General features: G+C 70.1%; 51 protein-coding genes and 1 tRNA gene (2 of these 52 only partly in view). 20 read left to right on the top strand and 32 right to left on the bottom strand.

The features are described from left to right. From JUB10_RS04870 to JUB10_RS04860, 3 genes are all read right to left on the bottom strand, one after another. Positions 1-98 carry the 5' end (the start) of an ABC transporter substrate-binding protein gene (locus tag JUB10_RS04870; RefSeq protein WP_207454561.1) on the bottom strand. The gene continues 1,213 nt to the left of window position 1, outside the view, so only the first 98 of its 1,311 coding nucleotides appear in the window; its start codon is at positions 96-98; its stop codon lies off the left edge, out of view. A gap of 82 nt (positions 99-180) precedes the next feature. Next, on the bottom strand, positions 181-1,089 hold the full coding sequence (locus tag JUB10_RS04865) for a glycoside hydrolase family protein (RefSeq protein WP_207454560.1): 909 nt from the start codon (positions 1,087-1,089) through the stop codon (positions 181-183). Then, positions 1,086-2,171: a Gfo/Idh/MocA family protein gene (locus JUB10_RS04860; RefSeq protein ID WP_207454559.1), complete on the bottom strand. Its 1,086-nt coding sequence runs from the start codon at positions 2,169-2,171 to the stop codon at positions 1,086-1,088. The genes JUB10_RS04865 and JUB10_RS04860 overlap by 4 nt, the downstream gene beginning before the upstream one ends. Positions 2,172-2,339: 168 nt before the next feature. Between JUB10_RS04860 and JUB10_RS04855 the strand changes: the two genes are divergently transcribed. The 4 genes from JUB10_RS04855 (at position 2,340) to JUB10_RS04840 (ending at position 7,232) form a co-directional block, all read left to right on the top strand. Further along, positions 2,340-3,377, top strand: coding sequence for a LacI family DNA-binding transcriptional regulator (locus JUB10_RS04855; RefSeq protein ID WP_207454558.1), 1,038 nt, complete (start codon positions 2,340-2,342; stop codon positions 3,375-3,377). A gap of 626 nt (positions 3,378-4,003) precedes the next feature. Continuing rightward, positions 4,004-5,173 (top strand): Gfo/Idh/MocA family protein, encoded by a 1,170-nt coding sequence (locus JUB10_RS04850; RefSeq protein ID WP_207454907.1) that lies wholly within the window; start codon positions 4,004-4,006, stop codon positions 5,171-5,173. 5 nt (positions 5,174-5,178) lie between these two features. Next, complete coding sequence (locus JUB10_RS04845; protein WP_207454557.1) at positions 5,179-6,357, top strand: dihydrodipicolinate synthase family protein; 1,179 nt, start codon at positions 5,179-5,181, stop codon at positions 6,355-6,357. Further along, positions 6,354-7,232, top strand: coding sequence for a sugar phosphate isomerase/epimerase family protein (locus JUB10_RS04840; protein WP_207454556.1), 879 nt, complete (start codon positions 6,354-6,356; stop codon positions 7,230-7,232). Before JUB10_RS04845 ends, JUB10_RS04840 begins: the two co-directional genes overlap by 4 nt. Positions 7,233-7,287: 55 nt before the next feature. On the opposite strand, the gene JUB10_RS04835 is transcribed toward JUB10_RS04840, so the two are convergent. The 7 genes from JUB10_RS04835 to JUB10_RS04805 all read right to left on the bottom strand — a co-directional run bounded on the left by JUB10_RS04835 (position 7,288) and on the right by JUB10_RS04805 (position 16,966). Next, positions 7,288-9,066: an ABC transporter ATP-binding protein gene (locus tag JUB10_RS04835; RefSeq protein WP_207454555.1), complete on the bottom strand. Its 1,779-nt coding sequence runs from the start codon at positions 9,064-9,066 to the stop codon at positions 7,288-7,290. A gap of 302 nt (positions 9,067-9,368) precedes the next feature. Next, positions 9,369-10,631 carry a multiple monosaccharide ABC transporter permease gene (gene mmsB / locus JUB10_RS04830; protein WP_207454554.1) on the bottom strand — a complete coding sequence of 421 codons (1,263 nt, stop codon included), beginning with the start codon at positions 10,629-10,631 and terminating at the stop codon, positions 9,369-9,371. A gap of 2 nt (positions 10,632-10,633) precedes the next feature. After that, a complete protein-coding gene (gene mmsA, locus JUB10_RS04825) occupies positions 10,634-12,163 on the bottom strand; it encodes a multiple monosaccharide ABC transporter ATP-binding protein (protein WP_207454553.1) in 1,530 nt (509 codons plus the stop codon). 91 nt (positions 12,164-12,254) lie between these two features. Further along, positions 12,255-13,370, bottom strand: coding sequence for a multiple monosaccharide ABC transporter substrate-binding protein (gene chvE / locus JUB10_RS04820; protein WP_307859097.1), 1,116 nt, complete (start codon positions 13,368-13,370; stop codon positions 12,255-12,257). Positions 13,371-13,485: 115 nt separating this feature from the next. Further along, positions 13,486-15,003 carry an L-arabinose isomerase gene (gene araA / locus JUB10_RS04815; protein WP_207454552.1) on the bottom strand — a complete coding sequence of 506 codons (1,518 nt, stop codon included), beginning with the start codon at positions 15,001-15,003 and terminating at the stop codon, positions 13,486-13,488. Between the two features lie 17 nt (positions 15,004-15,020). Continuing rightward, positions 15,021-15,704 (bottom strand): L-ribulose-5-phosphate 4-epimerase, encoded by a 684-nt coding sequence (locus JUB10_RS04810; RefSeq protein WP_207454551.1) that lies wholly within the window; start codon positions 15,702-15,704, stop codon positions 15,021-15,023. Positions 15,705-15,937: 233 nt separating this feature from the next. After that, a complete protein-coding gene (locus JUB10_RS04805) occupies positions 15,938-16,966 on the bottom strand; it encodes a LacI family DNA-binding transcriptional regulator (protein ID WP_207454550.1) in 1,029 nt (342 codons plus the stop codon). A 156-nt stretch (positions 16,967-17,122) separates the two neighbouring features. Here JUB10_RS04805 and JUB10_RS04800 point away from each other — a divergent pair, with 156 nt between their 5' ends. Then, positions 17,123-18,040, top strand: coding sequence for a bacteriorhodopsin (locus tag JUB10_RS04800; RefSeq protein WP_207454549.1), 918 nt, complete (start codon positions 17,123-17,125; stop codon positions 18,038-18,040). 123 nt (positions 18,041-18,163) lie between these two features. Then, positions 18,164-19,870 (top strand): peroxidase family protein, encoded by a 1,707-nt coding sequence (locus JUB10_RS04795; RefSeq protein ID WP_207454548.1) that lies wholly within the window; start codon positions 18,164-18,166, stop codon positions 19,868-19,870. Between the two features lie 91 nt (positions 19,871-19,961). Here the strand turns inward: JUB10_RS04795 and mmsB (JUB10_RS04790) are convergent, their stop codons facing one another. From mmsB (JUB10_RS04790) to chvE (JUB10_RS04780), 3 genes are all read right to left on the bottom strand, one after another. Continuing rightward, the gene (gene mmsB, locus JUB10_RS04790; protein WP_207454547.1) at positions 19,962-21,170 is read right to left on the bottom strand and encodes a multiple monosaccharide ABC transporter permease; all 1,209 of its coding nucleotides are present in this window, start codon (positions 21,168-21,170) and stop codon (positions 19,962-19,964) included. Continuing rightward, the gene (mmsA, locus tag JUB10_RS04785) at positions 21,167-22,714 is read right to left on the bottom strand and encodes a multiple monosaccharide ABC transporter ATP-binding protein (RefSeq protein ID WP_207454546.1); all 1,548 of its coding nucleotides are present in this window, start codon (positions 22,712-22,714) and stop codon (positions 21,167-21,169) included. Before mmsA (JUB10_RS04785) ends, mmsB (JUB10_RS04790) begins: the two co-directional genes overlap by 4 nt. A gap of 73 nt (positions 22,715-22,787) precedes the next feature. Then, positions 22,788-23,909, bottom strand: a complete 1,122-nt coding sequence (gene chvE / locus JUB10_RS04780) for a multiple monosaccharide ABC transporter substrate-binding protein (protein ID WP_207454545.1) — start codon at positions 23,907-23,909, stop codon at positions 22,788-22,790. Between the two features lie 311 nt (positions 23,910-24,220). Between chvE (JUB10_RS04780) and JUB10_RS04775 the strand changes: the two genes are divergently transcribed. Genes JUB10_RS04775 through JUB10_RS04765 form a run of 3 tightly spaced genes read left to right on the top strand, consistent with a single transcriptional unit; the run spans position 24,221 to position 25,848 of the window. Then, positions 24,221-24,409: a hypothetical protein gene (locus tag JUB10_RS04775; RefSeq protein ID WP_207454544.1), complete on the top strand. Its 189-nt coding sequence runs from the start codon at positions 24,221-24,223 to the stop codon at positions 24,407-24,409. Positions 24,410-24,414: 5 nt separating this feature from the next. Then, on the top strand, positions 24,415-25,095 hold the full coding sequence (locus JUB10_RS04770; RefSeq protein ID WP_207454543.1) for an SDR family oxidoreductase: 681 nt from the start codon (positions 24,415-24,417) through the stop codon (positions 25,093-25,095). Between the two features lie 3 nt (positions 25,096-25,098). Beyond that, positions 25,099-25,848: an oxygenase MpaB family protein gene (locus JUB10_RS04765; RefSeq protein ID WP_307859096.1), complete on the top strand. Its 750-nt coding sequence runs from the start codon at positions 25,099-25,101 to the stop codon at positions 25,846-25,848. 74 nt (positions 25,849-25,922) lie between these two features. Here JUB10_RS04765 and JUB10_RS04760 read toward each other — a convergent pair whose 3' ends face one another. Together JUB10_RS04760 and JUB10_RS04755 are read right to left on the bottom strand one after the other, a co-directional pair. Next, positions 25,923-27,077, bottom strand: a complete 1,155-nt coding sequence (locus JUB10_RS04760; RefSeq protein ID WP_207454542.1) for a cystathionine gamma-synthase — start codon at positions 27,075-27,077, stop codon at positions 25,923-25,925. Between the two features lie 38 nt (positions 27,078-27,115). Next, positions 27,116-28,480 (bottom strand): cystathionine beta-synthase, encoded by a 1,365-nt coding sequence (locus tag JUB10_RS04755; protein ID WP_207454541.1) that lies wholly within the window; start codon positions 28,478-28,480, stop codon positions 27,116-27,118. Positions 28,481-28,659: 179 nt separating this feature from the next. Here JUB10_RS04755 and JUB10_RS04750 point away from each other — a divergent pair, with 179 nt between their 5' ends. Then, positions 28,660-29,313 (top strand): DUF3105 domain-containing protein, encoded by a 654-nt coding sequence (locus tag JUB10_RS04750; protein WP_307859095.1) that lies wholly within the window; start codon positions 28,660-28,662, stop codon positions 29,311-29,313. Continuing rightward, a complete protein-coding gene (locus JUB10_RS04745; RefSeq protein WP_207454540.1) occupies positions 29,310-29,981 on the top strand; it encodes a DUF305 domain-containing protein in 672 nt (223 codons plus the stop codon). Before JUB10_RS04750 ends, JUB10_RS04745 begins: the two co-directional genes overlap by 4 nt. Positions 29,982-30,008: 27 nt before the next feature. On the opposite strand, the gene JUB10_RS04740 is transcribed toward JUB10_RS04745, so the two are convergent. The 4 genes from JUB10_RS04740 to JUB10_RS04725 form a co-directional block, all read right to left on the bottom strand. After that, positions 30,009-31,871 carry an ABC transporter ATP-binding protein gene (locus tag JUB10_RS04740; RefSeq protein ID WP_207454539.1) on the bottom strand — a complete coding sequence of 621 codons (1,863 nt, stop codon included), beginning with the start codon at positions 31,869-31,871 and terminating at the stop codon, positions 30,009-30,011. 180 nt (positions 31,872-32,051) lie between these two features. Continuing rightward, a complete protein-coding gene (locus JUB10_RS04735; RefSeq protein ID WP_242682207.1) occupies positions 32,052-33,008 on the bottom strand; it encodes a carbohydrate ABC transporter permease in 957 nt (318 codons plus the stop codon). Between the two features lie 23 nt (positions 33,009-33,031). Continuing rightward, a complete protein-coding gene (locus JUB10_RS04730) occupies positions 33,032-34,003 on the bottom strand; it encodes a carbohydrate ABC transporter permease (protein WP_207454537.1) in 972 nt (323 codons plus the stop codon). Between the two features lie 83 nt (positions 34,004-34,086). Further along, entirely contained in the window at positions 34,087-35,433 is a 1,347-nt protein-coding gene (locus tag JUB10_RS04725) for an ABC transporter substrate-binding protein (RefSeq protein WP_207454536.1), read from the bottom strand. Positions 35,434-35,672: 239 nt separating this feature from the next. Here JUB10_RS04725 and JUB10_RS04720 point away from each other — a divergent pair, with 239 nt between their 5' ends. Next, positions 35,673-36,044 carry a glyoxalase superfamily protein gene (locus tag JUB10_RS04720; protein WP_207454903.1) on the top strand — a complete coding sequence of 124 codons (372 nt, stop codon included), beginning with the start codon at positions 35,673-35,675 and terminating at the stop codon, positions 36,042-36,044. Between the two features lie 57 nt (positions 36,045-36,101). Then, positions 36,102-36,653 carry a hypothetical protein gene (locus JUB10_RS04715; protein WP_207454535.1) on the top strand — a complete coding sequence of 184 codons (552 nt, stop codon included), beginning with the start codon at positions 36,102-36,104 and terminating at the stop codon, positions 36,651-36,653. Here JUB10_RS04715 and JUB10_RS04710 read toward each other — a convergent pair. The 7 genes from JUB10_RS04710 to rplJ all read right to left on the bottom strand — a co-directional run bounded on the left by JUB10_RS04710 (position 36,570) and on the right by rplJ (position 47,102). After that, complete coding sequence (locus JUB10_RS04710) at positions 36,570-38,153, bottom strand: dynamin family protein (RefSeq protein WP_207454534.1); 1,584 nt, start codon at positions 38,151-38,153, stop codon at positions 36,570-36,572. The genes JUB10_RS04715 and JUB10_RS04710 overlap by 84 nt on opposite strands. Then, a complete protein-coding gene (locus JUB10_RS04705) occupies positions 38,150-39,991 on the bottom strand; it encodes a dynamin family protein (protein ID WP_207454533.1) in 1,842 nt (613 codons plus the stop codon). Before JUB10_RS04705 ends, JUB10_RS04710 begins: the two co-directional genes overlap by 4 nt. 127 nt (positions 39,992-40,118) lie before the next feature. Beyond that, on the bottom strand, positions 40,119-41,294 hold the full coding sequence (locus JUB10_RS04700; protein WP_207454532.1) for an IniB N-terminal domain-containing protein: 1,176 nt from the start codon (positions 41,292-41,294) through the stop codon (positions 40,119-40,121). Positions 41,295-41,480: 186 nt separating this feature from the next. Next, positions 41,481-44,012, bottom strand: coding sequence for a LuxR C-terminal-related transcriptional regulator (locus JUB10_RS15010; protein WP_307859094.1), 2,532 nt, complete (start codon positions 44,010-44,012; stop codon positions 41,481-41,483). A gap of 7 nt (positions 44,013-44,019) precedes the next feature. Continuing rightward, positions 44,020-45,897, bottom strand: a complete 1,878-nt coding sequence (locus JUB10_RS04690) for an Hsp70 family protein (protein ID WP_207454531.1) — start codon at positions 45,895-45,897, stop codon at positions 44,020-44,022. Positions 45,898-46,151: 254 nt separating this feature from the next. Continuing rightward, positions 46,152-46,541: a 50S ribosomal protein L7/L12 gene (rplL, locus tag JUB10_RS04685; protein WP_207454530.1), complete on the bottom strand. Its 390-nt coding sequence runs from the start codon at positions 46,539-46,541 to the stop codon at positions 46,152-46,154. Positions 46,542-46,586: 45 nt separating this feature from the next. Further along, a complete protein-coding gene (gene rplJ, locus JUB10_RS04680) occupies positions 46,587-47,102 on the bottom strand; it encodes a 50S ribosomal protein L10 (protein WP_207454529.1) in 516 nt (171 codons plus the stop codon). A gap of 318 nt (positions 47,103-47,420) precedes the next feature. Here rplJ and JUB10_RS04675 point away from each other — a divergent pair, with 318 nt between their 5' ends. Next, positions 47,421-48,038: a YqaJ viral recombinase family protein gene (locus JUB10_RS04675; protein ID WP_207454901.1), complete on the top strand. Its 618-nt coding sequence runs from the start codon at positions 47,421-47,423 to the stop codon at positions 48,036-48,038. A 132-nt stretch (positions 48,039-48,170) separates the two neighbouring features. Then, positions 48,171-49,127, top strand: a complete 957-nt coding sequence (locus tag JUB10_RS04670; protein ID WP_207454900.1) for an NADP-dependent oxidoreductase — start codon at positions 48,171-48,173, stop codon at positions 49,125-49,127. A 116-nt stretch (positions 49,128-49,243) separates the two neighbouring features. On the opposite strand, the gene JUB10_RS04665 is transcribed toward JUB10_RS04670, so the two are convergent. From JUB10_RS04665 to JUB10_RS04640, 6 genes are all read right to left on the bottom strand, one after another. Next, the gene (locus JUB10_RS04665) at positions 49,244-49,801 is read right to left on the bottom strand and encodes a GNAT family N-acetyltransferase (RefSeq protein WP_207454528.1); all 558 of its coding nucleotides are present in this window, start codon (positions 49,799-49,801) and stop codon (positions 49,244-49,246) included. A gap of 71 nt (positions 49,802-49,872) precedes the next feature. After that, complete coding sequence (gene rplA, locus JUB10_RS04660; RefSeq protein WP_207454527.1) at positions 49,873-50,562, bottom strand: 50S ribosomal protein L1; 690 nt, start codon at positions 50,560-50,562, stop codon at positions 49,873-49,875. Positions 50,563-50,653: 91 nt separating this feature from the next. After that, entirely contained in the window at positions 50,654-51,085 is a 432-nt protein-coding gene (gene rplK / locus JUB10_RS04655; RefSeq protein WP_207454526.1) for a 50S ribosomal protein L11, read from the bottom strand. 145 nt (positions 51,086-51,230) lie between these two features. After that, entirely contained in the window at positions 51,231-52,190 is a 960-nt protein-coding gene (gene nusG, locus JUB10_RS04650) for a transcription termination/antitermination protein NusG (RefSeq protein WP_207454525.1), read from the bottom strand. A 17-nt stretch (positions 52,191-52,207) separates the two neighbouring features. Then, on the bottom strand, positions 52,208-52,489 hold the full coding sequence (gene secE, locus JUB10_RS04645; RefSeq protein WP_207454524.1) for a preprotein translocase subunit SecE: 282 nt from the start codon (positions 52,487-52,489) through the stop codon (positions 52,208-52,210). Between the two features lie 63 nt (positions 52,490-52,552). Next, positions 52,553-52,625 (bottom strand) — tRNA-Trp (locus tag JUB10_RS04640). Positions 52,626-52,914: 289 nt separating this feature from the next. On the opposite strand from JUB10_RS04640, the gene JUB10_RS04635 reads away from it, so the two are divergent. The 5 genes from JUB10_RS04635 to JUB10_RS04610 all read left to right on the top strand — a co-directional run. Beyond that, complete coding sequence (locus tag JUB10_RS04635; RefSeq protein WP_207454523.1) at positions 52,915-54,114, top strand: pyridoxal phosphate-dependent aminotransferase; 1,200 nt, start codon at positions 52,915-52,917, stop codon at positions 54,112-54,114. A 352-nt stretch (positions 54,115-54,466) separates the two neighbouring features. Next, a complete protein-coding gene (locus JUB10_RS04625; protein WP_207454522.1) occupies positions 54,467-55,558 on the top strand; it encodes a spore photoproduct lyase family protein in 1,092 nt (363 codons plus the stop codon). 96 nt (positions 55,559-55,654) lie between these two features. Further along, positions 55,655-56,236: a dihydrofolate reductase family protein gene (locus JUB10_RS04620; RefSeq protein ID WP_207454521.1), complete on the top strand. Its 582-nt coding sequence runs from the start codon at positions 55,655-55,657 to the stop codon at positions 56,234-56,236. Continuing rightward, positions 56,224-56,787 (top strand): dihydrofolate reductase family protein, encoded by a 564-nt coding sequence (locus JUB10_RS04615; protein WP_207454520.1) that lies wholly within the window; start codon positions 56,224-56,226, stop codon positions 56,785-56,787. Before JUB10_RS04620 ends, JUB10_RS04615 begins: the two co-directional genes overlap by 13 nt. Positions 56,788-56,867: 80 nt before the next feature. Further along, positions 56,868-57,171 carry the beginning of an ABC transporter ATP-binding protein gene (locus tag JUB10_RS04610; protein WP_207454519.1) on the top strand. The gene runs 599 nt beyond the window's last position, so the window shows 304 of its 903 coding nt (coding positions 1-304); its start codon is at positions 56,868-56,870; its stop codon lies off the right edge, out of view.

The following is a 57,171-nucleotide window of genomic DNA, read 5'->3' as shown; positions in this document are numbered from 1 at the left end:
TCGGAGCCGCCTCCGCCGGAGCAGCCGGTGAGCGCGATCGCAGCGCTCGTGGTGAGCGCGAGGGCGACGCCTGCTCTGCGCTTACGGGTACTGAACATCCTTGTCCTTCCAGAACGACATTGTCTGCTGTGAGCGCTTCGGAAAGCGTTTCCCCAAAGGTAGGGCACGATCTGCGATCGGTCAACCAGCGTTCCGGGCCGGTGTGTCACCGCCCGCGCACTCTAACCGAGTGCCGTTCAGTTTCAGTTCGATCGAGCGGATGACGGTCCTGCGAGCGTCCGCGCCCGGCGCATCCTCGACCTCCTCGCCCGCCCACTCCGGGTGGTCGAAGTAGTACAGGGTCGCCCTGCCGTCCTCGACGAGCACGTCGCCGTGACGACCCACGGGGTGGTCGCCGAGCAGCACATCATCCGGCCCGCCCTGCCGCTCCCAGCGCACGGCATCCGGCGACCGGTACACGCCCATGCCCCGCCACTCGTCGACGAGCAGCCACCAGGCGCCGCCGAGCTCGAACACGTTCGGCCCCTCGTGCGGGCGCCCGCCGATCACGAGCCCCTCGGGTCGCCACGACTCGAGGTCGTCGCTCGCGAACCCCCACGTCGTCGAGTTCCGCGCCTCGTCCTTCACCCAGCAGCGCCAGCGCCCGTCGGGGCAGCGCGCGACGGCGGCGTCGATCACCCGGTCGCCGAACGGCAGCACCCCGACGTGCCGCCATTCGCGCAGGTCGTCGCTGCGGTACTCACGGATGACGCGAGGCGCGTCCCACGAGTCCGGCACGCCCTCGATGAAGGTCAGGTACATCCGGTAGTCCGAGCCCGACCAGAAGACCTCCGGTGCCCAGTGAGTGTTGAGGCCTGGGGCATCCGCGGAGTCGAGGCCGTCGACGACGCCGTCGTAGCGCCAGGTGCGCCCGTCGGCGGAGCGGGCGACGCCGATGCGGCTGCCGTGGATCCAGGAGACGCCCGGCCCCGGGTCATCCGGTCGCCGCTGCGTGTAGAACATGACGAGCTCGCCCGTCGCCCGGTCGCGGAGGACGGTGGGATCGGATGCCCCGTCATGCACGGGGTCGCGGAAGAGCGGCTCGGTCACCGCCCGGTCCGGCGGTCGATCACCGGCGCCTCGAGCGACGCGCGGATGCCGGAGTCGCGACGCACCTCCTCGAGCGCGACCGGCCGACCGCGAGCGGCCGAGAGCGAGATCGCGGCGACGAGCTCGAACGAGCGGGCGGGGTCGGACGCGGTCGAGGGCAGCGGGCGGCCCTCGCGGATCGCCGCGTAGACCTCGCGGAGGAGCGGGACGTGTCCGCTGCGCTCCTCGTGCTCGGGGAAGCGCCAGCCCTCGACGACCTCGTCGGGCACGCCGGGCGCGGCCGTGATGCGCCAGTTGTCGTGGCCGTGACCGTAGAGGTGGTCGACGGTGACCGTGGCGAACTCGGTGTCGATGCGGATGGAGCTCGTCTCGCGCGGCGCGACGGCGCTCGTCACGACGGAGGCGACGACGCCGTTCGCGAACGTGATGACGGCGGTCGAGGAGTCCTCCGTTCCGGTCTCGCGCCCGAGGCGCCACAGCCGGCCGCTCACCTCCTCGGCGTCGCCGAGCAGCCAGGCGAGCAGGTCGAGCTGGTGGATGCCGTGCCCGAGCGTCGGGCCGCCGCCCTCGGTCTCCCAGCTGCCGCGCCACGGCACGTCGAAGTAGCCCTGGTCGCGGAACCAGAGTGTGTGGCAGAGGGCGAGGAGCGGGCGACCGAGGGCGCCCTCGTCGAGCAGCCGGCGCACGTGGGCCGCGGCGGTGCCGGTGCGCTGCTGGAAGACGATCGCGAGCTCACGGTCGTTGCGCTTCGCGGCGGCGACCATGTCGTCGAGCTGCTCGAGTGAGCGGGCCGGCGGCTTCTCGACGACGACGTGCACGCCCGCGTCGAGTGCGGCGATCGCCTGCTCGGCGTGCACGCCCGGTGGCGTGCAGACGTGCAGCACGTCGATCCCGGCGGCGAGCAGGGACGGCAGGTCGTCGTGGACGGCGGCGTGCCAGGTCTGCCCGAAGGCCTCCGCGCTCTCGCGACGCACGTCGGCGACCGCGACGAGCTCGGCGAGCGGGTCGGCGGCCAGCGCCTCGGCGTGATGCGCGGCGATCGCGCCGGTGCCCAGGATGCCGGCTCTCAGTGCTGTGGCCATCGATCCTCCTCGATCGTGCGTGCGCCCGGTCGTCCGGTCACTCCTGTCGCCGGAAAACGCTTGCCCAGCATAGCGAGCAGCGCGGCGCCTGGGCAGGGCGGCGCTTGCGCGTCGCCTCGCGGGGCTAGAGTCAGCGGAAACCCGACCCACGAACGAGGAACGACGCGGATGAACGAGACCATCCACGGCATGCCGCCCACCCTGCACGACGTCGCCCGCGAGGCCGGCGTCTCGTTGGCGACCGCGTCGCGCTCCCTCAACGGGTCGACGCGCAAGGTCAACGAGACCTACCGCGCCCGCGTGCTCGAGGCCGCCGAGCGGCTCGGCTACGTCGCCAACCTCTCCGCGCAGAGCATCGCCAAGGGCACCTCGTCGACACTCGCGCTCATCGTGAGCGACATCGCCGACCCCTACTTCTCGTCGATAGCGTCCGGTGTCGTGCGCGACGCGGAGCAGCTCGGCCTCGTCTCGACCATCGGCATCACGCAGCGCGACGCCAAGCGCGAGCTCGACATCGTGCGCACGCTGCGCGGGCAGCGGCCCCGCGTGGTCATCGTCGCCGGATCACGCTTCGTCGACGCGGAGCTCGACGAGCAGTTGACCCGGGAGCTCGAGGCGATCCGCAACCTCGGCGGGCGCGTGGTCATGGTGTCGCAGCGCTCGCTGCCCTTCGACACGGTGCAGATCGACAACCACGGCGGCGCGCGCGACCTCGCGCTCGCCCTCGTCGAGCGCGGCTACCGCTCCTTCGCAGCCCTGACCGGGGTCAGCTCGCTCATGACGGCCCGCGACCGCCTCGCCGGCTTCCGAGCAGGGCTCGCCGAGCACGGTCTCGAGCTCGCGGAGGAGCGAGTCTTCGAGTCGGACTTCACCCGCGACGGCGGCTACGACGCCGGCGGCCGGATGCTCGAGCGCGGCATCGACGACATCGACTGCGTCTTCGCGGTCAACGACGTCATGGCGGTCGGCGCGATGTCGCGCCTGCGCGAGGAGGGCGTCGACGTGCCGGGACGGCTCGCGATCGCGGGCTTCGACGACATCGCGACCGCCCGCGACGTGACCCCCGCACTGACCACCGTGCGACTGCCGCTCGAGCAGGTCGGTGCCGCCGCGATCGAGCTCGCCACCGCGGAGACCGACGGCCACGCCATCGTCACCATCTCGGGCGAGGTCGTGGTGCGCGAGAGCACTCCGCAGCGGGGGTAGTGCGTCCGGCCGGCTGCGCTCGTAAAGCAGGGCGCGCAGCGCTTCCAGAAGCAGTGCGCCTCGAGTTGCTCGCGCGCTGTGGCGTGCTGCCCCGACGGACCCTCCCTGCATTAGGCCCTTGCTGCGCATCCTGACGCGAGGGGCGCACCGGATGCATCCGGCGGCGTAGATCATGAGTCGCCGCTCCGACTCGCCGGCCCGCACCGGCGTGTTGCGCCAGCGCTCATGAGTCATGCCGCCGCGCACCCCGGCCGACCGCACCGGCAGCCGCGCGTCCTGGCGTGGGAAGTCGCGCGACCTCGCGTGGGTCGCGCCGCCCCAGGCGCCGCGGCGGAGGGCCGTTGATCACGAGCACCCGTCCCGCGGATCGGCGCAAATCACGGACAACCGCTCCGACACGCCGCCCGGCCGCGGCGTGGCGCTGCGCGACTCATGACCTGCGCCGACGGCAAGCCCCGCGGAACCACAGAGGCCGGGAGACGGCGACCGTTTCCGAAAACGACGGGCGGCGTTGCGTCCGCCCCCACCCCCGCGTATGCTGCGGTAAACGCTTTCCGCTCCCGCTCAGAACCGCTGCGGGACGAGTAGAAGAGGGGACCGCCGTGTCAGCGACGATCGGCATCATCATGAACGGCGCCAGTGGGCGCATGGGCTACCGGCAGCACCTGGTGCGCTCGATCCTCGCGATCCGCGAGCAGGGCGGTGTCGTGCTCTCCGACGGCAGCCGCGTGCAGGTCGAGCCCCTGCTCGTCGGCCGCGACGAGGCCAAGCTCGCCCGCATCGCCGCGCAGCACGGCATCGAGCACTACACGACGAACCTCGACGAGGCGCTGGCCGACCCCCGGTGGGAGATCTACGCCGACTTCCTCGTCACGAGCGCCCGCTCCGCCGCGATCAAGAAGGCCATCGCCGCCGGCAAGGCGATCTACACCGAGAAGCCCACGGCCGAGACCTACGCCGACGCCCTCGAGCTCGCGCAGCTCGCGACCGACGCGGGGGTCAAGAACGGCGTCGTGCACGACAAGCTCTACCTGCCCGGCCTCCGCAAGCTGAAGCGCCTGGTCGACTCCGGCTTCTTCGGCCGCATCCTCTCGGTGCGCGGCGAGTTCGGCTACTGGGTCTTCGAGGGCGACTGGCACCCCGCGCAGCGCCCCAGCTGGAACTACCGCGCCGAGGACGGCGGCGGCATCACCGTCGACATGTTCCCGCACTGGAACTACGTGCTCGAGAACATCTTCGGCAGCGTGAAGAGCGTCTACGCGCAGACCGCCACGCACATCCCGCAGCGCTCCGACGAGCAGGGCCGCCCCTACAAGGCGACCGCGGATGACGCGGCGTACGGCATCTTCGAGCTCGAGGGCGGCATCATCGCGCAGCTCAACTCGAGCTGGACGGTGCGCGTGCACCGCGACGAGCTCGTCGAGTTCCAGGTCGACGGCACCCACGGCTCCGCGGTCGCGGGCCTCTTCGGCTGCGAGATCCAGCCGCGCAACGCGACGCCGAAGCCGGTGTGGAACCCCGACCTCGAGGACACCCACGACTACGACGCCGACTGGATGCAGGTGCCCAACACCGAGGAGTTCGAGAACGGCTTCAAGGTTCAGTGGGAGCAGTTCATCCGCCACGTCGTCGAGGACGCCCCGCACGAGTACGACTTCCTCTCCGGCGCGCGCGGCATGCTGCTCGCCGAGACCGCGCTGAAGTCGGCGCGCGAGGGACGCAAGTTCGAGATCCCGACGGTGTCGCTGGCCGAGGAGCCGCTGACCACCGACGCGCACGAGCTCACGCTGAGCTGACCGAGATGAGCGAGCTCCTCCTGCTCGACGCCGACGGGTCCACCCGTCGCGTCGACCTCGCCGCCGCGCCCGCCTTCACCCGCCCGGCCGAGGCGCTGCGCAGTCGCGTCGCCTACGCCGCCGCGCACGTGGTGCCGCTCGCGTGGGCCGACAACGTGCCCGGCTCCCCCGCCGAGATCGACTGGGACGCGACCCTCGCCTTCCGTCACCACCTCTGGTCGTGGGGCCTCGGCGTCGCCGACGCCATGGACACCGCACAGCGGAACATGGGACTGGATGCGGCGGCGGTGCGCGAACTCATCGCGCGCAGCGCCGCCGAGGCGCGCTCGGTCGACGGCGCCCTCGTGGTCGGCGTCAACACCGACCACGTCGAGGAGACGCAGATCTCGCTCGACGAGGTCGTCGCCGCCTACCGCAGCCAGCTCGAGTTCACGGAGGACGCGGGCGCCGGGGTCGTGCTCATGGCGAGCCGGCACCTCGCGCGCGCGGCATCCGGTGCCGACGACTACCTGCGCGTCTACGGCGAGGTGCTCGAGAGCGCGTCGGCGCCCGTCGTGCTGCACTGGCTCGGCGAGGCGTTCGACCCGATCCTCGCCGGCTACTTCGGCTCGAGCGACGTCGCCGCGGCGACGCGCACGGTCGTCGAGCTCATGGAGCGTCACCGCGACAAGGTGCGCGGCATCAAGATGAGCCTGCTCGACGCCGACGCGGAGATCGCCGTGCGCGCCGCGCTGCCCGAGGGCGTGCGGATGTTCACGGGCGACGACTTCCACTACGTGAGCCTCATCAAGAGCGACGGCACCGAGCACTCGGATGCCCTGCTCGGCGCGTTCGCGGCCGTCGGTCCGCACGCCTCCGCGGCCATTCAGGCCCTGGATGCCGGCGACGAGGCGGCCTACGAGCGCATCCTCGGCCCGACCGAGAAGCTGTCGCGGCACATCTTCGCCGCACCCACCTGGTTCTACAAGACGGGCGTCGCGTTCCTCGCCTGGCTCAACGGCCACCAGCCCGCGTTCCAGATGGTCGGCGGCCTGCACGCCGGGCGCAGCCTGCCGCACCTCTCGCGCATCGTCGAACTCGCCAACGCGAGCGGGGCGCTCGAGCACCCCGAGCTCGCGGCGGAGCGCTGGCACGCGCACCTCGCCCTCACGGGCGTGATCGAGCGCAGCGGGGTGCCGGCATGAGCGCCCACCCCCGGCTGTCGCTGAATCAGGCGACCATCAAGCACGCCTCGCTCGCCGACGCGATCGCCGCGACGAAGGCCGCCGGCATCTCGTCGATCGGCCTGTGGCGCGAGCCCGTCGCCGCCGTGGGCCTCGACGAGGCCGCCCGGCAGCTCGCGGACTCCGGCCTGCGCTTCTCGTCGCTCTGCCGCGGCGGGTTCCTGACCGCGACGGATGCCACGGCGCGCCGTGCCGCCATCGACGAGAACCGCCGCGCGATCGACGAGACCGCGACGCTGGCCGCCGCCGGCGCCGAGGGCTCGGTCGCCGCGCTCGTGCTCGTGGTGGGCGGGGTGCCCGAGGGGTCCCGCGACCTGATCGGCGCGCGTTCCCGCGTCGCCGACGCCCTCACCGAGCTCGCGCCGCACGCGGAGGCGTCGGGCGTGCAACTCGCGATCGAGCCGCTGCATCCGATGTACGTCAGCGACCGGGCGGTCGTCTCGACCCTCGGGCAGGCGCTCGACCTGGCGAGGCCGTTCCCGGCATCCGTCGTCGGCGTCGTCGTCGACAGCTTCCACGTGTTCTGGGATCCGGCGGTGCTCGAGCAGATCGAGCGCGCCGGCGCCGAGGGCCGCATCGCCAGCTACCAGGTGTGCGACTGGAAGACCCCGCTGCCCGCCGACGTGCTGCTCGCGCGGCACTACCCGGGCGACGGCGTCGTCGACTTCGCGACGCTGACCCAGGCCGTCGAGCGCGCCGGCTACACCGGCGACATCGAGGTCGAGATCTTCAACGCGGATGTCTGGGCGACCGACTGGACCGAGGCGGCGATCCGCACGGCGGCGTCCTTCGACGCCGCGGTCACCCCGCACCTGCCGGCGGTCGTGCCGGCCTGAGTCGTTCCGCTCCGCGGAGCGCCCGTCCGAGTTCTCCGGACGGGCGCTTCGTCGTTCAGCCCGCCTGCACCCGGTGCAGCTCGGCGTAGCGACCGTTCGCGGCGAGCAGCTCGTCGTGCGAGCCGATCTCGACGATGCGGCCCTTCTCGAGCACCACGATGCGGTCGGCCGAGCGGATGGTGGAGAGCCGGTGCGCCACGACGAGAGTCGTGCGTCCGCGCATCAGCCGGCCGAGGGCATCCGCGATGATCGCCTCGGACTCCGAGTCCAGCGCGCTCGTCGCCTCGTCGAGCAGCAGGATCCGGGGGTCGCGCACGAGCGCCCGGGCGATCGAGAGGCGCTGGCGCTGCCCGCCGGAGAGCCGCGCGCCGCGCTCCCCCACCACGCTGTCGAGGCCGTCGGGCAGCTGCTCGACGATCGTCCACGCGTTGGCGTCGCGCATGGCCCGCTCGATCCGCTCGTCGGTGACGCCCGTGAGCCCGTACGCGATGTTGTCGCGGATCGTGCCCTCGAAGAGCACCGACTCCTGGGGCACGACCGAGACGAAGCGCCGCACGGTGCGCAGGTCGAGCTCCTGCATGTCGGCGCCGTCGAGCAGCACCCGGCCGCTCGTCGGGCGCAGGAAGCCGAGCACCAGGTTGAGCATCGTCGACTTGCCCGACCCCGACGAGCCGACGAACGCGACGGTCTCCCCCGGCTCGACGTGCAGGTCGACGCCGTCGAGCGCGGGCGCCGGGGCGTCGTCGTAGCGGAACTCGACCCGCTGCAGGTCGAGCCGGCCGGTGACGGATGCCACGGCACGGCGCCCCTCGTTCAGCTCGAGGTCGGGCTCCTGCAGCACCTCCGCGATCGAGCGCACCGACTCGGTCCCGCGCGCGATCGCGGGCAGCAGCATCAGGATGTTCGTCGCGCTCTGCGTCAACAGCGCGAAGTAGGAGGAGAGCAGCACGACCTGGCCGGCCGTGACCGGCAGCAGGCCCGTGAGCGAGACGACCGCGGCGAGCACGAGGCAAGCGACGCTCAGCAGCTGCAGGGTGACCCACGACGCCGACGCGAAGCGCCCGTTGAGCAGGTCGAGCTGGTACCCCGCAGCACGCACACCGTCGGCGCTCGTGGCGACGCGCTCCTGCGCGACGGTCTCGAGACCGTGGGCGCGAGTGATCGGCATGAGCGTCGCCATCTCGCCGACGCGGGCGGAGAACCGCTCCACCTCGCGGCGGAAGTCCTCGTTGCGACGCTGACTGCGGCGCATGAGGATCGCACGGAGGGCGACCGCGATGGGGATCGCGAGGGCGTAGACCGGCAGGAACTGGGGCACCTCGATCGCCGTGGCGGACACGGCGCCGATGAGCACCATCGTCGCGGAGAGCAGCGGGTGCGCGGTCTGCTGCAGCATGAGCTCGATGTTCTCGACGTCGCGCACGACCTTGGTCTGCACGATGGCCGAGTTCGACTTGGCGTGGAAGCCGATCGAGAGCTCCTGCAGGCGGGCGGCGAGCGCGTTCCGCAGGTCGGCGGCGAGGCGGCGCACGACGCCCATGAAGAGCTTCGTGTACGCGACGTGCCCCGGATAGTTCACGACGAGCGCGGCGAGGGCGATGCCCGCCCACAGCCACAGCGTCGAGAACGGCCCGCCGTCGGCGACCACGTCGATGATCTTCGCCGTCACGACCGGCAGCAGCCAGAGGGCGGTGTCCTTGACGGCGAAGCAGAGCACCGCCAGCGTGATCGGGCCGCGGTGCAGGCCGAGCAGGCGCAGCACGCTCCGTCCGGGTCGCCGGGCGTCGATGGCGGACCGGAACGTCTCGACCCTGCTGGAAAGCGCTTGCCGCATCTGCTCATTCTGTCGCCCATGGCATCCGGATGCCACCGCCCGGCGGCGACCGCGTGAGTGGACAGCCCGTGGGTGACTGGAGCACCCGTGCACGCGCCACTCACCGACGAGCGCATCACTCGCCAGCAGCGCCGCGCCCCGCGTGAGTGGACAACTTCCGGGTGACTGGCACATTCCTGCACGCACCACTCACCGGAAACCGGCCACTCGCCGACCTATGCACCCTCCGCCGCGCCCGCCCCAGCCGCAGACGCGGAAGGGCCCCGCCTCCCTGAGGAGACGGGGCCCTTCGACGAGGCGCGTTACTTCGTGGCGCCGGCCGCGCGACGCTTGTTGAAGACGTCGAACGCGACGGCGAGCAGCAGCACGATGCCCTTGATGAACTGCTGGTAATCGGTCGAGACACCGAGCAGCGACATGCCGTTGTTCAGCACACCCATGATCAGACCACCGGTGATCGCACCGGTCACCGTGCCGATACCACCCTGAACGGCGGCACCACCGATGAACGAGGCGGCGATCGCGTCGAGCTCGAACAGGTTGCCCGCGCCGGGGCCGGCCGAGTTGAGGCGGCCGGTGAACACGATGCCCGCGAGCGCGGCCAGCGTGCCCATGTTGACGAACAGCCAGAAGTCGACCCAGCGGGTCTTGATGCCCGAGAGCTTCGCGGCGTTGAGGTTGCCACCGATCGCGTAGATGTGGCGGCCGAAGACGCTGCGGTTCATGACCGCGGTGTAGACGACCACGAGCACGGCGAGCACGATCAGCACGATCGGGGTGCCACGCGACGACGCGAGCAGGTAGGTGATGAGCAGGATCAGCGCGACGCTGAACGCGAGCTTGGTCACGAACCAGGCGAACGGCTCGCCCTCGAGGTTGAGCTTGGCGCGGGCGATGCGGCCGCGCACCTGCGAGGCGACCAGCATGACCGCGGCGAGCACACCGAGGCCGACCGTGATCCACTCGTACGGCGAGGTCGCCGCGGGGAACACGTTCGGGAACAGGAAGCCACCACCGAGCTGGCGGTACTCCGTCGGGAACGGGGTGATCTGGGTGTTGCCCAGCGTGATCTGCGTGAGACCACGGAAGATCAGCATGCCCGCGAGGGTCACGATGAACGCGGGGATGCCGACGAAGGCGACCCAGAAGCCCTGCCAGGCGCCGGCGAGCGCGCCGACGACGAGGCCGACCGCGATCGCGAGCCACCAGGGCAGCCCGTTGTCGACCGCGATGACACCCGTGACCGCGCCGACGAAGGCCGCGACCGAACCGACCGACAGGTCGATGTGGCCGGCGATGATGATCATCACCATGCCGATCGCGAGGATCAGGATGTAGCTGTTCTGAACGATGATGTTCGAGACGTTGCCCGGGGTGAGCAGTCGGCCGTCCGTGAGGATCTGGAACAGCACGACGATCACGAGCAGCGCGATGAAGATACCGATCTGCCGCAGCTGCGAGGTCAGGAACCCGAGGGCGCCCCGGATGCCTCCGGGCGTGCGTTCCGGGTTCGGGACCCGGTTGCCGAGGTCCGCGGGCCTCGACGACGTGGTGTCGGTCGCCATGATCAGTCTCTCTCCTTCGTCATGTACTGCATGAGCGACTCAGGCGTCGCCTCGCTGATGGGCAGCTCGCCGGTGATCCGGCCTTCCGCGAGCGCGTAGATGCGGTCGCAGATGCCGAGGAGTTCTGGCAGCTCGGAGCTGATCACGATGACCGCCTTGCCCTCCCCCGCGAGCTTGTTGATGATGCTGTAGATCTCGTACTTGGCACCGACGTCGATGCCGCGGGTGGGCTCGTCGAGGATGAGCACCTCGGGGTCCGAGTACATCCACTTCGACAGCACGACCTTCTGCTGGTTGCCGCCGGAGAGCTTCCCGGTGATGGCACCCACCGACGGGGCCTTGATGTTCATCGACTTGCGGTACTGGTCGGCGACCACGTACTCCTGGTTGCCGTCCACCCAGCCGCGCTTGGCGAGCTTCTTCAGCCCCGCGGTAGAGATGTTCCGCTTGATGTCCTCGATGAGGTTGAGCCCGTAGTGCTTGCGGTCCTCGGTGGCGTACGCGATGCCCGCCTCGATGGCCTGGCTCACCGTGTGGGTCCTGACCTCCTTGCCGTGCATGTAGACACGGCCGGTGATGTGCGACCCGTACGAGCGGCCGAAGATGCTCATCGCGAGCTCGGTGCGGCCGGCGCCCATGAGCCCCGCGATGCCGACGACCTCACCGGCGCGCACCGAGAGGTGCGCGTTGTCGATGACCAGGCGCGACGTGTCGCGCGGGTCGCGGACGCTCCAGTCCTCGACGCGGAAGATCTCCTCCCCGATCTTGGGGGTGCGGTCGGGGTAGCGGTTCTCGAGGTCGCGGCCGACCATCCCCTTGATGATGCGCTCCTCCGAGATGTCGTCCTTCTGCAGGTCGAGCGTCTCGATGGTCTTGCCGTCGCGGATGATCGTGACCTTGTCGGCGATCGCTTTGATCTCGTTCAGCTTGTGGCTGATGATGATCGACGTGATCCCCTGCCCCTTGAGGTGACGGATCAGGTCGAGCAGGTGCGCCGAGTCCTCGTCGTTGAGGGCGGCGGTGGGCTCGTCGAGGATGAGCAGCTTGACCTCCTTCGAGAGCGCCTTCGCGATCTCGACGAGCTGCTGCTTCCCGACACCGATGTGGGAGATCTTGGTGATCGGGTTGTCCTTGAGGCCGACGCGGGCGAGCAGCTTCGCGGCCTCGAGGTTGGTCTTGTCCCAGTTGATGAAACCGCGCTTGGCCTGCTCGTTGCCGAGGAAGATGTTCTCGGCGATCGAGAGGTGGGGGCTCAGCGCGAGCTCCTGGTGGATGATCACGATGCCGGCGTGCTCGGAATCGCGGATGTCCTTGAACTCGACGGTCTCGCCTTCGTAGACGATGTCGCCCTCGTAGGTGCCGTGCGGGTACACGCCCGACAGCACCTTCATCAGGGTCGACTTGCCCGCGCCGTTCTCGCCGCAGATCGCGTGGACCTCACCGCGTTCGACCTGCAGATTGACGTTCTGCAGGGCCTTCACGCCCGGGAAGGTCTTCGTGATGTCGCGCATCTCGAGGATGTTGTTCGTCATTGTCTTCCTCGTTCTCGTTGCTTCAGGGTTCCCCGGGCGGGGAGGCGGTGGGGCGGATGCCGCAGAGGCATCCGCCCCACCGGAAGGAGACCTACTGGAGGTCGTCCTCCGTGTAGTAGCCGCTGTCGACGAGGACTTCCTGGTAGTTGTCCGCGGTGACGATGACCGACTCGAGGAGGTACGAGGGAACGACCTTGACGCCGTTGTCGTACGTCTCGGTGTCGTTGACCTCGGGCTCCTTGTCGTTGAGCAGGTCGTCGACCATGGTCACGGCGCGCTCACCGAGCTCGCGGGTGTCCTTGAAGATCGTCGAGTACTGCTCGCCGGCGATGATCGACTGCACCGAGCCGACCTCCGCGTCCTGACCCGTGATGACGGGCAGGTCGTCGGCCGAGTAGCCACCGCTCGTGAGAGCGGAGATGATGCCGATCGAGAGACCGTCGTAGGGCGAGAGAACGCCGTCGAGACGGGTGTCACCGATGACGGTGAGCAGGTTCTCCATGCGCTCCTGCGCCGTCTCGGGCAGCCAGCGGAGGATCGCCGCCTGCTCGAACTGCGTCTGACCCGAGGGGACGACGAGCACGCCGCTGTCGATGTAGGGCTGCAGCGTGTCGATCGCACCGTCCCAGAAGAACAGCGCGTTGTTGTCGTCCGGGCTGCCGGCGAAGAGCTCCACGTTGAACGGGCCGGTGGCGCCGGTGTCGTTGCCGTCGGCGTCGAGGACGCCGAGACCCGTGAGGAGCGACGTCGCCTGCTGCACGCCGACCTGGTAGTTGTCGAACGTCGTGTAGTAGTCGACGTTCTCCGAGCCGTTGATGAGGCGGTCGTAGGCGATGACGGGGATGTCGGCGTCGGCGGCCTGCTGGAGGACGTCGGTGAGCGTCGTGCCGTCGATCGCGGCGATGACCAGGGCGCGCGCGCCCGAGGTGATCATGGCCTCGATCTGCTGGACCTGCGTGGGGATGTCGTCGTTCGCGAACTGCAGGTCCACCTCGTAGCCGAGGTCCTGCAGCGACGACTCGACGTTCGCGCCGTCCGAGATCCAGCGCTCGGACTGCTGCGTGGGCATCGAGACGCCGACGAGCGCGCCCTCGGCGCTCTCCTCGCCGCCACCGGCGCCGCCGCGGCCACCTCCCGAGCAACCGACGAGCGTGATGGCGGCGGTGCCCAGGGCGACCGCGCCGAGGAGGAACTTCCTCTTCTTCACTGTGTTTCCTTCCTTGTGTTTGCAGTGGACGTCATTGTCAGCAACCGGAGGTTGTCGACCGGCCTGCCGTCCAGGGCCGGTCACCCGCCGCGCCGCGCGCGGCAAGACTGAGGGGTCAGAGGCCTTGCGCCAGGCGGTAGTAGGCCTGGTTCAAGCGCACCTCCTTCGAGAACTGGCGGAGCGTCGTGGTCTCGTCGATCACGAGCAGCTCGGTGCGGGCGATCTCGGCGAAGTCCTCGAACACCTCGAGGCCGACGGCCGTCGACATCACGGTGTGGTGCGCGGCGCCGGCGGTGAGCCAGGCCGCGGCCGAGGTCGCGAAGTCGGGGCGGGGCTTCCACACCGCGCGGGCGACGGGGAGCTTCGGCAGCGACTCGCGCGGGGGCACGACGTCGACGACGTTCGCGGTGAGCCGGAAGCGGTCGCGCATGTCGCTCATCGCGACGACGACGGCCTCGCCCGGGTCGGTGTCGAAGACCAGGCGCACCGGGTCCTCGCGGCCGCCGATGCCGAGCGGGTGGATCTCGAGCTTCGGCTTCGACGTCGTGAGCGTGGGGCAGATCTCGAGCATGTGCGCGCCGAGGATGAGCTCGTCGCCCGGGGTCATGTCGTAGGTGTAGTCCTCCATGAGGGAGGCGCCGCCGGGGAGCCCGGCGCCCATGACCTTCGCGGCGCGGACGAGGATCGCGGTCTTCCAGTCGCCCTCGGCGCCGAAGCCGTAGCCGTCGGCCATGAGTCGCTGCACGGCGAGGCCGGGCAGCTGGCGGAGCCCGCCGAGGTCCTCGAACGTCGTCGTGAAGGCGCCGAAGCCGCCCTCCTCGAGGAACGAGCGCAGCCCGAGCTCGAGCCGGGCGCCGTAGCGGAGCGACTCGTGGCGCTCCGCGCCGCGGCGCAGCTCGGGGGCGACGTCGTAGAGGTCCTCGTACTCGGCGACGAGGGCGTCGACCGCGTCATCCGCCTGCTCGTCGACGCGGGCGACGAGGTCGTTGACGCCCCACGTGTTGGTCTGGACGCCGAAGCGCAGCTCGGCCTCGGTCTTGTCGCCCTCGGTGACGGCGACGAAGCGCATGTTGTCGCCGAAGCGGGCGAGCTTGAGCTCGTGCAAGGCGGCCCAGCCGGCGGCGGCGCGGGCCCAGTTGGCGATGCGGGCGCGAACGGCGGGGTTCGAGGCGTGACCGACGACGGTCTTGCGCGAGGTGCCGAGGCGCGTCGCGATGTACCCGAACTCGCGGTCGCCGTGGGCGGCCTGGTTCAGGTTCATGAAGTCCATGTCGATCTCCGACCACGGGAGCTCGACGTTCGCCTGCGTGTGCAGGTGGAGCAGCGGGGTGCGCAGCGCGTCGAGGCCCGCGATCCACATCTTCGCCGGGGAGAAGGTGTGCATCCAGGCGATGACGCCGATGGTCTTGTCGCTGGCGTTGGCCTCGAGCGCGATGCGGCGGATCGACTCGCTGTCCTTGAGGACGGGCTTCCAGACGATCTTGACGGGGATGTCGCCGGATGCCTCGAGCGTGCGGGCGATCTCCTGCGACTGCTGGGCGACCTGGGCGAGGGTGTCCTCTCCGTACAGACCCTGGCTCCCGGTCAGGAACCAGAGCTCGTAGTTCTCGAGCGACGTGGTGAGCTTCGGCATGTCTTCCTCGGGGGTGCTTACTCGGCGAGGGCGCCGGCCGGCGCCTGTCCGTAGACGTTCTGGTAGCGGTCGAACAGGGCGTCGATCGACTCCTGCGGGATCGGGATCAGCTCGCCGAGCTGGCGGGCGATGTGCACCGTGCGAGCGACGTCCTCCGCCATGACCGCGGCCTTGACGGCGTCGCGGGGGCTCTTGCCGATGGTGAAGACGCCGTGGTTCTGCATGAGCACGGCGCGGGAGCGGTGACCGGTGAGGGTCTGCACGATGCCGCGGCCGATCGAGTCGTCGCCGATGATCGCGAACGGGCCGACGGGGATCTCGCCGCCGAACTCGTCGGCCTGGCCGGTGATGACGCAGGGCACGGCCTCGCCGCGGGCGGCCCAGGCGGTGGCGTAGGTCGAGTGGGTGTGCACGACGCCGTTCACGTGCGGCATGTTGCGGTACACGTATGCGTGCGCCGCGGTGTCGCTCGAGGGCGAGTGACTGCCCTCGACGACCTCGCCGTCGAGCGTGCAGACGATCATGTTGTCCGGGGTCAGGTCGTCGTACTCGACGCCCGAGGGCTTGATCACGAAGAGGTCCTCGTCGGGCACGCGGCCGGAGATGTTGCCGCCGGTCCAGATCACGAGCCCGTAGCGGGGCAGCATCGCGTGCAGGGCGGCGACGTCCTCACGGACGGCGCGGATCGTCTCGGCGCTCATCGCGCGTCCTTCCGCTCGGGGGTGGCGGAGGCGGCACGAGCGACGAGGCCGCGGTCGATCCCGGCGCTCGAACGCGTGTCGGGAGAGATCGGGGAGGTGCTCATCGGGTGCGGACTCCGTTGTCTTTCTGTGTGTCGACGTTGACGACCACTCGAATGTGAACGGTCACATCGGTTGCTCATGCTACAACCGCCGGAGCGAAGTTGTAAAAGCGCCGAGCGGTCTCGATTCGGTCACGAACGACCTCCCCTCGGGGGCGCGGTACTGCGCCGCACGATCAGCTCCGGGCGCACGGCCGCGTGGTCGAGGTCGCTCTCCCCCGCGAGCTCCGAGAGCAGCAGGGCGACCGCGCGCCGGCCGAGCTCCGCGAAGTCCTGGCGCACCGTCGTCAGCGGGGGCCAGAAGTGCGCCGCCTCCGGGATGTCGTCGAAACCGACGACGCTCACCTCCTCCGGCACGCGGATGCCCGCCTCGGCGAAGGCGTGCAGGATGCCGAGCGCCATCTGGTCGTTCGCGGCGAACACCGCGGTGAAGTCGCGGAAGCCCGCGAGCTCCTTGCCCGCGTGATAGCCGAACTGCGCGGTCCAGTCGCCGAGCACGGGCGGGATGAGGCTGAGGTCGGCGGAGCGCATCTCGTCGAGGAACCCGCGCATGCGCCCCTCGGCCTCGGTCCAGTCGCGCGGGCCGGCCACGTGCACGATGTCGCGGTGCCCGAGCTCGATAAGGTGCCGCGTCGCCATCCGGGCGCCGGCGATCTGGTCGACGGAGAGGCTGCGCGCGGCATCCGTGCCGAGCGCGTCGAGCGTCACGAGCGGCACGCGGATCGACAGCGAGCGGATCGCGTCGAACACCCGCTCCTGCGGGGCGATGACCACGAGCCCCTCGATCGACTGCTCGACGAGGTGCTCGAGCCCCTCGATGATCCCCTCGGGGCTCAGCGAGCTGATGCTCGTCGTGCTCACCATGTAGCCCGCCTCGCGCGCGGCGACCTGAATCGCGTTGACGCTCGTGGTCGGGCCGTAGTGTGCGGTCGTCTGCGCGGTGAGGATGCCGATCGTGTTGGAGCGGCTGGTCACGAGGGCGCGGGCCGCGCGGTTCGGCCGGTACCCGACCTCGTTCATCACGTCGAGCACGCGCTGCTTCGTCGCGGGCTTGATGCTCGGCGAGTCGTTGAGCACGCGGGAGACGGTCTGGTGCGAGACGCCGGCGAGCTTGGCGACGTCACGGATGCTCGGGGCGCGTCGCACCTTCTCGGCATCCATCCGCTTCGGCTCCATCGTCGATGTGCACGTTCACATTTCGAACGTCGGAGCAATTATGCACGCGGCGAGCGCGAGCGCGAGTGGTCGTTATCGAACCGTTCCACCGCCGTCGGATCGGGGTAAGGCGTCAGAGGACCACACCAACGGGGAGGCACCGTGAACCAGTACGAGACCGCGCCATGGACGGTCGCGCTCACACCGGCGCAGCACGAACTCGTGTACTACGCGCTCGTCATGGCGGCGCTCGCGCTGCTCGCGCACTTCCTGCGCAGCGTGACGACCCGCAACGAGGTGGGACCGCGGTACCGCCCCGCGGTCATCGCGAGCCTCTGCATCACGGCGATCGCGTTCGTCTCGTACGTCGCCGTCATCCTCGACTTCCGCTTCGGCTACGACGCGACCGCGGGCGGGTGGGTGCCGAACGAGGCTGCCGTCGGCACGTTCTCCTCGCGCTACATGGACTGGTCGGTCACGGTGCCGCTGCTCTGCGTCGAGCTGCTCGTCGTGACCGGGATCGCCGGGGCCGCCGCACGGCGCACCCGGTTCATCGCGATGGCATCCGCGTTCCTCATGATCTTCACCGGCTACCTCGGCGGCGTCGTCATCGACGGAGGCGAGAACAGAGTCGCCCTCATCACGTGGGGTCTCATCTCCACGGTGTTCTTCGTCGTGCTCTACGTCGTGCTCATCCGCGCCGTGCGGCAGCACCTCGGCGAGCTGTCGAACGAGGCCGGGCGGAGCCTCGTCAACGCGACCCTGCTGCTGCTCACCGTGTGGCTGGTCTACCCGCTCGTCTACCTGATCCAGATCGTCGCGTCGGGCGGCGAGTGGACGACGACGATGCACCTCGCGCTGTGCGCAGCCGACATCATCGCGAAGGTCGGCTTCGGCGCGCTCGTGCACAAGGTCGCCAAGGTGCGCACCGCCGACGACGCCCGCGCCGGCCTCGACATCCATCCCGAGTCGACGTGGATCTCGTCGATCAAGAAGGCGGATGCCGCGCTGCCGCCGGTGCACGCGACGGTGTCGCAGTCGTCGCCGTCCCCGCGCCGCTCCTTCGTGCGCCGCGGCTAGCCGGGCGCCGCGCATGGTAGCGCGGCACGAGATCCCGTTCGTCCAAGATTTCCCCAAGACCCCTCCCGCTCACTGGAGTGGACGCCGACCGGCGTCGACGAACAGCGACGGTGAGGGAAACAGATGGGCACGCGAGGACAGTCCGGTCCGGCCGACCTGAAGGAGAAGGGCGTCTCGCGACGGAACATCCTCGCGGGACTCGCGGCGGGGGTCGTGCTTCCCGTCGTCGCGACCGCCCCCGCGCACGCCGCGAAGCCCGTCAAGCCGACCCCGCCGCCGCTGCCGCCCCGCGAGAAGAAGGTGCTGTCGGAGGGACGCGGCCACGGCAAGGGCGACCTGCGCGGGTCGGACATCGCCGTGAAGGAGGGCCGGAGCAAGCAGGGACGCTTCGGCCTGATGTTCCCCGGCCTCCAGGGGTTCGCCCCTGACGACGTCCTGCTCGCGGGACTCGCGCAGCAGATGATCGACCGCACTCCCCCGCACTCGGACGTCAAGCTCAGCAACGACGGATTCGACAACCCCGACATCCCGGCGGGCATCGCGTACCTCGGTCAGTTCATCGACCACGACATGACCCTCGACCTCACGCCACTGTCGGACCAGCAGGCCGACCCCACCGCCATCAAGAACTTCGACACCCCGTTCTTCGACCTCGGGGCGATCTACGGCCGCGGCCCCGCTCAGGACCCCCAGCTCTACGACCCGGCGGACCCGCGGCTGATGAAGATCGGGCGCACCGCCGAGGGGCTCGACGACCTGCCGCGCAACGCCGACGGCACGGCGATCATCGGCGATCACCGCAACGACGAGAACCTGATCGTTGCGCAGCTGCACCTGGCGTTCCTCAAGCTGCACAACGGGTTCGTGCACGCCGGCAACTCGTTCGCCGACGCGCAGCGACTCACCCGCTGGCACTTCCAGTGGCTCATCGTCAACGACTTCCTGCGGATGATCGCGGGGCAGGACGTCATCGACAGCATCCTCACCACGCGCCCCGGCGCTCCCGCCAAGGTGGAGTGCCGGTTCTACAAGCCCGGCAACAAGCAGCGGCCGATGATGCCGATCGAGTACTCCGTCGCGGCCTACCGCTTCGGGCACAGCATGATCCGCGCCGAGTACGAGATGACCGACGGACTCACGGTGCCGTTCTTCGGCGGACCGCGCGACCTGCGCGGCTCGCGCCCCCTGCCGCTCTACGCCTGGGCAGACTGGAACTACTTCTTCGACATCCCGGGCCTCGGCACCCCCGACGACCGCAACATGACCCGCTATATCGACACGAAGCTCGCGCTGCCGCTGTCCGAACTGCCGCCCACGGTCGTCAAGCACGTCGACGGCGCGATCCTCAACCTCGCGCAGCGCAACCTGCAGCGCGGCAAGATGCTGGGGCTGCCCGCGGGGCAGGACGTGGCGAAGGCCATGGGCGTCATGCCGATCGCGAACGACCGGCTGGGGCTGACCGAGCCCGGCTGGAACGGCAAGGCCCCCCTGTGGTTCTACATCCTCAAGGAGTCGGAACTGCTGGGCGGCCGGCGGCTCGGCCCCGTCGGGGGTCGCATCGTCGCCGAGGTCATCCTCGGGATCCTCGCCCTCGACAAGACCTCCTACCTCAACGCCCCGAAGGGTTGGGCGCCGCCCGCTCCCTACGCCTGCGGCGACTTCCTGCTGCAGGCGGGCGTCATCACCGTCGAGGGCCACCCCGAGCAGGAGGGCGTCGAGGACGAGGGCGAGGAGCTCGAGGGCGAGGAGCTGGAGGGCGAGGAACTCGAGACGGACGAGCTCGAGACCGACGAGGCCGACGCCGACGAGCCGGCCGAAGTGCTCGGCTGATCCCTCCGAAGGACTCGGTGCGACGGAGCCCCGGGAACGACGAAGGCGGGACCCTCCTTCCAGCAGTGGAGGGTCCCGCCTTCGCTCGTGATCAGCGGCCGGAGCGCCGCTTGCTGTAGACGTCGAACGCGACGGCGAGCAGCAGCACGAGACCCTTGATCACCTGCTGCCAGGCCGCGTCGACCGAGAGGATCGACAGTCCCTGGTTCAGCACGCCCATCACGAGGCCGCCGATGACGGCACCGACGACCGTGCCGACGCCGCCCTGCACGGCCGCGCCACCGATGAAGACGGCGGCGATCGCGTCGAGCTCGAAGCTGGAGCCGGCGGATGCCACTGCGCTACCGGCCCGGGCGGTGCTGACGACACCGGCGAGACCCGCGAGCAGACCCATGTTCACGAAGATCATGAAGTTGACCCACCTGGTCTTGACGCCGGACATCTGCGCGGCGAAGAGGTTGCCGCCCATCGCGTACACGTGACGGCCGAAGACGGTGCGGTTCAGCACGAACGAGTAGATGAGGATGAGCGCCGCGAGGATCAGCAGGATGATCGGGGTGCCGCGGTTGTACGACAGCAGGTAGCAGAGGTACATGATCGCGGCGACCGCGATGCCGATCTTGATCCAGAACGACACGGCGCGCTCGCGCGGCAGGTCGAGCCGGCGGAGCGTCGCCCGGGTGCGGAGCTGCTGCGCCACGAGCGCGATCGACACGACCGCGCCGATGGCCAGCGTCACGAGGTCGGGCATGCCGACGGTCGGCAGGGCGCCGGACCCGATCGCGTTGAACTCGCGGGGCAGGCCGCTGATCGTGCCGCCGGTCAGCAGCACGAGCGCGAAGCCGCGGAAGACGAGCATGCCCGCGAGGGTCACGATGAAGGCGGGGATGCCGACGAAGGCGACCCAGAAGCCCTGCCAGGCACCGATGAGGGCGCCCGCGAGAACGGCGAGCAGCACGGCGCTCCACCACGGCAGGCCCCACTGCTGCATCGCGAGGCCGGCGATCGCACCGACGACCGCGACGATCGACCCGACCGACAGGTCGATGTGACCGGCGATGATCACGATCACCATGCCGATCGCGAGGATCAGCACGTAGGCGTTCTGCTGGATCAGGTTGTTCACGTTGCCCGGGAACAGCAGGCGGCCCTCGGTGAGGATCTGGAACAGGATGATGATCACCGCGAGCGCGGCGAGGATGCCGTACTGGCGGAAGTCGATGCGCAGCCGCGGCCGGCGGGGCTTGCCCGGCTCGGTCGGGACCGTGGTCCGCGCGGTTTCCGGTGTCGTCGTTGTCATGACTTGGTCGCTCCTTCACTGCGCGCAGCGGTCATGTACCGCATGAGGTTCTCCTGTGAGGCATCCGCCCTGGCGACCTCTCCGGTCAGGCGGCCCTCGGCGATCGTGTAGATGCGATCGCACAGCCCGATGAGCTCGGGGAGCTCGGAGGAGATGACGATGACCGCCTTCCCCTGCGCGGCGAGCTCGTTGATGATGCCGTAGATCTCGTACTTCGCCCCGACGTCGATGCCGCGGGTGGGCTCGTCGAGGATGAGCACGTCGGGACCCGAGTAGATCCACTTCGAGAGCACGACCTTCTGCTGGTTGCCGCCCGAGAGGCGGCCGGTCAGCGCGGAGACCGACGACGTGCGGATGTTCATCGCCCGCCGGTACTCCTCGGCCACCGCGTACTCGCGGTGCCGGTCGATGATGCCGAGCTTCGCGAGCTTGCCGAGCGCCGCGGCCGAGACGTTGACGGTGATGCTGCCGATGAGGTTCAGCCCGTAGCGCTTGCGGTCCTCGGTCGCGTAGGCGAGGCCGTGCTTGATCGCCTCGTCGACCGTGCGCGCCTGGATCTCCTGGCCGTCCTTGAACATGCGGCCGGTGATGTGCGTGCCGTAGGAGCGGCCGAAGATGCTCATCGCGAGCTCGGTGCGGCCGGCGCCCATGAGCCCGGCGAAGCCGACGATCTCGCCGGCCTTGACCGAGAACGAGACGTCGTCGACGACCTTCCGGGTCGTGTCGACCGGGTGGTAGGCGTTCCAATGCTCGACCCGGAACTTCTCCTCGCCGATCTGCGGCGTGCGGTCCGGGAACTGCCGGTCGAGCGGCCGCCCGACCATGTCGCGGATGATCCGGGTCTCGATGTCGTCGGTGTCCTCGACGGGGAAGCTGCTGATCGTCGAGCCGTCCCGGATGACCGTGACGGTGTCGGCGATGCGGCGGATCTCCTTGAGCTTGTGGCTGATGATGATCGAGGTGATGCCCTGGCCGCGCAGGTGGTTGATGAGGTCGAGCAGGTGCGCCGAGTCGTCGTCGTTGAGCGCCGCGGTGGGCTCGTCGAGGATCAGCAGCTTCACCTGCTTCGACAGGGCCTTGGCGATCTCGACGAGCTGCTGCTTGCCGACGCCGAGCTCGAGGATCTTGGTGGCCGGGTTCTCGTCGAGTCCGACCCGGGCGAGCAGGCGGGATGCCTCGAGGTTCGTCTTGTTCCAGTCGATGACACCGGCCCTGGCGTTCTCGTTGCCGAGGAAGATGTTCTCCGCGATCGAGAGGTAGGGGCTCAGGGCGAGCTCCTGGTGGATGATGACGATGCCGTCGCGCTCGCTGTCGTTGATCGAGCGGTACGCGACGTCCTTGCCGTCGAAGGTGATCGTGCCGTCGAAGCTGCCGTGCGGGTAGACGCCGCTCAGCACCTTCATGAGGGTCGACTTTCCGGCGCCGTTCTCGCCGCAGATGGCGTGCACCTCACCGCGCGCCACCTCGATGTCGACGCCGTTCAGCGCCTTCACGCCGTTGAAGTCCTTGACGATGCCCTTCATCGTCAGGATCGAGTCAGTCATGCCTCTCCTGTCGTCGCCATGAGGGAGGGGCAGCCGGCGGCCGTGGCCGCCGGCTGCCCCGTGATCGGGTCGATCAGAGACCGACGTCGGAGGCCTCGAGGAAGCCGGACTCGATGAGCACGGGCTCGACGTCGTCCTTGGTGACGACCTGCGGGTCGAGCAGGTACGCCGGCACGACCTTCACGCCGTTGTCGTAGGTCTCCTCGTCGTTGACCTCGACGTCCTCACCGGCGACGATCTGCTGGATCATCGTCTGGACGCGCTCGCCGAGCTCGCGGGTGTCCTTCCAGACGGTCATCGACTGCTGGTCGGCGAGGATCGCCTGCACGTTGGCCTTGTCGGCGTCCTGACCCGTGATGATCGGCCAGTCGGCGCCGGGGGCGTAGCCGGCCGAGAGCAGCGACTGCTCGATGCCGAGCGCGAGGCTGTCGTTGGGCGAGAGCACGACGTCGACCTTCTGACCACCGGTGTAGAAGGACTGCAGGCGGTTGTCCATCTCGGCCTGGGCGTCGTCCGAGCCCCAGCCGAGGATGCCGATGGACTGCCAGTCGTCGTTGGTCGCCGACAGCTTGTTCGACGGGATGACGAGCTGACCGCTCTCGACGTAGGGCTGGAGCACGTCCCAGGCGCCCTGGAAGAAGAAGCCCGCGTTGTTGTCGTCGGGGCTGCCGGCGAAGGGCTCGAGGTTGAAGGGACCGGCGCCGCCGGCGAGGTCGAGCTGCTCCTCGATGAACTTCCCCTGGAGCTGGCCCACCTGGTAGTTGTCGAACGTCGCGTAGTAGTCGACGGCGTCGGTGCCGTTGATGAGACGGTCGTAGGCGATCACGGTGACGCCCTGGCCCGCGGCGTCCTCGAGCACGGGGCCGAGGGTCTCGCCGTCGATGGCGGCGACCACGAGGATCTGCGCACCGCCGGCGACCTGGTTCTGGATTTGGCTGATCTGCTGGTCGGTCTCGTTGTCGGCGTACTGGAGGTCGACGGTGCAGCCGTCCTCCTCCAGCAGGGCGCTCAGGCCCTCGCCGTCGTTGATCCAGCGCTCGAGGCTGCGGGTCGGCATGGCGATGCCGACGTTGCACTCGACCTCGCCCTCGCCGCCGCCCGCGTTCTGCGTCGTGCCCGCGGGGGCACAGGCGGCGAGACCGAAGACGACGCCGACGGCCGTCGCGAGAGTCAGAACATTCTTCGTCCTGGACATGGTTCCCTTCCGATGGGTGATCCGAGTCGGAAGAGGATGATCGTTGCGCGTCCATCGCGCCTCGACCTGCTGAACCTCTTCGTTCCGGAGTTGCTATTACTTCCTCGTAATGCGCGTCGGTCGAGTTGCACCCCGCCGTGCATTTTGTTGGCAGACGAAACTTACCGCCACCAAGTGCACATCGTGCAACCTCAGCTCGTACCGCGTTACTGAACCGATACGGATTCCCGTCGAGGTGGCCAGGACCCGGCGTGCGGCGAGGTCGGCGTGGCACCCGCGTTCCTGTAACCCGTCGGGGGACAGTTGTCGGCATGACCGCTCGCGCAGCACGTCTCGTCGCGACCGCCCTCGCCGCCCTGTTCGTGGGGCTGGGCGTGCTGGTCACCGGTGTCACCGGCGAGTGGATCGGGGCCTTCACGGGCATCGGGCTCGCGGTGCTGCCGTGGGAGGTCGTGCGCCGCGTCATCCGGGCCGACTCTCAGGCGGCCGCGCAACGCTGAAACGCGTGAGAATCGCCATCGCCGGAGGTCACGGCAAGATCGCCCTCCTCCTCTCCCGCCTGCTGAACGACGCCGGACACGAGGTGCTCGGCATCATCCGCAATCCGGTGCACGCCGCGGACGTCGAGACCGCGGGAGCCGAGGCGCTCGTGCTCGACCTCGAGCAGATCGATCCGGCTCAGCTCGCCGAGCGCCTGTCCGGCGTCGACGCAGTCGTGTTCGCCGCGGGTGGCGGCGCCGGCAGCGGCGCGGCCCGGAAGCTCACGATCGACCGCGACGGCGCGATCCTGCTGGCGGATGCCGCGCAGCAGGCCGGCATCCGGCGGTACGTGCTCGTGTCGGCGATGAGCGCCGACGACTTCGACCCGGAGAAGGCGGAGCTGCCGGTCGACGACTCCGACGACGCCCGGGTGTTCCAGGTGTACCTGCGGGCGAAGAGCGAGGCGGATGCCGCGGTGCGCGAGCGCGACCTCGACTGGACGGTCGTGCGGCCCGGCGGCCTCACCGACGACCCGGGCACAGGTCAGGTCTCGGTGGCCGAGAAGCTGCCGCGCGGGTCGGTGCCCCGCGCCGACGTCGCGGCCGTGCTCGCCGAGCTGCTGACCACCGGCCGCGGCGTGCGCGCGCAGTTCGAGCTCACGTCGGGCTCGACGCCGGTCGCCGACGCGGTCGCGTCGCTCGGCTAGGCCGTGACGCCGCCGGAGCCGCCGCCGATCCGCGGGCTCGAGGCCGAGGGGATCCTGCTGCTCGGCGGCGCCCGGGCGATCCTGCTGCAGATCGCCGACCCCGGCGTCGCGCGGGGCGTCGCCTCGTCGAGCGACTTCGCGACCCGCCCGGTGCACCGGCTCGACGTGACGCTGCAGTACGTGTCTGGCACGGTATTCGGCACGGCCGAACAGCGCCGCATCGTGCGCCGGCGTGTCAACGGCGCCCACGCGTCGGTGCCCGGCGGGTTCGACCCGCGCCTGCAGCTCTGGGTCGCGGCGACCCTGTTCGACTCCGCCCGCGCGGTGCTGCGCGAGGTCTACGGACACGTCGACCCGCACGACGCCGAGTCCATGCTGCGCGATTACGCCGTGCTCGGCACGGCGCTGCAGGTGCCGACCGAGCTCTGGCCGGAGGACGTCGCCGCGTTCGACGAGTACTGGCGGCAGGCGTCCGCGACGCTCTCGGTCGGTCCCGACGCCCGCCGGATCGCCCGCGACCTGCTCGGCGGACGTGTCGGGCCGCTCTGGCTGCGGGCGGCGATGCCGACGCTGCGGCTGCTCACCGCGGGGCTGCTGCCCGGCGAGCTGCGGCGGGCGTACGGCATCCGCTGGTCGCCGCGCCAGCAGCGGCGGTACGACCGACGGATGTCACTCGTGCGGGCGCTCTATCCGCGGCTGCCACGGCGGGTGCGGCAGTGGCCGCTGCGGTACTACCTCGGCCGCATCGCCTGATCCGACACCGCTCGGCCGCGTCCGGAACGGAGCCCCCCGGAGCGCCTCGCCGGGGCGAGGCGCTCGCGGAGGAGTCAGGCGCCCGCGCGCTCCAGGCCCTGCAGCACGTCGGCGACGAGGTCGTCGCCGTCCTCGATGCCGACGGAGAGGCGCACGAGGTTCTCCGGCACGGCGAGCTCGGTGCCCTTGACCGAGGCGTGGGTCATCTCGCTCGGGTAGCACATGAGGCTCTCCACCCCGCCGAGCGACTCCGCCAGCTGGAACAGCTCGGTCGACTCCGCGAACTTGCGCGCCACGGCCGCGCCGCCCTTGAGCTGCAGCGACACCATGCCGCCGAACGCGGTCATCTGGCGCTTCGCGACCTCGTGGCCGGGGTGCTCGGGCAGGCCGGGGTAGTACACCCGCTCGACGGCGGGGTGCCCGACGAGCGCCTCGGCGACCTTCTGGCCGTTCGCACTGTGCTGCGCGACGCGCACGGCGAGCGTCTTGATGCCGCGGGTTGTCAGCCAGGCCTCCATCGGGGCCGAGACGGCGCCGACGCCGAACTGCAGGAAGGCGACCTTGTCGGCGAGCCCGTCGTCGCTCGTGACGACGGCGCCGCCGACGACGTCGGAGTGACCGCCGAGGTACTTCGTCGTCGAGTGCACGACCACGTCGGCGCCGAGCTCGAGCGGGCGCTGGATCGCGGGCGACGCGAACGTGTTGTCGACCACGACGACGGCGCCGTGCGCCCGGCCGAGCTCCGAGAGAGCGGCGATGTCGGTGATCTTCAACAGCGGGTTGGTCGGGGTCTCGACCCAGAGCACGGCGGTGGGCACCGAGAGCGCCGCGCGCACGGCATCCAGGTCGCTCATGTCGACGGTGTCGAGGGTGACGCCCCACGGCACGAAGACGCGGTTGACCAGGCGGTGGGTGCCGCCGTACACGTCGTTGCCCATGAGCACGCGGGTGCCGGGGGTGAGCACGCTGCGCAGCAGCGCGTCCTCGGCGGCGAGGCCCGACGCGAAGCTGAAGGCGCGGGTGCCGCTCTCGAGCGAGGCGAGCTGCTCCTGCAGCACGTCTCGGGTGGGGTTGCCTCCGCGGGCGTACTCGTAGCCGTTGCGGAAGCCGCCGATGCCGTCCTGCACGAACGTCGACGACTGGTAGATCGGCGGCACGACAGCGCCGGTGGTGGGGTCGAAGGCCTGACCGGCGTGGATGGCGCGGGTGGAGAAACGGTGGTCGTTCATGGGGTCCTCTGAGGTCGACGGATGCCGCGGGGCGGCGGTCACTCGGACAGGTAGGCCAGCAGATCGTGGCGGGTGAGCACGGCCGCGGGCTTGCCGTCGGTCGTGACGAGCAGCGCGTCGGCGTGCTCGAGTGCGGTGCGCGCGGCCGACACCGACTCCTGCGCACCGATGAGGGGCAGCGGGGCGCCGACGAACTCGCCGAGCGCATCCGTCATCTTCGCCTTGCCACTGAAGACGTGCTCGAGGAGGGTCTTCTCCTCGATCGCCCCGACGACCTCGCCCATGACGACGGGCGGCTCGGCCGAGAGCACGGGCATCTGCGAGACGCCGTACTTCGTCATCATCTGGATGGCGTCGCGCACCGTGTCGGAGGGGTGCGCGTGCACGAGGTCGGGCAGGTCGCCGTTCTTCGTCGACAGGATGTCGCGCACCGTCTGCTCCGCGGGCGCCGCCGCGAAGCCGTAGGACTGCATCCACTTGTCGTTGAAGATCTTGGCGAGGTAGCCGCGGCCGCTGTCGGGCAGCAGCACGACGACGACGGCGTCCTCGGGCAGGTCGCGCGCGGCCTCGAGGGCGGCGGCGACGGCGAGACCGCTGGAGCCGCCGACGAGCAGCCCCTCCTCGCGGGCGAGGCGACGGGTGAGCTCGAAGCTCGTGGCATCCGACGCCGCGATCACCCGGTCGACGACGCCCGGGTTGTAGGCGCTCGGCCAGAAGTCCTCGCCGACGCCCTCGACGAGGTAGGGGCGGCCGGTGCCGCCGGAGTAGACGCTGCCCTCGGGGTCGGCGCCGATGATCTGCACCCGCCCGTCGGAGACCTCCTTGAGGTACCGGCCGACGCCGCTGATCGTGCCGCCCGTGCCGACGCCGGCGACGAAGTGCGTGATCCTGCCCTCGGTGTCGCGCCAGATCTCGGGACCCGTGGTCTCGTAGTGGCTGAGCGGCCCGTTGGGGTTGGAGTACTGGTCGGGCTTGAAGGCGCCGGGGATCTCGCGGGCGAGTCGGTCGCTGACGCTGTAGTACGACTCGGGGCTGTCGGGCGCGACCGCGGTCGGCGTGACGACGACCTCGGCGCCGTAGGCCGTGAGCACGTTGCGCTTGTCGAGGCCGACCTTGTCGGGGCAGACGAAGACGCAGCGGTAGCCGCGCTGCTGCGCGACGAGCGCGAGGCCGACGCCGGTGTTGCCGCTCGTCGGCTCGACGATCGTGCCGCCGGGCTTCAGCAAACCGGCCTGCTCGGCCGCGTCGATGATGCGCGTCGCGATGCGGTCCTTCGCGGAGCCGCCGGGGTTGAAGTACTCGATCTTGGCGAGCACCGTCGCCTTGATCCCCTCCGTCACGTGATTGAGCTTCACGAGCGGGGTGTTGCCGACGAGGTCGAGGACCGTCTCCGCGTATTTCACGAGGGTCGAGGCTACAGGCCGGGCCTGTCCGCGGCTCGGTTGTTACGCGCCGCCCGGGGCGGTTTCGCTGACAGCGACCGCGCTCGTCCTGCGCCCGGCGGTGCCGCTTCCAGGGTGGTTGACGCGCGCAACTACTACCATTACGCCTGCCCGACGCCGACACGACGACAGGACTATCCGTGGCCAAGCCCCCGCTCACCGTCAAGCAGCAGCGCGAAGCGAAGCGCGCCGAGAAGGTCGCCGAGCTCAAGCGGAAGCAGAAGGTCGCGAAGCGCAACCGGATCATCGGCACCGTGGCCGGGTCGGTGCTGGCGCTCGGCGTCATCGTCGCGCTCATCTTCTTCGTCGTCACGAGCGGCACCCCGCCGCGCGACCCCGACGACATCGACATCGCGGGCCTCGAGACATACGAGAACCTCCCGGCGACGCACGTCGAGGGCGCTGTGCAGTACGAGCAGACCCCGCCCGTGGGCGGCGAGCACAACGCCGTCTGGCTGAACTGCGGCGTGTACAGCGAGCCCGTGCCGAACGAGAACGCGGTGCACGCGCTCGAGCACGGCGCCGTGTGGGTGACCTACAACCCCGATGACGTCGCGGGCGACGACCTGCAGACCCTCATCGACTCCGTGCCGAACACCTACATGGTCGTCTCACCGTTCGCCGGCCTCGAGTCGCCCGTCGTCGCCTCCGCGTGGGGCGCGCAGGTGGCACTCGACGGCATCGACGACGAGCGCCTCGGCGACTTCATCGAGAAGTACCGCATGTCCGCCGACGCTCCTGAGCCCGGCGCGGCCTGCACCGGCGCGTACGACGCTCCCGGCAAGGTTTCGTGACCTCAGCCGAAACCGGGTCGCGGCGGGTCCCCGCCCGGCTCCTGATCGCGGCGGCGATCGCGGTCGTGCTGCTGCTCCTCGGCGGCATCGCGATCGGCCGCGTGACGGCGGCGACCGCTCCTCCGCCCTCCAACACGAGCGCGGAGGCGGGGTTCGCCCGCGACATGCAGACGCACCACCGCCAGGCCGTCGAGATGTCGCTGATCGTGCGGGACAACTCGCAGAACGAGGAGGTGCGCCGGCTGGCGTACGACATCCTCAACACCCAACTGCATCAGGCCGGTCAGATGTACGGCTGGCTCGAGGCGTGGGGGCTGCCGCAGACGGCGTCCGAGCCGAGCATGACGTGGATGACGCGGCCCGCGGCCGACGGCTCGACGCACGAGCACGCCGACGCCGAGGTGTCGCACCGGCCGGGTGACCCGATGCCCGGCTACGCCACCGGCGCGCAGTTGACCGAGCTCCAGCAAGCGACCGGCACCGACGCGGACCGCGTCTACCTGACGCTGATGGTCGCGCACCATCAGGGCGGCGTGGAGATGGCGCAGGCGGTGCTCGCGCGCTCCGACGAGCCCGTCGTCGTCGATCTAGCCGAGTCGGTCGTCAGCTCGCAGACGAGCGAGATCGACTACATGGAGGAACTGCTCGCCGCGCTGCCGGCGGCGTAGCGCCGCCGTCACGCCTCCGGACGCTCGTCAGACGGCGACGCGCTCGGGCTCGGACCCCTGCTGCTGCCGCCACAGGTCGGCGTACACACCGTCGCGCTCGAGCAGCTCGTCGTGCGTCCCGCACTCGACGATCCGTCCAGCCGACACCACGAAGATCCGGTCCGCGTGGCGCACGGTCGAGAGCCGGTGCGCGATCGCGAGGGTCGTGCGGCCGCTCGTCGCGGTGTCGAGCGCCCGCTGCACGACGCGTTCGGAGATCGAGTCGAGCGCGCTCGTCGCCTCGTCGAGGATGAGCACCGGCGGATCCTTCAGCAGCACGCGCGCGATGGCGATGCGCTGCTTCTCGCCGCCCGAGAGCCGGTACCCGCGCTCCCCCACGACCGTCTCGTACCCGTCGGGGAACGACATGATCGTGGCGTGGATGTTGGCGGCCCGGGCCGCCGCCTCGAGCTCGTCCTGCGTGGCATCCGGCTTGGCGTACCGCAGGTTCTCCGCGATCGTCGCGTGGAAGAGGTAGGTCTCCTGGCTGACGATGCCGATGCTGCCGACGAGCGACTCCTGCTCGAGGTCGCGCACGTCGTCGCCCGCGAAGCGCACGACGCCCTCGGATGCCTCGTAGAACCGCGGCACGAGGTACGACACCGTGGTCTTGCCCGCGCCCGACGGGCCGACGAACGCGGCGTACTGCCCCGGCTCGACGCGGAAGTCCATGCCGCGGAGAGTCGGCGCCTCGGCATCCGGATAGGTGAACTCGACGTGCTCGAACGCGATCTCGCCGAGCCGGTCGGGATCGACGGCCCGCGCGCCCGTGCGGTCCGCGATCGCCGGCTTCAGGTCGAGGTACTCGAAGATGCGGGCGAACAGCGCGGCGGAGGTCTGCAGGTCGAGGGCGACGCGCAGCAAACCCATCATCGGCCAGGTCAGGCGCGCCTGCACGGTGGTGAAGGCGACGATCGTGCCGGCCGTGACCGGCACGTCGCGGGTGATGAGCCACGCCGCGACCACGTAGACGATCGCGGGGATGATCGACAGGAAGATCTGCACCATCGCGAAGAACCACTGACCGCTCATCTGCAGCTTCACCTGCAGGTCGATCTGGTTGCGGTTCTCGTCGGCGTATCGGCGCACCTCGGTCTTCTGCTGGTTGAAGGCCTTGGCGAGCAGGATGCCGCTGACGCTCAGCGTCTCCTGCGTGATCGCCGTCATGTCCGACAGCGACTCCTGCGTCTTCGTCGCGATGCGGGCGCGCACCTGACCGACCTTGCGCTGCGCGATGACGAGCAGCGGCAGCAGCACGACCGCGACGATCGTGAGCTGCCAGCTGAGCACGAGCATCGACACGAAGGCGGCGATCACGGTGACCGTGTTGCCGATCACGCTCGAGATCGTGTTCGAGAGCACGCCGGCCACGCCGCCGACGTCGTTCTGCAGGCGCGACTGGATCACTCCGGTCTTCGTGCGGGTGAAGAACGACAGCTCCATGCGCTGCAGGTGGGAGAACAGTCGGATGCGCAGGTCGCCCATCACCTTGTTGCCGACGGTCGCCGTCAGCCAGGTCTGCCAGACGCCGAGCGCGGATGCCGTGACGAGCAGCGCGATCATCAGCCCGACGATCTCGAGCAGCACCGGAACGTCAGGCCCGCCGCCGGGCGGGAACAGCCCCTCGTCGAAGGCGCGCTGCGTCAGCAGCGGCGGGAGCACCCCGATGCCGGCGGCGAGCAGCACCAGCACGATGGTGAGGGTGATGCGGGCTCGGTACGGGCGGAACAGCTCACCGATGCGGCCGAGCAGGTTGGGGATGCGCGGTGCCGACGCGTTCTCCGCGCGCTGGACGGACTCGTCCCTGCCGCTCACGCGGTTCTTCGGCCCGCCGCCACCCATTCCTTGCATCATGCGCAGAATACGCGCGACGACCGACGCCCTCGCTGGCGTTTCGCTGTGGGCACATGCACGACGTCCGCCTGCACACAGAGCGGCGGTGCCGCAACGCATCCCCTCGTCGCAGCACCGCCGGGTCGGAAGCGGCGGTGCCGCGACGCATCCCCTCGTCGCAGCACCGCCGGATCTGTGTCAGCCCTTCGTCGACCCCGCGAGGAGTCCGCGCACGAAGTAGCGCTGAAGGCTGAAGAACACGATGAGCGGGATGGCCAGCGACACGAAGGCCGCCGCCGTGAGGCGCTGCCACTCCTGCCCGCGGCTACCGGTGAGCTCGGCCAATCGTTGGGTCAGCGGTGCCGCCTCCTCGGTGCCGCCGGAGAAGATCAGCGCGACGAGCAGGTCGTTCCAGACCCACAGGAACTGGAAGATCGCGAACGACGCGAGGGCGGGCAGCGCCAGCGGGATGATGATCCGCCAGAACACCTGGCTGTGGCTCGCGCCGTCGACCCGCGCCGCCTCGATGACCTCGCCCGGGATCTCCGCGATGAAGTTGTGGAGGAGGAAGATCGCCAGCGGCAGGGCGAAGATCGTGTGCGCGATCCAGATCTGCAGGAAGTTGCTCGTCGGGATGAACGGCAGCGTGTCGCTCACCGCCTCCTGAGCCGGCTGCAGGAACTGGGTGAACATCTGCAGCAGCGGGATCAGCGCCATCTGCAGCGGCACGATCTGCAGCGCGAAGATCACGATGAACAGCGTGCTCGAGCCCTTGAACGGCACCCACGCGAAGGCGTACGCGGCCATCGCCGCGAGCACCAGCGGGAACACCGTCGCGGGGATCGCGATCGACAGCGAGTTCGCGAAATACGCACCCAGCTGGGGCGACGACGCGGATGCCGAGAGCAGCACCTCCTGGTAGTTCGCCAGCGTGAACCCGGGGTTGGCGAAGATCGTCCACCAGCCGTTCTCGAGGATCTGATCGCGCGGACGGAAGGACGAGACGAACAGCCCGAAGGTCGGCAGCGTCCAGAGCACCGCGATGATGAGCGACGCGATGGTCGCCGTGCGGGAGGTGAGGCGCCGCTTGACCCGCTTCGCCTTGGCCGTGTCCTCGACGCGTGCGTCGGCTCCCGCGTCCTGCGGCCGCAGCATCGCGGCGTTCGGCGTGGTGGAGGTCATCGGATCTCCTTCTGCTGGCGCAGGATGCGCACGTTGTAGATGACGATGGGCAGCACCATCAGGAACAGAACGACGGCGAGGGCGGAGCCTCGGCCGGGTTCACCGGCACGGAACGCCTGCGTGTACATCTCGTTCGCGATGACGCTGGTCTCGAAGTTGCCGGCCGTCATGGTGCGGACGATGTCGAAGACCTTGAGGGTCGCGATCGAGATCGTCGTGATGACGACGACGAGCGAGCCCCGGATGCCGGGGAGCGTGACGTTGCGGAAGCGCTGCCAGGCGTTGGTGCCGTCGAGCTGCGCGGCCTCGATCTGCTCGGTCGGGATGCCCTTGATGCTCGCCGAGAGCACGACCATCGCGAACCCGGTCTGGATCCAGATCATCACGATGATGAGCAGGAACGTGTTGATCGGGGGCTCCTGCAGCCAGCGCTGCGGCTCGCCGCCGAAGAGCGTGACGACCTGGTTGAGGAGGCCGATCTGCGGGTCGCCCGCCTGGCGGAACTCGTAGACGAAGCGCCAGATGATGCTCGCCCCGACGAAGGAGATCGCCATCGGCATGAAGACGAGGGCCTTGAAGTATTTCTCACCACGCGACTTGTCGATGAACACTGCGTAGGCGAGGCCGATGACCGTCGAGAGCACCGGCACGAGCACGACCCAGATGAGCGTGTTGCGCAGGGTGATGAGCGCGTCCGGCTGCGTGAACATCCAGACGAAGTTGTCGAGCCCGATCCACTGTCCCGCGTTGTTCGTGAAGGCGAGGAGCGTCGTCCTCGCCGCGGGGTAGATGAGCCCGATCGCCAGCAGGATCAGGGCGGGGGCCAGGAAGGCGATCAGCTGCACGAAGTCGCGCGCCTTCTTGGGTGCCCTGTCGACCAGGAACATGATGAGCCCGATGACCGCGATGAACACCGCGATGCCGAGCACCACCTGGACGATCTTGTCGATCAGGTCGGCCGTCGTCATGCCGATGTACCTCCTTCGTCGTTGAAGAAGCCGGGGACGGGGACCACGCCGGATCCCCGTCCCCTCACTTTATTGGTTGAGCGTCAGGACGCCGGCCAGCTGGCCTCGATCGCGTCGACGACCTCCTGGGTGCTGTCGCCGCTGATCCAGTCGATGATGCCCGTCCAGAAGGAGTCGGCACCGACCGCGCCCGGCATGAGGTCCGAACCGTCGAAGCGGAACGTCGTCTCCGGGTTCTGGAGGATCTCGATCGACTGCGAGAGCAGCTCGCTCGAGGCCACCGACGGGTCGAGACCAGAGTTGGCGCTGATGACGCCACCCTCGGCGACGCGGTTGTTCGCCCACAGATCGCTCGAGAGGTAGGTCTGGAACGCCTGGACCTCTTCGCGGTCGGCGAAGGCACCGACGATCTCGCCACCGCCGGTCACGGCCAGCGGGTCGTCGGCCGCGGCGGGCGGGGTGATGAACGCCCAGATGTCGCCGTCCTCGGCGATCTCCGTGCCCTCGGGCCAGAAACCCTCGTAGAACGAGGCCTGGTGGTGCAGGGAGCACTCGCCGTCGAGGATCGGCAGACCGCCCTCACCGAACGGCACCGACAGCTGCGACTGCACGTCGCCGTGGCCGCCGTTGACGTACTCGTCGTTCTTCAGGTAGTTGCCGACCGCGTCGAACGCCTCGACGATGCGCGGGTCGTTGAACGGGATCTCGTGGTTCACCCACTGGTCGTAGACGTCGGGTCCGTGCAGGCGGAGCACCATGTCCTCCACCCAGTCGGTGCCCGGCCAGCCGGTGGCCGCGTCGGAGCCGAGACCGACGCACCAGGGCAGGTGGCCGCTCTCCTCGGCGATCTGCGCCGAGAGCGCGTCGAGCTCCTCGAGCGTGGTCGGCACCTCCCAGCCGTTCTCCTCGAACTCGCTCGGCGAGTACCAGACGTAGCCCTTGATGCTCGCCATGAGCGGGGCGCCGTAGAAGGTGCCGTCGACGGTGCCGTAGGCCTTCCAGTCCTCCGACCAGAACTCGTCGACATTCGACTCGACGTCGGCCGGAGCCTCGACGAAGAAGCCGCCGCGCGCGAGACGCTGGAACAGACCGGGCTGCGGGAAGATGCCGAGGTCGGGGGCGTTGCCACCCTGGGCCAGCACCTCGATGTTCGCCTCGAACTCCTGGGTGCCCTGGTAGTCGACCGTCACGCCCGTGCACTGCTCGAACGGAGCGAAGGAGGCGATGAGCCGGTCGGCCTCGACCTCGACGATCGTGCCCTGGACCGACACCTCTGCGCCGTCGAAGCTGCCGTACTGCTCGTAGTCGCTGCAGTCGACGTCCTCCGCCTGCTCCGCGGCGATGTCACCGGTACAGCCCGCAAGCGCGAGCCCGATGACCCCGGCGGCGGCGAAGGGTGCGACCAGACGACGGCGGAACCGTGTCTTCATGCTGTGTGCTCCTCTTCATTGAGTTGCAAGCGCCCACTTCGGACGCCGCAATTGACAACGTAGGTCTAATCCCGACCGCTGACAAGTCACGACAGCGCCCTCGGGCGGGCGTGGTCCGATCGTTATCGGAAAGGGCAGGGAAGACAGCGATTTCCGGGACATCCGCCCGGGAAGGAGGAGCCGGCGAACGGTGTCGGAGGTGGGGCGTAGCGTCGCTTGCGATGGCAGAGGAGGCCCTCATGGACTGGAGGATCGAGCTCGTCTTCGTGCCGGTGACGGACGTCGACCGCGCGAAGGAGTTCTACGCCGATCGTGTCGGCTTCGTCGTCGACCACGACCATCGCGTCGATGACGCCACCCGTTTCGTGCAGCTCACCCCGCCGGGGTCGGCCTGCTCGATCGCGATCGGCGAGGGCATCACCGACATGACGCCCGGCACGCAGAACGCGATCCAGGTCGTCGTGCCGGACGCCGACGAGGCGCTCGACCACCTGCGCCGCAACGGCGTGGAGGCCGACGGCGTCGAGGAGTTGGCGTGGGGCCGCTTCGTCACGTTCGCCGATCCCGACGGCAACCGGTGGGCGCTGCAGCAGCTGCCGACGTGGCAGTGAGGGTTTCCACCCCGTAGGTCTTGTCGCCCGCCCATCGGTCGGGCGTACATTACGGACATGAGCGAGGACTCGAGGACGCGCCCGCCCCGCCCGGAGATGTCCGACACGACGCCTCCCCCGGTGAAGGCGCCGCCGAAGGCCCCCGCGGCGATCGCGACCACCCGGGTACTGCTGCTCGTGAGCTTCGTCGCGGGGTTCGTCGTGATCATGTTCGCGTTCCTCTCGCGCAACACGCGGGTCGAGGAGCTCCGCACGTTCGTGACCGACTTCGACGCGGACGCCGACAGCGCAGCGATCGACACGACGGCCAACGTGCTGTTCTGGGCGACGCTCGGTGTGCTCACGGCCGTCATCGTGATCGAGGCGCTGCTGCTGCAGGCCATGATGAGGCGGCACGGCTCCGGCCGCTGGGTGCTCGTCTTCGTGGTCGCCCTGCACGCGGCGGTCGCGCTCTTCGCGAACGAGCTGCTGACGCTCGGCGAGGACGGGCTCGTGATCGCGATCGCGCTCGTCGCCCAGCTGCTGCTAGCCGGTGCGGCGCTGCTCTCCGCGTTCATGCCCGGCAGCTGGCGCTGGTTCCGCAAGCGCGACGACCCGGCCGCCGCCTGACGCCGGGTCCTCGGCCGGCGTGGTGCCCGGCGCCGCGGCCCGGGCGGCCGCGGCGAGCCCCTCGCAGCTGCGCACGACCGTGTGGCAGACCTCGGCGAGCGACCGCTCGGTGAGCGGACTCTCGGCGATCCCCCGCCATTTCCGCACCGCGGCGAGCGCCGCTGTGCGCACGTCCTCGGCTGTCGCGTCCTCGGCGAGGCCGAGCCGTACCGCCGGGTCCATGCCGTCGCCGCCGACGAGGCGCTCGATCTCGGCGGTCATGACGCGGGAGAGGCCGAGGCCGGCCGTGCGGGAGAGCGCGAGCAGCTGCAGCTCGCGGAACTCGTGCGCCTCCGCCTGCAGACGCTCGAGCCGCGCCGCGAGCACCTCCGTGCCCGGCCGGGGCCGCTCGCGCAGCAGCGTCTCGACGCCGAGCAGCGCGGTGCGCACCTTGAGGTGCTCGGCCCGGGCGCCGAACTGCGTCGTGATCGTGCGGAGCAGGTCGTCGAGGCCGCTCTGGCGCACGAGCTGGTGGGCGAGCTCGGTGGCATCCGTCGCCCCTCCCCTGATCAGCACGGTCGCCATGCGGATGCCGAACATGCCGAACCGGTCGAGCAGGGCCGCCCTGGTCGCGGGCTCGACCGGCACGGCGGGCGAGCGGACGAAGCGGTCCGCCGAGACGAGCAGCCGCTCGCGCTCGTCGCGGCCGAGGCGCGCGAGCTCGGCGAGCGCGGCGTACTCGGACTGCCGCAGCGTGCGCGCGGTCTGCGCGAGCAGGCCCGCGATGGGCACGACGCCGAGCGCGAGTGCGCGCAGGTCGCCGTTGTTGCGGTAGCGGTCGGCGATGTCGCGGGCCGACAGCAGGGCGTTCAGCCGTCCGGCGCCGATCTCGTCGGCGCGCGACAGCACCGCGAGCGAGTTCACGGTGGCCGACCGCCCGGCCCCCGCGTCGCGGAACGCCTGCAGGAACGTGAGGTCGGTCGCGTGCAGGTGGCGCAGCAGGTACACGATCGCGTCGGCCTCCGACGGGGCGTCCTCGGGCAGCAGGAAGCGGTTCGAGCGCTCCGAGACGTCGTCGGAGAGGGAGCCGATGCCCGGGGTGTCGATGAGGATGAGGTCCTTCAGCGGCGCGGCCGGCCACTCGACGACCAGGCGCTGCACGTCCTCCGCCGGCGTCGGGCCGAGGTCGAGCACGAGCCGCCCGTCGACGCGGCGCACCGGAAGCGACCGTGGGGTGCCGGCGACCGGGTGCAGGGTGATGCGCGGGGTGTGGTGGTATCGGTACCAGGTGACGACGCGGGTGCACTCCCCGGCATCCGTCGGTGCGATCTCGTCGCCGATCACGGCGTTGAGCAGCGTCGATTTGCCCGCCTTGACCATGCCGGCGAGCGCCACGCGCAGCGGCTCGTCGAGCCGCCGGGCGTAGCCACGGAGGGCGGCGGATGCCTCGGGGTCGTCGATGTAGGCGCCCAGCGCGGCGGCCACGAGGTCGGCCGTGAGTGCCCGCAGGTCGGTCGTCATGCCCGCGCCGCCGCTGCCGCGACCTCGACCCGCTCCTTCGGCTCGGCGGGGATCTTCGCGCGGAGCTGGTCGATCCGGGCGAGCCGGGCCTTGATCTCCTTGATGCGGCGCTCGCGCTCGGCGGTGTACATGTTGGCCGCCTTCTGCGCCGCGAGCACCGAGTCGGTGAGCGAGCGGTGGTTCTGGTCGGCGATCGAGGTGAAGTGGTCGCGGGTCGCCCGCTGGACGAGCCGCAGGCGGTCCTTCAGCTGTTTGCCGACCTGGAAGATCACGTCGTCGATCTGCCGGCGCACGATCGCCTTGGCCTCCTGCTGCCGCCGCTTGAGCCGGGTCTCCTGATCCTCGCTGTACGCCTTGCGGCCGATCAGCACGCCGGCCGCGACGGAGAGCGGGTTGATCAGGCTCATGCCGACGATGCCGGTGATGAGGCCGATCATGAGCACGCCGCCGTACGACCCCCGCATGCCGATCAGCACCTTCTGCATCGCGGAGAGCCGGCCGCGGTCGAGCTCCGGCACGTCGGGCACGGGATCGAGCACGTCCTCGGTGTCGTCCACGCGCACGACGGGGATCGCGGCCTCCTCCTCGGTGAAGTGCTGGGCCACCTGTTCCGAGAGCCACTTCGAGCGCTCCTGCGACCAGACGAAGGTGTCGGACACGGCGGCGGCGACGCGCTGCTGCAGCCAATCGACGAGCTGGTCCCACACCGGGCCCGGGTCGCCCTGGCCGATCGCCTCCTCCGCCTCCCGCTGGATCTGGCGCAGCCGGTCGCGCAGGTCGTGCTCGACGTCGGAGCTGAGGTCGGCGATGCCGTCATTGAGGGTGGTCTGCCAGCGGGACGTCTTCTGCCGCATCTCGTCCGTGCGCTCCTTGGCGCTCTGCAGCTCGGCGATGACCTGCGGCGTCGACGCGGGATCGACGAGCGCCGACAGCTCCGATTGCAGCGACATGCTGAGGTGCTCGAGCACCGACCGCACGTCCTGCAGCGCGCCGCGACGCTGGATGCGCTCCGCCTTGCCGACGATCTCCTTGCGCAGGTACGAGACGAGGTCGGGGAACCCGGACTCGGCGTTCAGCTCACCGTCCTGCAGCTTGATGGCCTCGAGCCGCAGGTCGGACGAGACCGGGAAGAACGGGATGTCCTGGCCGAGCCGCGCGACGTGCGCCTGGTCGAGCTCGGCGATGCGGCGCCACTGCGGGTACAGGTCGGTCTTCGTCAGCACGCAGGCGACGTTGGGCGTGATGCGCAGCGCCTGCCGCAGGAACTGCATCTCCGGCGCGGTGTACTCCTGCGAGGCATCCGACACGAGCAGTGCGGCGTCGGCCGTCGGCAGGGTGGACAGCGTCGTCAGCGAGTGGATCGAGTCCAGGCCGCCCACTCCGGGCGAGTCGACGAGGGCGAGACCGCCGTCGAGGATCTTGCGCGGCAGGCTCACCTCCGCGGCGAGGATGCGCCGCTCGTTGCCGGGGTTGCCGTGCTCGGAGACGTAGGCCGGGAGCTGGTCGAGCGGGATCGGCGTGCGCTCGATGGCGGCGGGGCCGTCGGATGCCTCCATGCCGTCCTTGAGGGAGACGACGACCGCCGACGGGGTCGCCCCCTGCTTGACGACAGTGGGCGCCGACGTCGCGATGTCGTCGTCGACGGGGCAGACCGGGGCGTTCACGAGGGCGTTCACGAGGCGGCTCTTGCCCTGCTTGAACTCCCCGACCACGATCACCCGGATGCTGGGGTCCGACAGCCTCTCGCGCGTCTGCTCGAGCCTTCGCCGCAGGTCCTCCCGCTCCTCGGGCCCCACGAGTTCGAGCGCACGGTCCACCAGATCAACGAGCTCGGCCACACTGCCTCCTTCACCTTCGACAACAATCGCGCGTCAGCGGCCCGGCAGGAAGGGGAACTTCCTGCCGGGCCGCTCGAGCGCCGTGCCGGCGACCTTTCGGGTAGATCGCCGGCGCGGTCGCGACCTGCTAGCCGGCGTGGTGGTAGTCGGGCTCCTCCGTCACCACGACGACGGTGTCGTCGTCGCTCTTGTAGGTGTCGTCGTCCGAGTAGGAGTACGTGTCGTCATCCGACTTGTACGTGTCGTCGTCCGAGTAGGAGTACGTGTCGTCGTCCGACTTGTACGTGTCGTCGTCGGAGTACGACAGGGTGTCGTCGTCCGAGTACGACAGGGTGTCGTCGTCGGATGCGTCGATGTCGCCGTCGATGTCGACACCGTCGTCGTCCGACGCGTCGATGACGACGTCGTCGTCGGAGGCGTCGAGGTCACCTTCGACGTCCACACCGTCGTTGTCCTGGTTGCCGACGTTCTCGCTGTCGACGACGCTGTTCGTGTTGTCGGAGTTGACGTCGTTGTCCTGGTTGCCGACGATGTTGCCTTCGCCGACGACGTTGCCGTCACCCACAACGTTGCCGTCGTTGTCCTGCGAGTTGTCGACCTCGACGTCCACCTCGATGTCGTCGACGGTGATGTTCCCCGAATCGTTCACGGAGTGGTCGTCGTTGTACGAGTCCTCGACGTAGTGCTCGTCGTTGTACGAGTCGTTGACGTAGTGCTCGTTGTTGGTGTTGCCGTCACCGAGGATGACGTCGTCACCGGCCTTGATGTTCGTCGAGTTGTCCTGCGAGTTGTCGACGGTCGCGTCGCCGCCCGCGGCGACAGCGTGGTCGCCCGAGGCGATGATCGCGTCGTTGTCGAACAGCTGCGTGACCTCGTCCGCCCAGATGTTCTGGTTCACCGACTGGTCGGTGATCGTGTCGCGGTCGTCGAGCGAGGTGTACGAGTAGTTGTTCACCACGTGGGTGAGCTGCTGCACGGCGTGCGCGTGGTCGTCGTCGTCGTGGTGGTGTCCGCCGTCGTGGTGGTGGCCACCACCGTGGTGCGGCGCGGGAGCCGGGGCCGGCGCGTGGTGGCCGTTGTCGCCACCGTGAAGGGTGTTGCCACCGGTGTCGTAGTTGCGGTCGCCGATGACGGGGGCGTAGTCGAGCAGCACCGGCATGACGGCGTCAACGTCGTCCTTGCAGACGTCCTCGAGGCCGTGCTTCGCAAGCACCGCCTCCGGGTCGTCGCGGAACTCCTGCGCCTTGGCCGGGTCGCGGAACAGACCCATGAGGAAGTCGAGGAGGGCGGTGGTCAGGGACATCAGTGTCTCCTTCGGGTGGAGTGTTTCGGGTTGCCGTGTCGGGTGGCTCGGCATCGGCCACGCTAGGTGCGCGGCGTCTGGCCGAGCATCCGGGCCGAACCCCCTACTCGCACCCCCCGAATAGGGGGTTCGGGCATCTCTGCCGGGTAGGGGTTCGGTGAAGCGGTGCCCTAGCGGACGCCGGGCTCAGGCGTCGGCGTCGTTCTCGAGCGCGATGCGGAGCTGCGTCAACAGCTCGGCGCGGGTCGAGACGTCGAGGCGCTGACGGATGCGCGCGACGTGGTGCTCGACCGTGCGGGGCGAGATGAAGATCGCCTCGCCGATCTGCCGGTAGTTCTTGCCCTCCAGCACGAGCCTCGCGACCTCGCGCTCGCGTGCGCTGAGCACGGCCTCGCCGGGGGCGCGCGGGGCCGACGCCGGCGTCGGCTGCGGGTCCGCCGGTGCCGGAGCAGGCGCTTGCGGCGGATGGTGCAGGTCGCGGGCGCACGCGAGCAGGCGTGCCATGTCGCGACGGTCCTCCGCGTGCGCGGCGGCGTGACCGGCGAGCCGCGAGCCGTCCCAGGTGAACCCGAGTGACGCGAGCGCCTTCGCCGACGACTCCACTGCCGCGACGTCGAGGTCGCCGCTCAGCACGGCGACCCAGGTGCGTCCCGCCGTGGCGAACACCGCGGCGGCGCGGCTCTCCTTCGACGCCCGCACGAGCGCGGCGGCGTGCGGGGCGAGTGCGGCGGGGGTCTCCGCGAGGATGCCGGCCTGCACGGCCGCCCAGCGCAGGGGCACCGACCACAGGGGAGGATCCCCGAGCCGCTCGAGCAGGCTCCAGGCCTCGGCGAGCGGAGCCTCGATGCGGGAGGACTCGCGCAGCCGGGCCGCCGCGACGACGAACTCGCTGAGCGGCAGGAGGTCGTACAGGTCGACGTCGACGTGCAGCAGGCCCTCCCGCGCGCGTCGCCAACTCCGCACGAGCGCGGGGACGTCGTCCGTCCGCCGGGCGAGCCCGACCTCGAGCGCGCGCAGCATCACCTCGTCGCGCGGCGTCAGGGTCGCCTCGACCGCACGCGCGATGTCGTCGCGGGCCTGGTCCAACCGGTCGGCGCGCATGTCGACCCAGGCCTTGAGCAGCAGCAGCCTCGCCTGGGCGATCGCGCCGCCCTGCTTCGCGGTGAGCGCGGAGTCGAGCACCGACTCCGCGACCGCGAGGTCGCCGAGGTGCAGGGCGACGAGCGCCGCGAGACTCGCGGGGGTGTCGGGCAGAGGCAGGGCTCCGCCCGCCGCCGTCATCGTGTCGGAGGCGCGGATGAGAGTCCGCAGCGCGGGCGCACCGGAGCCGGTGAGCGACTCCCGCACCCCCTGCGCCATGAGCGTGAGGGCGACGCGACCGAGGGTCGGCGCGTTGTGCAGGGCCGGCGCGTCGAGCAGTCGCTCGGCGCCCTCGCGGTCGCCGCTGCCGAACATCGCGAGGGCGGCGAGCGGGGCGGAGGCCCCGACCCGGGCGGGACCGAGCCAGCGGTAGGCATCCGCGGCCCTGCCGAGCATGCCGCGATCCGCCCACACGGCCGCCGTGACGTCGACCGCCCGGCGGACGTCGGGCACCTCCTCGTGATCGAGCAGGTCGTCGACGAGACGGGCCGCGCCATCGAGGTCGCCGGTGACGAGTTCGGCCTGCGCGCGCCGCGCGGCGATCGACAGCTGATCGAGACCGGCGGCCGCACCGGCGGCGTACAGCTCGTGCGCGACGGCCGGCTCGCTCGTGAGCACGTGGTCGGCGGCGCGCTCGAGGGCGACGGCGACGCGTGGATCGGCGAGGCCGTGACGCGCGAGGTTGCGGGCCACCGTGTCGAGCGGGCGGCCGCGGGCGACGAGCGTGTCGACGAGATCGCGCTGCAGTGTGCGCACGTGGTGCGGCGGCGTCGCCTCGAGCAGCGCCTGCTGCACGAGCGGCACGACGCGCCCGTCGGGCAGCAGGAAGCCCGCGCTGTCGGCCTGCGCGACGAGCTCGTCGATGTCGACGCCGGCCCCCCGCAGGGACGAGGGCATCCACTCCGAGAGATCGGCCCCGATCGCGAGTCCGAGCAGCAGCTCGCGGAGCTCGTCGCCGACCCCGCGCAGTTCGTGTCCGAGCTCCTCGACGAGCTGCTGGGGCGCGATCAGCTCCCCGCGTCCGTGCGAAGCGCCCGCGAGGGCGGCGAGCATCCGCCCGACGAGACGAGGATTGCCACCCGTCATCCGCAGCACGTCGTCGGCGACGTGCGAGGGCAGCTTGAGCGACAGGTCCGCGGCCGCCCGGGAGAGCAGCTCCTCGCGCCCGAGGGGTCCGAGCACGACGCGCTCGTGGTGCTGCTCGAGCGCCCGGGCGAGCGAGTGCAGGTCGCGCGAGACGGGCCAGGGGCGGTAGGCGACGAACAGGTTGACCTCGGCCGCATCGACCAGATCCCGCACGCGCCGCAGCACTGGTGCGTCGAGTTCGTGGGCGTCGTCGACGAGCAGGGTGCGGCGACCCGCGGTCTCGACCGTGACGACGCCGTCCCGCCGGCGGTGCACGTCGACGCCCATCGCGCGATAGCGGCGCTCGATGCCGTCGAGCAGCGTGCTCTTCCCGGCGCCGTGTGCGCCCGAGATCGCGGCGGCGAGCCGGTCGTCGGGCGTTATCTCGGCGAGCAGCGAGGCGGCGGCGGCGTGGACGACCCCTGGCGCTGCCGCGCCGTGTCGGGTGCGCACGGCGCCCCTACGAGGTGGCCGCCGGGGATTCCGTCGGAGCCGGCTGATCGGCGGGCGGGTCGCTCGTCGCTGAGGGGCTCGGTTCGGGTTCCGGGGCCGGGGTCGTCGGGTCGGGGGCGGGTTCAGGCGCGAAATCGGTGGTCGGGTCCGGGGTGGGGGTGGGATCGGTGGTCGGGTCGGGCGTCGGGTCCGTCGTGGGGTCGGGCGTGGGATCCGTCGTCGGGCCGGGGGTGGGATCGACGGTCGGGTCCGGCGTCGGGTCCGTGGTCGGAGTGGTGCTCGGGTCGGAGGACGGCGTCTGCGTCGGGTCGGGCGACGGGTCGTTCGCGGTTGCCGGAGTCGGCGTCGACCCGCCCGGAGCGGGCGAGGGGCTCGTGCCCTTCTCCGGCTGCTCCTTCGCGGCGGCGGGACGGGGCGACGGACCCCGGAGCGGGGAGAAGCCGTCGTCCTGGTCGTCCGCGTTGCGGGCACCCGGCTTCAGCGGCGTCGGCGGTGCGTCTGCCCCTCCGCCCCCGCCGTCCGCTGCCTCGCCTGGGGCGGGGAGGGCCGCCGCGGCCGGCTCGGCCCCCGCGGCCGAGGCCGCCGAGGCGCCGCCGCCGGAGTCGGACGCCGGGTCGAACAACGAGAACATCGACGCGGCGGGCCCGCCGAGTGCGACGGCGGCCACGACGACGGCGGCGATCGTCAGCACGGCGGGCGACCCGATGCGGTGGAGGGCGGAGGGGGCGGCGGCCGCGGGGGCGGCGGCTCCGGCGAGCCCGAGGGCGGCGAGCGCCGAGGGGTCCTCGTTCTCGTCGTCCGTCGCGGCCGCGGCGAACGCGGTGAGCGCGGCCGAGGCGGCGGCGCCGAGACAGATCGCAGACTTCGGGTCGGCGTCGACGGCGACCGGACGTCCGAACTCGGCCGAGAGCAGCTCGGCGATGAGCGGGATGCGCGACGAGCCGCCGATGAGCAGGATGACGCCGAGCTCGTCGTAGCGGAGCCCCGCCGCGTTCACCACGCGGGCGAAGGCGTCGATCGTGCGGCGCACCTCGTCGGCGATCATCGCCTCGAACTCGGCGCGCACGAGCCGCACCTGACCGTGGGTGCCGGGCAGCACCACCGGGATGGCGGCCTCGGAGTCGAACGACAGCGCCTCCTTGGCCTCCGTGCACTCCCGGCGGAGCCGCGCGAGGGCGACCCGGACGTCGGTGTCCTCGGTGTCCAATCCGGCGAACGCGTCCGGCATGCTCTGCACCACGTGGCGCAGCACGGCGTCGTCGAAGTCGGCCCCGCCGACGTGTTCGAGACCGTCGGGGCGCCCGACCGGCACGAACGCGTCGCCCTCGGCCTTGCGCAGCAACGCCACGTCGAAGGTGCCGGCGCCGAGGTCGTACACCCCGATGCAGCTGCCCTCGGGCACGCGCTCCTGCGCGGCGTAGTGCAGCGCGGCGGCCTCCGGCTCTGGCAGCAGGGCTGCGTCGGCCAGACCGACGCCCGCGAGCGCGTCACGGACGAGCCCGAGCTTGTAGTCCCCCCAGCCGGCGGGATGGGTGATTGTGACCGAGGCGGGCGGCTCGCCCTCGCGCTCCTCCGCCCGGTCGACGACCCAGCGGGCCATGCTCGCGAACGCGTCCTGCGGCGTGATCTCGAGATCGCCCGCGAGGATCGGGACCGAGTCGCCGATCCTCCGTTTGAACTCCCGGATGACACGCTCGGGCTCGGTCACCCCGCGCCGCTCGGCCGCCTCGCCGACCCGGATCTCGCCGTCGGCGTCGAGGTGGATGACGGTCGGGACGGCGTCCCCGCGCTGACCCAGGGTCAGGGTGCGCGGAACCTCGTCGCGGCGGGTGATCGCCGCCGCCGTGAAACTCGTTCCGACATCCACACCGAGCGCGTAAGTCATCTAGGAACCCCTGGTACTGCGGTCGTCATCGACCGACTTCGTTGCGCCCCCGCATGCTCAACCATCGGCCACCCCGGTGACCCCCGAAAGGGGGTTGACTTGGCGCTCCATGTAACGGGAATATTTCGGGTTGCCTCAAACACCAACCAAACCGTGACGCGGGAACGACGAAAGGCCCCGTCCCTTGCGGGAACGGGGCCTTCCGGAGGTTGCGGTCATCGACCGCGAAGGAGTGGTGCCCTCGCGGGCGCCGACTACTTGAGGGTGACGGTCGCGCCGGCGCCCTCGAGCTGAGCCTTGGCCTTCTCGGCGGTCTCCTTGTTGGCGCCCTCGAGCACCGTGTTGGGGGCACCGTCGACGAGAGCCTTCGCCTCACCGAGGCCGAGGCTGGTGAGCGCGCGCACCTCCTTGATGACCTGGATCTTCTTGTCACCGGCGGCCTCGAGGACGACGTCGAAGGAGTCCTTCTCCTCGACCTCTTCGGCAGCGGCACCGGCACCACCGGCGGCGGGGGCGGCGACCGCGACGGGAGCGGCGGCGGTGACCTCGAAGGTCTCCTCGAACTTCTTGACGAACTCGCTGAGCTCGATGAGCGTGAGCTCCTTGAAGGCGTCGAGCAGCTCGTCAGTGGACAGCTTGGCCATGATTTCTCTTCCTTATGGTTGTGGTTGTCGTCGTACCGGGGCCGATCAGGCCGCGGACTCCTGCTTGTCGCGCAGCGCGTCGACGGTGCGGACCGCCTGCGCGAGGGGCGCGTTGAACATGTAGGCAGCGCCGAACAGCGAAGCCTTGAAGGCACCGGCCAGCTTGGCCAGGAGCACCTCACGGCTCTCGAGATCGGCGAGCTTGCCCACCTCTGCGGCGCTCAGGGCGGCACCGTCGAAGTAGCCGCCCTTCACGACGAGCAGAGGATTCGCCTTGGTGAAGTCACGCAGAGCCTTCGCGACGGCGACGGTGTCGCCGTGCACGAACGCGATCGCGGAGGGGCCGACGAGCTCGTCGTCGAAGGCGTTGATACCCGCCTCGTTCGCCGCGATCTTGGTCAGCGTGTTCTTCACCACGGCGTACGTCGCGTCAGCACTGATGTTCTTGCGCAGCTGCTTGAGCTGAGCCACCGTGAGTCCGCGGTACTCGGTCAGGACAACGGCATTCGAGCTGCGGAACTTGTCCGCGAGCTCGGCGACCGTCGCTTCCTTCGTCGCCATGGCATCTCCAATAGTCGTTTTCGTGGTGCTGGACCCGACGGGCAACAAAAAAGCTCCGGCGCAAGCGCTCGGAGCTACACACGAAATAATCGCGATGGAGTTTCGATCACCTGCGCGGGCCCTCGCCGTGTTGCGAGCCTTCGATCGATGCACCCTCACGGGCACGCCGATAACCAGCGGTCTTTGGCATCGACAAGAGTACGGCATCCTCGCCCGGATTGTCGAGTCCGGATGCCGGGCGCCTGCGTGCGCGGCATCCGGAACACGCCACGCGCGGCACCCGATGTCGCTGCGAGCGGTGACAATGGTCGCGTGAGCATGCAGCCGACCCTCGACCTCTGGGAGGTGGAGGTGCGGCCGCACCACGAGAGGATCGTCGCGCGCTCGGCCGACCGGGTCGCGTGGATGCGCGAGCGGTCGCGCGGCGTGACCGCGACGGATGCCGCGCGGCTCTCCTCGGTCTCGAGCGCCCGCGCCGTCGCGATGGACAAACTGCTCGGTCGCGGCTTCGGCGGCAACGCCTACACGGAGCACGGCCGGATGCGCGAACCCGAGATCGCGAAGTGGGTGCTCGCCGAGCACGGCATCCAGGCGAACGACGCCCTCTTCCACGCCGAGACGGAGCGCAGCCACCTCGCGACGCCGGACGGCGTGTGCGTGCGGCAGAGCGGATGCCTCGAGCTCGCCGAGATCAAGACCACCGAGAAGCAGTGGCGGTCGATCCCCCGCTCCTACCTCCGTCAGGTGTGGTGGCAGCAGTACGTGCTGGGCGCGGAGCGCACCCTCGTCGTGTGGGAGCAGCACAGCGAGTTCGTGCCCCTCGGCAGCGAGCCGCGCTGCAAGTGGGTCGACCGCGACGACCAGCAGATCTCAGTGCTCGTCGCGCGGGCGCGGCTCGTGCTCGACTACATGAAGCCCGGCGGCCTCAAGCACTGAGGCGACCGCGCCGTGCGGCATCCGCCTGACCGCTGGTCGGGCGATTTGATGCGACCTTGACACCGCCGTAACAGGGCCGACTCATTGGGCCGGTTCGATGGTGAGCGACCAGGAAGGCCGCCGATGACCACCATGCGCGCGATCGTGATCGACCAGCCGGGCGCTCCCGACGTACTCACCCTCGCCGAGGTTCCTCGGCCCACCCGCATCGCGTCCGAGGTGCTCGTCAAGGTGGTCGCCGCGGGGGTCAACCCGATCGACGCGAAGACCCGGGCGGGCAAGGGCACCTCCCCCGCGATCGCCTCCTACCCCGCCGTGCTCGGCCAGGACTTCTCGGGCGTCGTCGTCGAGACCCCCTACGAGGCGCACCCGCTGAAGCCCGGCGACGAGGTGTTCGGCTTCGCCCAGGTGCCCCGCCACTCCGGCACCTACGCCGAGTACGTGTCGGTGCCGAGCCTCAGCGTCGTGCGCAAGCCGGCCGTGCTCTCCCACGTCGAGGCCGCGGGCGTGCCCGTCGCGGCGCTCACGGCCTGGGGCATGGTCGTCGACGTCGCGAAGGCGCACGAGGGTCAACGGATGCTCGTGCACGCCGCGGCCGGCGGCGTCGGGCACTTCGCGGTGCAGTTCGCGGCCTACTTCGGCGCGCACGTCATCGCGACAGGATCATCCCGCAACGCGGCCTGGCTGCGCGAGCTCGGTGCGGCGGAGGTGATCGACTACACGACGACCGCGTTCGACGAGGTGCTGCACGACGTCGACGTCGTCATCGACCTCGTGGGCAACGCGGTGGCGGACACGGGGACCCGCTCGCTCGGCGTGCTGCGGCCCGGCGGCCTCGTCGTCAACGCGCCCTCCGGCACGTGGGTCACCGTCGCGGAGGACGCCGCGGCCGCCGGCCGGCGCGGCACCCGCTACCAGGTCTCCCCAGACGGGGCCACGCTCGCGGTGATCTCGCGCCTGCTGACATCCGGCGACGTGCGTGTCTACATCGACGAGGTGTTCGACCTCGAGCACGCGCGAGCCGCGCACGAGAAGCTCGAGGGCGGGCACAGCCGCGGCAAGAGCGTGCTCAAGGTCTGCGAGGGCTGACCCGGCGCGGCACCCGCTCGTCGTGGCACTGAGAGCGCCCGAATCGACGCACGACGCGTCGGGAAGGTCGATTCGCGCGCTTTCGCAAAGGCGGATGACCCGGGGCGGCGGATGTCTCAGAGCAGGGGCAGCTCGCGCACGAAGTCGTCCTCGAGGCGGTCGCCGACGAGGTACTGGCGGGTGCCGACGCGCTCGAAGCCGTGCTTCTCGTAGAAGCGGTTCGCCCGCTCGTTGAACTGGTTGACGCCGAGCCACGCGCTGCGGGCGCCCGAGACGCGGGCAGCGGCGATGGTCGCGGCCATGAGGGCCGTCGCGACGCCGGTGCCGCGCACGGCGGGCAGGGTGTAGAACTTGCTGAGCTCGACGGTCGGGCGGATCGAGACGACCGCGGCGATGGCCTCGTCGGTGGGCTCCCCCGTCACGAGCATCGCGTAGCCGACGAGCCCGGTGCCGCCGTCCTCGAGACCGCCCTCGGCGACGAGCACGACGTGCCCGGGGTCGGCGAGATACTCCGCGAAGCGCGCCTCGCTGAGGTACGTCGAGATGTGCGCGGCGATGGCCTCGCGGGTCGTGTGCGGCGGGCAGGCGTGCGGGAACGTCTCGGCGGCGAGGGCTGCCACCGCGGCGGCATCCGCCACACCCGCGCGGCGCACGAGGACGGTCTCAGAGCTCATGGGGACACCTCTCGGTGGGGAAAGGGAAAGGGCCCGCCGAAGCGGGCCCTTCCTCTGCTGGTCGACTTGCGTCAGAGCGCGTTGACGTCGAGCGGGACGCCCGGGCCGAAGGTGGTCGAGACCGTGCCCTTCGTGATGTAGCGGCCCTTCGAGCTGGACGGCTTCAGACGCTGGATCTCCTCGATCGCGGCGTTGAGGTTCTCGTTCAGCTGCTCCTCCGAGAAGCCGGCCTTGCCGATCACGAAGTGGATGTTCGCGTGCTTGTCGACGCGGAACTCGATCTTTCCGCCCTTGATGTCGGTGACGGCCTTGGCCACGTCGGGGGTGACGGTGCCGGTCTTCGGGTTGGGCATGAGGCCACGGGGACCGAGCACCTTACCGAGACGACCGACCTGGCCCATGAGCTCCGGCGTCGCGACGGCGGCGTCGAAGTTGGTGTAACCCTCGGCGACCTTCGCGATGAGCTCTGCGCCGCCGACCTCGTCGGCGCCCGCGGCGGTGGCGGCCTCGGCGGCAGCACCCGTCGCGAACACGATCACGCGGGCGGTCTTACCCGTGCCGTGAGGCAGGTTGACCGTGCCACGCACCATCTGGTCGGCCTTGCGGGGGTCGACACCCAGCTTGAGGGCGACCTCGACGGTCGAGTCGAACTTCTTCGACCCGGTCTCGCGGATGACCGAGACGGCCTCGTCCTTCGAGTAGAACTTGCCCGGCTCGATCTTCTCGGCCGCGGCCCGGTAGGCCTTGGACTTCTGTGCCATGTTTCTCTCCTGAAGTTTCAGTTCGCGGTTAGTGAGCCTGGCCGGCTCTCCCGCTATCGCCGACGTGCGCCGGCAGAACGTGTGTGGTTGGTCAGGCCTCGACCGTGATGCCCATCGAGCGCGCGGTGCCCGCGATGATCTTCGCGGCGGCGTCGAGGTCGTTGGCGTTGAGGTCGGCCTGCTTGGTCTGGGCGATCTCGCGGATCTGGTCCTGCGTGAGGCGGCCGACCTTGTTGCTCTGCGGGGTCGACGAGCCCTTGGCGACGCCGGCGGCCTTCTTGATGAGCTCGGCGGCGGGCGGAGTCTTCAGCACGAAGGTGAACGACCGGTCCTCGTACACGGTGATCTCGACCGGCACGACGTTGCCGCGCTGCTGCTCGGTCGCCGCGTTGTAGGCCTTGACGAACTCCATGATGTTGACGCCGTGCTGACCGAGCGCGGGGCCGATCGGGGGCGCCGGGGTGGCGGCGCCGGCATTGATCTGAAGCTTGATCAGACCAGTGACCTTCTTCTTGGGAGCCATTTCTTCTCTTCCTTACTGGTTCGAACGGAACGCATGAGCGTCCGCTCTCCCGTGAACCCGGTATCTCCGGGCTCCGGTGGTTCTGAAGTTGTAACGGGCAGCACGTCGCTGCGATTCCGCCGGGGCGGCGGAAGTTCGCGCGCGACTAGAGCTTGGTGACCTGGTCGAAGCTGAGCTCGACCGGGGTCTCGCGCTCGAACAGGGAGACGAGCACGGTGAGCTTGCCGCTCTCGGGCTTGATCTCGCTGATCGTGCCGGGAAGACCCGCGAACGAGCCCTCCTTGATGGTGATCGTCTCGCCGATCTCGAAGTCGACCTCGGCGGGGATGACGCGGGTGGCGGCCTTCTGGCCCTTCGCGCCGGCCGCCTTGGTGGGCGCCTCGACGACCTGAACGGTGCTCTTCAGCATGTTGAACGCCTCTTCGAAGCGAAGCGGCGTCGGGTTGTGCGCGTTGCCGACGAAGCCGGTGACGCCGGGGGTGTGACGGATGACCGACCAGCTGTCCTCGTTGAGGTCCATGCGGACGAGGACGTAGCCGGGGATGCGCACGCGGTTGACGAGCTTGCGCTGCCCGTTCTTGATCTCGACCACGTCCTCCATGGGGACCTGGACCTCGAAGACGTAGTCCTCGACCTCCATCGAGACCTTGCGGTTCTCGATGTTCTGCTTCACGCGCTTCTCGAAGCCGGCGTAGGAGTGGATGACGTACCACTTGCCGGGCTTCGCGCGCAGCTCCGCACGGAAGGCCTCGTAGGGGTCGGCGGGGGTCTCGTCCTCGTCGGCGGCGGCGAGCTCGGCCGCATCCTCGGCCTCGTCGTCGGTCGCCTCGACGGCGGCCTCGGCCTCGTCGATCGAGTCGATGTCGAGGGCGTCGTCGACGACGGCGTCAGCCTGCTCGTCGTGCGCCTCCTCGAGGGCCTCGACGAGGCTGTCGACGTCGTAGGTGTCGTCCTCGCCGGCGGGCGCGTCGACGTGCATCGCCGCGCGGTCGGGGCTCTCGATGTCCTGGTCGAGGGCGGCCGTACTGCCCTCCTGCGGGTCCTCGGGCTCGGAGGACTGCTCGGCCGCGGGGGCCAGGTCGAGGTCGTCGCGCTTGTCAGTCAACTTGAATCAGTTCCTTCTCACTGGACCGCGGTGCCGTCGCCGAACACCCAGGACACGGCCCACCCGAACGCGAGGTCGAGACCCGAGACGATCGCCATCATGATGACGACGAACACGAGCACCGTCGCGGTGTAGGTGAGCAGCTCCCGACGCGTCGGTCGGACGACCTTGCGGAGCTCGCCGAAGACCTGACGCAGGAAGAGAGCGATGCGCGCAAACGGATTGCGGCGCGCGGCGCGCTCCTTGCGAGCGTTGGCAACGACGTCCTCACTGGGCTCGTCGACGACTTTCCTCGCCACTACCTGATTACCTCTCGCCAGTTCTCGGCCGAACGGGATTCGCCGGGTTGCTCATCCCATCTGCAGGGCGGACAGGACTCGAACCTGCAACCTGCGGTTTTGGAGACCGCTGCTCTACCAATTGAGCCACCGCCCTTCGCTGGTGTTCGACCACAAGGCTCCGCATCGAGTCACCGGAAGGGAATCGGCCGGGAAAACGGCACGCAGAATCTTGTGGGCTTCAACCACGCTCGGACAAGTGTAGGCGAGGCCAGGGGGGAAGTACAGCCAGCCCCCTTCGGGGCGGCGTGCAGCCCGCCCGGCCACGACGTGGTGTCCGAACCGGCAGCGTATCCCGCCTCCGCTGGAGAGGGCCCCGGATGCCTCGGCGCCGCAGCCCCGGACACCCGTCGTCTCGGAGGCATCCGTTTCAATAGGCTGGCCTGGTGACCTCGCACTCCCGCATCTCCCCCCGCATCGCCGCGATCGCCGAGTCCGCGACCCTCAAGGTGGACGCCAAGGCGAAGGCCCTCAAGGCCGAGGGGCGCGACATCGTTAGCTACGCCGCCGGCGAGCCCGACTTCGCGACGCCGGAGCACATCGTGGAGGCCGCCGTCGCCGCGGCCCGCGACCCCAAGAACCACCGCTACACGCCGACGCCCGGCCTGCCGGAGTTGCGCGAGGCGATCGTGGAGAAGACCCGGCGCGACAGCGGGCTCGACGTGCCGGCATCCGCCGTGCTCGTCACGAACGGCGGCAAGCAGGCCGTGTTCCAGGCCTTCGCGACCCTCGTCGGCGAGGGCGACGAGGTGCTGCTGCCCGCGCCGTACTGGACCACCTACCCCGAGGCCGTGAAGCTCGCGGGCGGCGTGCCCGTCGAGGTCTTCGCCGGCAGCAAGCAGGACTACCTCGTGACCGTCGAGCAGCTCGAGGCTGCGCGCACCGAGCGCACCAAGGTGCTGCTCTTCGTCTCCCCGTCCAACCCGACCGGATCGGTGTACTCACCCGAGCAGACCAAGGCGATCGGCGAGTGGGCGCTCGAGCACGGCATCTGGGTGATCAGCGACGAGATCTACCAGAACCTCACCTACGACGGCGTGACCGCCCAGTCCATCGTCGAGGCGGTGCCCGCCCTCGCCGAGCAGACCATTCTCGTCAACGGCGTCGCCAAGACGTACGCCATGACCGGGTGGCGCGTGGGCTGGATGGTCGGCCCCGCCGACGCCATCAAAGCCGCGGGCAACCTGCAGTCGCACCTGTCGTCGAACGTCTCGAACGTGTCGCAGCGGGCCGCCCTCGCCGCGCTGACCGGTCCGCAGGACGCGGTCGCCGCGATGCGCGAGGCGTTCGACCGCCGCCGGCAGACCATCGTCCGCGAGCTCAACACGATCGAGGGCCTGACGGTGCCGACGCCGAAGGGCGCGTTCTACGTGTACGCGGATGTCACGGGGCTGCTCGGCCGCGAGTGGAACGGCTCGACGCCCACGACGTCGCTCGAGCTCGCCGATCTCATGCTCGAGCAGGCCGAGGTCGCCGCCGTGCCCGGCGAGGCGTTCGGCCCGAGCGGCTACCTGCGCCTGAGCTACGCGCTGGGCGACGAGCCGCTGCTCGAGGGCGTCCGCCGCCTGCAGCGACTGTTCGGCTGACGTCGCGGGCGCGCGGCTTCCGCGTGCTCGCGCGGGCCGCGCTGCCCGCGACCCCCGACTCCCGCGCTTTCCGCGCTTGCCGCGCTTGCCGCGGTTCCCGCGTTCCCCGCGCTGCCCACGACGCCCGCGCTCCCCGCGCTCCCCGCGCTCCCCGCGAGTGGACAACGCATCGCTGAGCGGGCAGAACCTCCGCTGTCCACTCAGCGCTGAGGCATCCACTCACCGTCGGGTCCGGTCCTGGTGGGCGCACGAGCCAGTGCGCACCCGGTCCTAGTGGCCCCCGGTCCCAGTGGCAGCCGGTGTTGGTGCGCGCCCCGCTGGAATGTCGGTGGTCGGGCCCATACTGCTGGCGATGCCTCCCGAGCTGACCCTTACCGAGCCGCGCACCCGACCGCTGCTCGACATCACCCGCATCTACTACGAGCGCGCCGCGGCCGAACTGCCCCGCGGGCAGGAGATCCTCGCGCGCTGGCCCGACGCCGACCTCGTCGAGGTCGAGAGCCACTGGCGCATCCCCGAACTGCACGGCGACGAGGCGAACGTGCGCCGCTGGGTGCGCATCAAGACCGAGGCGCTCGTGCTCGGCGTCAAGAAGAGCCTCACCGTGCGGCCGAACGGGCGCAGCGCCGACTTCATCGCGCCGTCGACCGCGAACGGCTGCGCCATGGCGTGCGCCTACTGCTACGTCCCGCGCCGCAAGGGCTACAGCAACCCGATCACGGTGTTCTCGAACATCGACCAGATCGCCGGCAGCATCCACCGGCACATCGGCCGGCAGGGCGTGAAGACCGAGCCGAACCAGTGCGACCCGGAGTCGTGGCTCTACGACATCGGCGAGAACAGCGACTGCTCGGCCGACGCCCTCGTCAGCGACAACGTTCGCGACCTCGTCAAACTGTTCAAGACCGAGCCGACGGCCAAGCTGTCGTTCGCCACCAAGTACGTCAACCGAGACCTGCTCGAGTGGGACCCGCAGGGGCGCAGCCGCATCCGCTTCTCACTCATGCCGCAGCCGATGGCCAAGCTCGTCGACATCCGCACCTCGCCGATCGCCGAGCGCATCGCGGCGATCAACGACTTCGTCGAGGCGGGGTGGGAGGTGCACGTCAACTTCTCGCCCGTCATCGTGGCCGACGGGTGGCTCGAGGAGTGGGGCGAGCTCTTCGACCAGCTCGACGCCGCCCTCAGCGAGCGCGCGAAGGCGCAGCTCTCGAGCGAGGTCATCTTCCTCACCCACAACGAGCAGTTGCACGAGGTCAACCTGGGCTGGCATCCGAAGGCCGAGGAGGTGCTCTGGCGACCCGACCTGCAGGAGAACAAGATCTCGCAGAACGGCGCGCTCAACGTGCGCTACAAGTCGGGGGCGAAGCGCGGCTACCTCGCGCAGTTCAAGGCGCTCGCGGCGCGGAAGGTGCCGTACTGCGACATCCGGTACGCCTTCTAGGTCCGATTCAGGGGGCGTGCCGCCGTCGCCGGATGCCTCGGGCGTTGCCGTCGACGGCGCGTGCGAGCAGACTGCTCGCGGAGCGAAGGGGCGGCCGTGGGCGTACTGATCTACTCGATGACCATGTCGCTCGACGGCAACGTCGCCGACGCGGACGGCGACTTCGACTGGGGAGACCCGGGACCGGAGGCCTTCGCGTTCGTCACCGAGTCGTTCCGCCCGGTCAGCACGCATCTGTACGGGCGACGCAATTACGAGCTCATGACGTACTGGCAGAGCGCGTACCGCGACGCCGGTGCGAGCGAGCTCGACGAGGACTTCGCCGCCGTGTGGCAGGGGTCCGACAAGATCGTGTACTCGACGACGCTGCCCGAGGTGTCCACGCCGCGGACGCGCCTCGAGCGGAGCTTCGAGCCCGATGTCGTGCGGCGGCTGAAGGACGAGGCCGCGGGCGACCTCGTGATCGCCGGGCCGACCCTCGCGGCGCAGGCGCTGCGGGCGGGACTCGTGGACGAGATCGCGGCGTACGTCGCTCCGGTCGTGCTCGGCGGCGGCAAGCGGTTCCTGCCCGACGGGCTGCGGCTCGACCTCGAGCTGCTCGATCAACGGCGGCTCGGACGCAACGGCTACCTGCGCTTCCGAGTGCAGGGCGAAAGGACGGGACCGTGGGCAAGCTGATCTACTCGATGCTGACCTCGCTCGACGGCTACACGAGCGACGCCGGCGGCGATTTCGACTGGGCCGTGCCGGATGCCGAGACGCACCAATTCATCAACGACCGCACCCGCTCGGTGAGCACCTACCTCTACGGCCGTCGCATGTACGAGACGATGGCCTACTGGGAGACGGCGCACCTCGAACCCGACCAGCCCGAGGTCGGCCTCGACTTCGCGCGCGTGTGGCAGGCCGCCGACAAGGTCGTCTACTCCTCGACGCTGACCGAGGTGTCCAGCGAGCGCACTCGGATCGAGCGAACCTTCGATCCGGATGCCGTGCGCCGGCTCAAGGAGGAGACGAGCGGCGACCTCACGATCGACGGTCCGACCCTCGCCGCGCACGCCCTGCGCGCCGGGCTCGTCGACGAGATCGCGCCCTACCTCACCTCGGTCGCCGTGGGCGGTGGCACCCGGTTCCTGCCCGACGGACTGCGGCTCGACCTCGACCTGCTCGAGGAGCGGCGCCTCGGCGGCGGCATCTCCTTCCTCCGGTACCGGGTGCTGTCCGGCTGACGGCATCGTCCGATCGGCGGATGCCGATCTCCGCCGGTGCACCGCTGTCGCCGCGGGCGCCGGAGCGGGAGCCTGGATGCATGACCACAGCTCCCGTCGTGAGCGTGCGCGACCTGCGCAAGCGCTACGGCTCCCACGACGCCCTCCGCGGCGTCGACTTCGACATCCACGAGGGCGAGACCTTCGCCCTCCTCGGCCCGAACGGCGCCGGCAAGTCCACGACCATCGAGATCCTCGAGGGCTACCGCGACCGCACCGGCGGCGAGGCATCCGTGCTCGGCGTCGACCCCGGCCGCGGCGGGCTCGGCTGGAAGTCGCGGCTCGGCATCGTGCTGCAGTCAGGCGGCGAGCAGGGCTCCGTCACCGTGCGCGAGCAGCTGCGGC

Source organism: Desertivibrio insolitus (genome assembly GCF_017355965.1).
GTDB lineage: Bacteria > Actinomycetota > Actinomycetes > Actinomycetales > Microbacteriaceae > JAFIQW01.
This window is presented reverse-complemented; position numbering and strand designations above follow the sequence as displayed.

What these genes read in the sequence shown, in the direction of transcription:
- JUB10_RS04860 (WP_207454559.1), bottom strand. Translation starts at nt 2,171, where the DNA reads ATGGCCACAGCACTGAGAGCCGGCATCCTGGGCACCGGCGCGATCGCC.
- JUB10_RS04855 (WP_207454558.1), top strand. Translation starts at nt 2,340, where the DNA reads ATGAACGAGACCATCCACGGCATGCCGCCCACCCTGCACGACGTCGCC.
- JUB10_RS04850 (WP_207454907.1), top strand. Translation starts at nt 4,004, where the DNA reads ATGAACGGCGCCAGTGGGCGCATGGGCTACCGGCAGCACCTGGTGCGC.
- JUB10_RS04845 (WP_207454557.1), top strand. Translation starts at nt 5,179, where the DNA reads ATGAGCGAGCTCCTCCTGCTCGACGCCGACGGGTCCACCCGTCGCGTC.
- JUB10_RS04840 (WP_207454556.1), top strand. Translation starts at nt 6,354, where the DNA reads ATGAGCGCCCACCCCCGGCTGTCGCTGAATCAGGCGACCATCAAGCAC.
- JUB10_RS04835 (WP_207454555.1), bottom strand. Translation starts at nt 9,066, where the DNA reads ATGCGGCAAGCGCTTTCCAGCAGGGTCGAGACGTTCCGGTCCGCCATC.
- mmsB (WP_207454554.1), bottom strand. Translation starts at nt 10,631, where the DNA reads ATGGCGACCGACACCACGTCGTCGAGGCCCGCGGACCTCGGCAACCGG.
- mmsA (WP_207454553.1), bottom strand. Translation starts at nt 12,163, where the DNA reads ATGACGAACAACATCCTCGAGATGCGCGACATCACGAAGACCTTCCCG.
- araA (WP_207454552.1), bottom strand. Translation starts at nt 15,003, where the DNA reads ATGCCGAAGCTCACCACGTCGCTCGAGAACTACGAGCTCTGGTTCCTG.
- JUB10_RS04810 (WP_207454551.1), bottom strand. Translation starts at nt 15,704, where the DNA reads ATGAGCGCCGAGACGATCCGCGCCGTCCGTGAGGACGTCGCCGCCCTG.
- JUB10_RS04805 (WP_207454550.1), bottom strand. Translation starts at nt 16,966, where the DNA reads ATGGATGCCGAGAAGGTGCGACGCGCCCCGAGCATCCGTGACGTCGCC.
- JUB10_RS04795 (WP_207454548.1), top strand. Translation starts at nt 18,164, where the DNA reads ATGGGCACGCGAGGACAGTCCGGTCCGGCCGACCTGAAGGAGAAGGGC.
- mmsB (WP_207454547.1), bottom strand. Translation starts at nt 21,170, where the DNA reads ATGACAACGACGACACCGGAAACCGCGCGGACCACGGTCCCGACCGAG.
- mmsA (WP_207454546.1), bottom strand. Translation starts at nt 22,714, where the DNA reads ATGACTGACTCGATCCTGACGATGAAGGGCATCGTCAAGGACTTCAAC.
- chvE (WP_207454545.1), bottom strand. Translation starts at nt 23,909, where the DNA reads ATGTCCAGGACGAAGAATGTTCTGACTCTCGCGACGGCCGTCGGCGTC.
- JUB10_RS04775 (WP_207454544.1), top strand. Translation starts at nt 24,221, where the DNA reads ATGACCGCTCGCGCAGCACGTCTCGTCGCGACCGCCCTCGCCGCCCTG.
- JUB10_RS04760 (WP_207454542.1), bottom strand. Translation starts at nt 27,077, where the DNA reads ATGAACGACCACCGTTTCTCCACCCGCGCCATCCACGCCGGTCAGGCC.
- JUB10_RS04740 (WP_207454539.1), bottom strand. Translation starts at nt 31,871, where the DNA reads ATGCAAGGAATGGGTGGCGGCGGGCCGAAGAACCGCGTGAGCGGCAGG.
- JUB10_RS04735 (WP_242682207.1), bottom strand. Translation starts at nt 33,008, where the DNA reads ATGCTGCGGCCGCAGGACGCGGGAGCCGACGCACGCGTCGAGGACACG.
- JUB10_RS04730 (WP_207454537.1), bottom strand. Translation starts at nt 34,003, where the DNA reads ATGACGACGGCCGACCTGATCGACAAGATCGTCCAGGTGGTGCTCGGC.
- JUB10_RS04725 (WP_207454536.1), bottom strand. Translation starts at nt 35,433, where the DNA reads ATGAAGACACGGTTCCGCCGTCGTCTGGTCGCACCCTTCGCCGCCGCC.
- JUB10_RS04720 (WP_207454903.1), top strand. Translation starts at nt 35,673, where the DNA reads ATGGACTGGAGGATCGAGCTCGTCTTCGTGCCGGTGACGGACGTCGAC.
- JUB10_RS04715 (WP_207454535.1), top strand. Translation starts at nt 36,102, where the DNA reads ATGAGCGAGGACTCGAGGACGCGCCCGCCCCGCCCGGAGATGTCCGAC.
- JUB10_RS04710 (WP_207454534.1), bottom strand. Translation starts at nt 38,153, where the DNA reads ATGACGACCGACCTGCGGGCACTCACGGCCGACCTCGTGGCCGCCGCG.
- JUB10_RS04700 (WP_207454532.1), bottom strand. Translation starts at nt 41,294, where the DNA reads ATGTCCCTGACCACCGCCCTCCTCGACTTCCTCATGGGTCTGTTCCGC.
- JUB10_RS04690 (WP_207454531.1), bottom strand. Translation starts at nt 45,897, where the DNA reads ATGACTTACGCGCTCGGTGTGGATGTCGGAACGAGTTTCACGGCGGCG.
- rplL (WP_207454530.1), bottom strand. Translation starts at nt 46,541, where the DNA reads ATGGCCAAGCTGTCCACTGACGAGCTGCTCGACGCCTTCAAGGAGCTC.
- rplJ (WP_207454529.1), bottom strand. Translation starts at nt 47,102, where the DNA reads ATGGCGACGAAGGAAGCGACGGTCGCCGAGCTCGCGGACAAGTTCCGC.
- JUB10_RS04675 (WP_207454901.1), top strand. Translation starts at nt 47,421, where the DNA reads ATGCAGCCGACCCTCGACCTCTGGGAGGTGGAGGTGCGGCCGCACCAC.
- JUB10_RS04670 (WP_207454900.1), top strand. Translation starts at nt 48,171, where the DNA reads ATGCGCGCGATCGTGATCGACCAGCCGGGCGCTCCCGACGTACTCACC.
- JUB10_RS04665 (WP_207454528.1), bottom strand. Translation starts at nt 49,801, where the DNA reads ATGAGCTCTGAGACCGTCCTCGTGCGCCGCGCGGGTGTGGCGGATGCC.
- rplA (WP_207454527.1), bottom strand. Translation starts at nt 50,562, where the DNA reads ATGGCACAGAAGTCCAAGGCCTACCGGGCCGCGGCCGAGAAGATCGAG.
- rplK (WP_207454526.1), bottom strand. Translation starts at nt 51,085, where the DNA reads ATGGCTCCCAAGAAGAAGGTCACTGGTCTGATCAAGCTTCAGATCAAT.
- JUB10_RS04625 (WP_207454522.1), top strand. Translation starts at nt 54,467, where the DNA reads ATGCCTCCCGAGCTGACCCTTACCGAGCCGCGCACCCGACCGCTGCTC.